This is a genomic window from Sphingomonas baiyangensis (assembly GCF_005144715.1).
GTDB lineage: Bacteria > Pseudomonadota > Alphaproteobacteria > Sphingomonadales > Sphingomonadaceae > Sphingomonas > Sphingomonas baiyangensis.
Window position 1 is genome coordinate 2,361,668 of the sequence record NZ_SWKR01000002.1, and the last position, 55,364, is coordinate 2,417,031.

The window sequence follows — 55,364 nt, forward strand, 5'->3', positions numbered from 1 at the left end:
GGCAGTAGAGCACGTCGCGCTCGGAGAACACGCCCACGACGCGCTCGCCGTCGAGCACCGGCAGCGCGCCGATGCGCTTTTCGGCAAGCAGCGCGATCGCCTCGGTCGCGCGCGCATCGCCCGCGATCGCGATCACGTCATGCGGACGGGCAGAAAGGATCGCAGCTACCGTCATCGGCCGTCTCCCGCGTCGCGCGTGCAGCAGCGCCGGCGCGGCCGCGCGATCCTGCCCGACGCCGGCGACGCGAAAGGCTCGCGCCGTGGCGGGGCGAAGTCAAGCGGAGCCGTAGCGGCCGATGCGCGTTCTGGAATCGTTATCAAGGAGAAGTATCATGCGTATCGCCATTCTCGGCGGCCTTGTCGCCGCGACTTTGCTCACCGCCGGCTGCGCCACGACGCGCCGCGACGTGTTCGAAGCGCGGCAGAATGTCCGCGAGGCGCAGTTCTACGGTGATCGCCGCGACGTGCGCCGCGCCCGGCAGGAACTGCGCGAGACGCGCCGCGACTATCGGCGCGACAACCGCCCCTGGTAAGCCCGCTTCCGCCGCGCAGTCGCGCCCGCTAGGATGCGGCGATGCGCGATCTGGACGATCCCGAATATGCCGCCTTCGCCTGGGCACGGTTTCGCCGCATCCTGTGGGGCATGGCCGCGCTGGCGTGCGTCAGCGCGGCAGTGGGGGTCGCGGTGCTGTGGTGGTGGCTCGGCCGCATGCCGCTGCACATGGGCATCGCCACCGCGCTCGGCATCGGCCTTACCGTGCTGATGGGCGGGCTGCTGATGGGGCTTGTGTTCCTGAGTTCGGGCAGCGGCCATGACGAAAGCGTCGACCGCTTCAACGCGGATCGCGATCCGGGGCGCGATTTCGAACGCGATAGCTGATCCGCGCGGTGCCGTTCGCCGGTACGCGCACGCGCCACACCCACGCGCCGTCCTCGCGCATCCATGCGCGGGCCGGGCGCCGCAACACCTCGCCGTCCGCCAGCGCGAGGCGAAGTTCGTGCTCGATCGCGTGCGGATTGGCGTTGCTGACCGTCGCCACGAACATGGCGTCGCCATCGCGCTGCCGCTCGCGCTCGACGCGTACCGTCACGTCGCTGCGCTCGCCGACCGACAGTTCGATGCGTTCGTCGACGGCGCGATCGGCGATCGACGTGCTCCCCACCAGCACCTGACGGAGCCCCGTGGGCTCGAACACCGCGAGCGTACCGGCGGGGATCGGCAGGCCCAGCCCGTCGGCGGCGCGGTTGCGCGTGCGCAGCAGCAGCTCGCTCGCACTGGCGGTGCCGTCGCTGAGGCGCGTGCGATATAGCGCGCGGAGCGTCACGCCGCGCCGGTCGAACAGCGCCACCTGCTTTTGCGCGCGCGCCGCGACGGTCACAGGCTGCGGCACGCGATAGAGCTTGAGATCGCCCAGCGCCTCGAGCCGGGCGACACGCGCGCCCGTCACCACGATCTCGGCATCGGCCATCCGCGCTGCCATCGCCATGGGAGCCGGCGGCGGCGGCGGGGGCGGCGGTGGTGGTGGGGGAGGCGGCGGTGGCGCACCGACCGGCCAGCAGCGCAGCGACAGCCATGAGGGCGGCACCAGCGCACGCGCGCTCTCGGCCGCCTCGCGATTGACGCGCCCGGCGATCAGCTGCGTGCCCGCGTCGGCGAAGCCCGTCGCATCGGCGCTCGCCAGCGTGCCCCACGCGAACCAGCGCGCCCGCCCATCGGCGCCGAGCGTGACGACGTGATCGGCCTGCCAGTCGAACCCGCCGGCCAGATAGGAAAGCGTGAGCGTGACCCGCGCGGGCGCCGGACTGTCGACCGCGAACGAGAGAGTCGGCCGCGCCGGCAGCCCTGACGGCACTTCGCCGTAGACGATCGCCTCGGCCAGCCCACTGCACCGCACTGCCTCGACGCCTTCGGCCGTCTCGATCACCGCGGCGCCATCGGCGCCCGAGCGGATCACCGCCTGCGCTTCGCGCACCGTGCCACTTGCGCGATCGGTACGGCGGATCGTCACGCGGCGCCCGAGCGAACGGTCGTAGAGCGATCGCGGCGAAAGGACGTCGGCATCGAGATTGCGCTCGCGCACGCCGCCGGGCAATCCGCGCAGGATCGCGCTCGCCGGCAGGATGCCGCTCGCCACGCCCTCGAAGCGCAGGACGGCCGGCCCGGCGGGCAGATCGACGGTGCGCGTCTCGGTGACGAGCGCGAAGCCCTGCGGAAAGCTTCGATTGATCGCCACATCGGCGCTGCGATCGGGGTCGCGATAGACCGAGATCGAGACCGCCTCGGGCGCCGGCGAATCGCGGCGCTCGGCCTGCTGCCCCAGCGCCGCCACGGGCAGGGTCGCGATCAGTGACGACCAGAGGAGCGTCAGCCGCATGCGCGGCGCTCAGTAGCGCGTGTCGAAACTGGCGGTGAGCGTCGCCGATCCGTTGGCCGGCACCTGCACGCGCCACATTCGCTCGTCGCGGCTGACCTGCGTGCCCGGCTGGCTCTCGGCCGGCACGCGCGTATCGGACCACCAGCCGTCGAGCCCCGCCTGCACTACCTCGACCGTCACCGGCTGCGGCGATGCGTTGGTGAGATCGTAGCGCATCCGCGTGCGCCAGAAGGTGACGGCATCCTCGCGCACCACTTCGCGCGTGCCCTCGGCCGTGGTGATGCGGAAGCGCGCGGTACGTTCCCATTCATCGGAAGCGATGCGCTCGCGCCCTTCGACCACGGGGCGCACCTTGATGTCGAACGCCTCGCCGGTGCGGATCGCCAGATCGCTGCCCATCGGCGTGTGCGCAATCGCGTTCTCGCCGATGAACTGCGGCTGCCCGCGCGTGTCGCGCATATAGACGCGCACCGTGCCTGCCGGCAGCGCATCGCCCAGCCCGCCCTCGCGCGATGACGAGAAGGACAGCACCGCATCGGCGCTCGCCGGCTCCTCGGTCGCGCCGAGCCATGCGTTGCGGAAGCGATAGCCGCGCGTCGCGGGCACGCCGCCGACGCTCAGGAAGCTCACCTGTTTCTGCTGGTTGGCGGCGATCGTCGTGCGGCGCTCGAGCGGATAGAGATAATAGTCGCCGATGCGCTCGCGATTCGCGGTCTCGGTGCCCGGACGCCCCGGCAGCGCCTGACCGGGCGGCATCGGGCGTAGGCGGCCCGGCGGCGCTGCCATCTGCGGCGCACCCGCGACGAGCACGGTGTCGGCGTTGACGAAGGGCGTGTCGCCACGATTGGTGAGCGTGATCCAGCCCTGCAGGTCGAGCGCGCCCGCCGCCTCGTCGAACAGCGCGACATAATCGGCGCTCCACGCCAAGCCATTGGTGAGATAGGCGAGCGTCACCGGCCGCGCGCCGGCGCGCGCGCTGTCGAGCGTGACCGACAATGTGGGACGCGCGCGCAGATTGGGCGGGATGCCGGGAAAGATCACGCGCGCCGGCAGCCCGTCGTCGCGCAGCACCTCGATCCGCCCGCCGATATCGAGCACCACGCCATTGTTCGCCGCCAGCACGCGCGCCTGCTCGCGCAGCTCGGCGCCGGTGCCGGGATTGGTGCGCACGATGGTGACGGTGCGCCCCACCGCCTTCTCCATCAGCGCATCGGGCGAAAGCAGATCATAGTCGAAATTCTGCTCGACGATCGTCACACCCTCGGCCGACAGCCGCACCGTTTCGGGCCGGATGTTCTGCGAGACGTCGGCGAATTCCTGGCGCGAGACGCCGGCGGGCAGCGTGAGGCGGCGCACGTCTTCGACCAGCGCCTGATCGTTGTTGTAGATCGTGACCGAAACATCGCCCTGCGCGCCGCCGGCACCGGCGACGGGGGTGGCATCCTGCGCGATCGCGGGGGGCGCCGCCAGCAGCGCGGCAAGCATGACGAGACGCATTCCTGTCCTCCCCGATCCGGTCGGCCAGTCGTAGAACAGCGGCGGGCAAAGCAAAAGGGCCGGCCACCCGACGGCGACCGACCCTTTTGAATGATCCTGCGATCCGGCGCGTCAGGCGGCGGGTGGCACTGCCTCGTCCTCGCTGCGCACGCGGCGGCGGCGGCGGGGCTTTTCCTCGCCGTCGTCGGCACTTGCCGCGACCGAGAGTGCGGGCGGCAGGCGATCGGCCTCGATCGCGGCGCTGCCCGCTTCGGCCTCGGGCTGCTTGCGCGGACGTCCACGCCGGCGCGGCGCTTCCTCGGCGGCGGCGGGCTCGGCCTCGCGCGGGGTTTCGGCGACATTGTGCTGCGCCTCGTCCTCGTCGCGGCGCGCATCGCCATTCTGGCCGTTCATCGCGCGCTGGCGGTCGCCACGCGGGCGATCCTCACGCGCTGCACGCTCGGCGCGCGGGCGATCGTCACGCTGACGATCATCGCGCTGGCGGTCGCCGCGATCGTTGCGCGACCGCTCCTGCCGCGGACGCTCATCGGGCGTGCCGGCTTCGCCTTCCATCTCGAAATCGTCGTCGTCGTCCTCGTCGTCGCGCTGCCGGCGCTGCTGGCCCTGCTCCTCGAAGCGGGCGCGGCTCTCGCTCAGCACGCGGAAATAATGGTCGGCGAACTGGAGATAATATTCGGTGTTGACGCGATCGCCCTGCATCTGCGCGTCGCGCGCCAGATTCTTGTATTTCTCGAGCAGCTGCGCGGCATTGCCGCGGGCGCGATTGTCGATGCGGTTGCCGTTGTCGATGCGATTGGGGCTACCACCCTGCGGGCGCTGCCCGCCACGACCGCGACGGCGGCCGGCCTGACGATTGTTCATCAAGATATGTGCGTCCTGTCCTTACCTGGCCACCGGCATCCCGGCGGCACGCATCCTGTTACCCGCACGAAGCCCGTCAGGACGAACGTGCCTGCCTACGGCCGCCGGACTACAGCGGCTCGCATGACGATGGATCGGGTCGGCACCCGGTTTCGAGCAAGGCCCGGTTGCTGGGAGCGCAGTCGGAAGACAACGCTCCTCGTTCAACGACTTGGTCGAAAATGCTTGCCCCGCGTGCCGGTCTTAGCCCGTGGCGCGGCGATCTCCAAGCGGAATATTGTGACGGTGCGGTTGCGCTTCAAGCCATCGCTATTGCGCGCGGCCGCCCCGCGAGATCGCGGTGCAGCGTGGTCGCGAACCCCGCCGCTCTGGCCAGGGCCGCTACGGAATCGGCCTGTGTCGCGCCGATCTCGACCATCGCGACGCCGCTCTGCGCGATCAGCGCGGGCAGTTGCGGCACCAGCTCGCGATAGGCGTCGAGCCCGTCGCTGCCCGCATACAGCGCCGACGCCGGCTCGAAGCGCGCGACCTCGGCCGGCAGCGGCTCGGCCGTGCCGATATAGGGCGGGTTGGCGAGCACGAGGTCGAAGCGTTCGTCGACACCGGCCGCCCAGTCGCCGCGCCGCCATTCGGCACGATCGGCGATACCCAGCCGCGCGCCATTGCCGCGCGCGAAAGCCAGTGCGGCGTCCGACAGGTCGATGCCCAGCCCGGTCGCACTCGGCCACTCGGCGAGGCAGGCCAGCAACAGCGTCCCCGGCCCCGTCCCCAGATCGAGGATGCGTGCGGGGCCGGCGCTGCCCGCGAAATGCGCCACCGCCGCCTCGACCAGCGTCTCGCTGTCGGCGCGCGGCACCAGCGCGCCCGGCCCCACTGCCAGCCGGATCGTCCAGAAGTCACGGCTGCCGGTGATATAGGCGATCGGCTCGTGCGCCAGCCGCCGCGCGAGCAGTGCCGCGAAGCCCGCCGGCGCGTGCTCGTCGAGCCGCCGCAGCAGCAGCGTCTCGCGCGTGTCGCCGAGCGCATGCGCCATCAGCAGTTCGGCATCGAGACGCGGCGTGTCCGAAACGCCCACCAAGTCGCGCGCCGCCGCCACCAGCGCGGCGCGCACGCGCTCAGCCATCGAGGCTCGCCAGCCGCTCGGCCTCGTCCTCGGCGATCAAGGCGCCGATCAGCTCGTCCATCTCGCCTTCGAGGATTTCGGGCAGGCGATGCAGCGTCAGGTTGATGCGGTGATCGGTCACGCGCCCCTGCGGAAAATTATACGTGCGAATCCGCTCCGAACGATCGCCCGAGCCGACCATGGATTTTCGCGCATCGGCGCGCTCGCTGGCGGCACGCTCGCGCTCGAGCTCGTACAGCCGCGTGCGCAGCACCTTGAGCGCCTTGGCCTTGTTCTTGTGCTGCGACTTCTCGTCCTGCTGACTGACAACGAGGCCGGTGGGGATATGCGTGATGCGCACTGCCGAATCGGTGGTGTTCACATGCTGGCCGCCGGCACCCGACGCGCGGAACACGTCGATCCGCAGATCCTGGTCGGCGATCGCGATATCGACATCCTCGGCCTCGGGCAGCACCGCCACGGTCGCCGCCGAGGTATGGATGCGCCCGCCGCTTTCGGTGACGGGCACGCGCTGCACGCGATGGACGCCGCTTTCGAACTTCAGCCGCGCGAACACGCCGGTGCCGTTGACGCTGGCGATCACTTCCTTGAACCCGCCCGCTTCCGACGTGCTGGCGGCGATCAGCTCGACGCGCCAGCCGCGATTGTCGGCGTAGCGCTGGTACATGCGCAGCAGGTCGCCGGCGAACAGCGCCGCCTCGTCGCCACCGGTACCCGCGCGGATCTCGAGCATCGCGGGGCGCTGGTCGGCGGCGTCGCGCGGCAGCAGCGCCAGCGCCAGGCCGCGTTCGGCAGCGTCGAGCGCGCTGCGATTGTCGTGCAGCTCCTCGGCGGCCATGCGCCGCAATTCCTCGTCGCCGTCGCGCGTCATCGCGTCGAGCGATGCGGCTTCGGCACGCAGCCGCCGCACTTCGCCCGCCGCCTGCGCCACGGGCTCGAGCTCGGCATATTCCTTCGAGACCTCGACGAAGCGGTCGCCGGGCAGGTCGCCCGTCGCCATCATCGCCTGCAGTTCGTCGCGCCGCGCCTCGATGGCGGCGATGCGCTCGGGCGAGATGCGCGTCATGCGGTGCGCAGCGCCTCGGCCAGCGCATCGAGCGCGACGGCGGTCTGCGTGCCTGCCGCCAGATGCTTCACCGCCGCCTCGCCGCGCGCGATCTCGTCGTCGCCCAGGATGACCGCGAAGCGCGCGCCCTGCGCGTCGGCACGCGCCAGCCGCTTCTTCATGTTGCCGCGAAACGCCATGTCGACGGCGATGCCGGCGCGCCGCAGATCGGCGACGACTGCCTGCGCGCGTACCGCCGCCGCATCGCCCAGCGGAATCACCACCGCCTCGATCGGCGGCGCCTGCGGATCATCCAGCAGCATCGCTAGCCGCTCGACGCCCGCCGCCCAGCCCACACCGGCAGTGGCCGGGCCGCCCAGGCTCTCGACCAGCCCGTCATAGCGGCCGCCCGCCAGCACCGTGCCCTGCGCGCCCAGCCGGTCGGTCACGAACTCGAAGGCGGTGTGGCGGTAATAGTCGAGGCCGCGCACCAGCCGGTCGTTGCGCGTCCACGCCACGCCGGCGGCATCGAGCCCGCGCGTCACGCTCTCGAAGAACGCGCCCGCCTCGCTGGTGAGATAGGCGTCGATGCCCGGCGCGGCGTCAGCCACGGGGCGGTCGCGCGGGTCCTTCGAATCGAGGATGCGCAGCGGATTGCGCTCGAGCCGCGCGACGCTATCGTCCGACAAGGCATCGCGATGCACCTCGAAATGCGCGACGAGCGCGGCACGCCACGCATCGCGCGTCTCGGCATCGCCCAGCGTGTTGAGTTGCAGCGTCACGCCATCGGCGATGTCCAGCTCGCGCAGCAGCTGGTCGGCCAGCGCCAGCAGCTCGACATCGGCGGCGGGCTCGGGCGCGCCGAGGATTTCGGCGTCGATCTGGTGGAACTGGCGATAGCGGCCCTTTTGCGGGCGCTCGTAGCGGAACACCGGGCCGCTGGTCGCCAGTTTCAGCGGCGCATGCTGCTGCCAGCCTTCGGTGATGTAGGCGCGCGCGATGCCGGCGGTGAATTCGGGCCGCAGCGTCAAGAGGTCGCCGCCGCGATCGGGGAAGGTGTACATCTCCTTCGAGACGACATCGGTGGTCTCGCCGATCGAGCGCGCGAACACCTGCGTATCCTCGAAGATCGGCACCTCGACGCGCTGGAAACAATAGAGCCTGCGCACGCGCTCGAACGTATCGACCACATGGGCGAAGCGCCGCAGCTCGTCGCCGAAGATGTCCTGCGTGCCGCGCACGCGGCGGGGGGTTTCGATCCGGGCCATTGGGGGCGCGTATCTAAGCGAGCGCGCGGGGACGCGCTAGGCCCCCGTCGTGTTTAGCCGTTGAGTGTCCCGATCCAGCTATCGATCGACGAGAGCGAGCTGGGCGGATAACCGAGAGCAAGCCAAAGCCAATCCATTTCACCCCCTCAGCGCCCAAAAGTTGCGCCTTCGATACGACATGTATAAGTAAATGGCTAAGCTGGGGGCGGCGAAATGTCTACAATTTTTCGGGCAGTGACAGTCGTTTGCGCGGGATTCGCTTCGATCGCAGCAGCCGACGCAGGTGCCGGAAAACCCGGCTATAATAGCGCGCAGACTGAACTCACAGGTCAACTTGTTGAAGCCAGGCGCTTTCAGCAAGAGGGGAAGCCGGAGAAGGCAATCGAACTCGCCACGCGCGTCGCCGCAACGGCGCCATCGCCAAGTGATCTGCGTGCCGAAGCGTTCAGCCTGCTCGGTGCGCTGGCACACAGCGCCAATGACTGGAAGAATGCGGCGGCCCATCATGACGAAGCGGCTCGCATTCGCCGCGCGTTGGCGGGGGGCGAGACCACCGAAAGTCGCGAAGCAGATGCCGCTGCGGGCCTGGCGCTCGCCAATCTTGGTGATGTCGCAGCAGGGCGCGCACGGCTTGATCCGGCGTGGCGCGGGCTCGACCGAACGCTCGACCGTGCCGATCCGCGCCGCCTTACCGCGGGACTGTACCTCGCGATGTTGCAGCTGGTCGCGCGCTCCGACGGTCTGGGCGAGCCGCTGTTGCGTCGGCTGAACGACGATATGGCCGCGCTCGAACCCACGCATCCGCTGCGGCTCGAGGTGAACGATCAACTCGCAACCGCATTGCAGGCGCAAGGCAGGCTTACGGATGCGCTGGAGATGCAGAAGCGCGGACTCGCACTGCGCGAACGTGCTGGCGCGAGCGCCGACTCGATCGGCAACAGCGAGATCATGATTTCGATCACCGCCCTGAGCCTCGACAAGCTCGAGGATGCCGAGCGCTTCGGGTTACGTGCCGCGGCAAGTTTCGAACGCGCGGGCGCATCCTTGTCGCAGGGTGCTGGCATGTCGCAGGCCGCGCAGGCTGCACGGCGCCTGGGCAAGCTCGACGAGGCCGTGGCGCACGCACGCGCGGCGGTCGCGCTGGCCGAGCGCGCGACGCCCGCTGTTCCACTGGCGACAGCGATCTTTCGCAACACGCTCGCCGACGCGCTGCTCGCTTCGGGCAATTATCAGGAGGGTCTTGCGATCATGCGCGCCGCGCATGACGGCATTGCCGCCGTTCGTGCCGAAGGCCATCCGCAGCGCACCTACCCGCAAATGGGGCTGGGCTATGCGACCGCAATCTCCGGCGACGCGGCAGGGGGCATGGCACTCTATCGGCCGGCGTTTGAGTCGGTTTTCCGGAGCGTCCGGCTACTCGAGGTCGCACAGTCGCGCGCCACTGGTGCGGCCGGCAATCTCGAAAGCTTCGGCCAGGGGCTCGACGTCGCGCGGCGGGCGGGCGATCGCGAATTCGGCTTCCGCATCGCGCAGGTGATGGTCGAATCGGACGCGGGCCGCGCCGCGCTTGCCACGCTGGCGCGGCTTTCGGCGAGCGATCCCGCCACTGCCGAGGCCATCGACAAGCGGCGCGAACTGCTGCGCCGGCGGCTCGAACTCGATGGCGAGCGCGTGACGAAGGCGCTTGCCGATCCCGCCGCCGCGCAGGCGCTCGATACGCAGATCGCTGCCGTCGATGCCGAGCTCGCCGCCGTCACCGCGACGCTCGACGCCGCGATGCCGGGTTTCGACAGCCTGTTGCGGCCGATGCCCGAAGCGCTCGCCGAAGTGCAGGCGCGGCTGGGCGAAGGCGAAGTGCTGCTGGTGCCGATGACGACGCATCAAGGGCTGTTCACCTTCGCCGTCACGCGCAGCCGGGCCGTGTTCGGGCACGACCCTGTCAGCCGCCACCGCGTCAAGGCGCTGGTGCGGCGGGTGCTCGACGGCGTGCTGCCCGAAGGACGCGTGCGCGCGGGCGAGGACGCGTCGCGCGACCTCGTCGATGCGCCGCTCGCCGCCAGCTTCGATCGCGCCGCCACGCGCGAACTCGCCCGCGCGATGCTGACGCCCGATATCGCCGCGCTTGTCGGAGAGGCGCGTCTCGTGTCGGTCGCGGCCGATCCGGTGCTGAGCGCGATCCCCTTCAGCCTGCTGCCGACCGGCGACGCCGCCGATGCGCCCTGGCTCATCGAGCAGGTGGCACTGCGCGCGGTGCCGAGCATCGCCGCGCTCGGCCGCTCGCCCGATGCCGCGAGCGGCGTCACGGGCTTCGCCGGCATTGGCGATCCGTCCCCGCGCGCGATCGCGGCCGATGCATCGAGCGTCGCCAAGGGGCTCGCCGCGTTGCCGCCGCTGCCCGGCGCACGCGCCGAACTCGCCGCGCTCGCCGCCGCGATCGGCCCCAGGCGCGCCATCGTGCTGACGGGCGACGACGCGACCGAGGCGCGCCTGCGTACGCCTGCCGTTGCGAAGGCCGGCGTCGTCGCGTTCGCCACGCACGGGCTGGTCGCGGGCGACTTCGATACGCTCGCCGAACCCGCGCTGCTGCTGGCGCCCGATGCGGCCGTTGCGGGCCAGGCCGGCGACGGGCTGCTCACCGCGTCCGAAGCCGCGACGCTCGACATCGCGGCCGAATGGGTGGTGCTCTCGGCGTGCAACAGCGCGGCGGGCGATTCGCTGTCGGCGGCAGGCTATGCCGGGCTGGCGCGCGGCTTCCTGCTCGCTGGCGCGCGCAACGTGCTGGCCGCGCACTGGCCGGTGCGCGACGACGTTTCGTCGCGCCTGACCGTCGCCACCATCGCCGCGAGCCGCAACGGCGCGGCGGCGCCCCAGGCGCTCGCGCAGGCCATTCGCGCGCTCATCGCCGAACAGCGGCGCGGCGGCGGCGGCGACGATCCCGCGCTCTGGGCGCCGTTCATGGTGGTGTCGCGCTGACGCGCCAGCGATAGGCGAGCATGCCCGCGTCGGCATCGAGCGCCGGCGGCGCCGATCGCCACGCCGCCCCCACCGCCCCGCGCAGATCGCGCGGCGCCGCGGTGCGGGCGGGCAGCGCGACCAGCATGAGCCGTTCGACCCCCGTCGCGAGACGGCGGCCGTCAACAGCCTCGTGCCGCGCGCGGATCGCCACGCGGCGCATGGCGCCCGGTGCCAGCCGCGTGGTGCCGCCGTCGAGGAAGCCGAGGCCCGTAAGCGTCCCGTCGGCATCGGCGTAGAGCGGCGACACGTCGATACTGTCGGCACCGCGATTGGCGATCTCGACGATCAGCACATCGCACTGCGCGAGTACCGGCAACGCCTCGATCGTAACGGGCTCCGCGTTTTCGGGATCGCCGCGCGCGGGCAATCGCGCACAGTCGCGCCGCGCGCCGGGACGCCAGAGCCGCGCTCGCACCTCGATCGCGTGGCTGGCCCCCCGCCCGGCAAGCGGCGCCAGCATCGCCAGCAGCCTGTCCTCGGCATCGGCGAGTGGCGAAAGCATTATCTCGGCCTCGATCGCGCCCATCGGCAGGCCATCGGGCAATGCCAGCCGGCTCGCGCCCAGCGCCGCCTCGATCACCGCGGCTTCGCCCAGCGTCGCAGCGCTGCCGGGCGCGACCAGCCGGACGCGATCCCCCGCCGCCAGACCTTCCTCGATCCCGGCGGGGATCGTTGCCCCCGCGCGCGTCAGCGGATAGCGGCGTGGCCGATCGGGCGCGAGGCGCAGCACGTCCATGTCGAGCGCGCCGTCGAACGACGGTTCGGGCGCCGCGCCGCCCAGCACCGCATCGGTCGCGGTGATCGCCGTCGCGAGGTCGCGCAGGCTGCGCAGCCGCCCTGCCCGTATCGCGCGCGTGAGTGCATGCGTGAATTGCGACAGCGGTCGCGCATCGGCACTACCCGGCGGCAGCAGCCGCTCGATCGCGAGCGCGCCGGCACGCGCCGCGGCGAAGGCCGCGAACCGGCCCGGCGGGGGTGACGCCGCGCCTGGCATTGCTGCGACGGGATCAGCATCGGCCAGCGCCACTCGGCCTTCTATCCCGAGCGCCGCCGTCGGCACCGCCTTGGTGCGTACCCCGCCCCCGTCAGCGCCGCGATAGACGCCGGCGGCGTGGCATGCATCGACGACCAGCCACACATCGGCGCCGCGCGCGCGGATGGCGTCGATCGCCGCCATCCATTCGCGATCGGTGATCGCGCCGGGCACGCGGCGCCGCCCACCATCCCAGCCGGCGGCGTCGTGCATAAGATAGAGCTCCTCGAGCCCGTCGGGCTCGCGTGCCGAAACCGCCACCGGCGCCTGCGCGCCATGCCCCGAGAAATAGACGAGCACACGCTCTCCCGCGGTCGCGCCGCGCGCCAGATCGGCAAGCGCAGCAAGCACCGCATCGCGCGTCGGCACGCGCGTGTCGGCGGTCATGCGCGTGATCGCCTCGGGCGCGAAGCCCGCCTCGGCAAGTGCCGCGGCGAGCATCGCCACGTCCTGCGCGGGGGCGGCCAGCCGATATTCGGCCGCGAGCGCCGGATAGTCGCCGACGCCGATAAGGAGCGCGCGATCGGCATGCGCCGGGGCAGCGACCAGCAGCATCGCCACTGCGGGCAGAAGCCAGCGGAACGAGCCTCGAATCAATTCATCCCCAGGATGACACGGTTGTCGACCCGCCCCAGATTGGCGATCTCGACAGTGACGCTCTCGGCCCGGCTCGGCGTCCACGAGCAAATCTTGATGTCGCCGGGATCGAGGTTACGGCACGCGGCGCCCACACGCAGCCCCAGATCGGTGTCGCCGTCGCCCTCGACATAGACGACGGCGGGGCGCCCGGCACGAAAACGCTCGGTGAAGCGGCGCCGCTCGCCCGCCGCCAGTCGCGCCTGCGACACGCGCGGCCCGTCGATGCGGCCCTTGCGTCCCTCGGCGCGGATGTCGGCGGCAAGCGTCGCGATGCGCGGATCGTCGCCCGCCATCGCCTCGGCGGCGGCGATCCAGCCGGCGCTGCGATCATCGGCATCGGCAGCGAACGTGATCGGCGCGCTCCGCCGCACCCGCGCCGCAGCCAGCAGCAGCAGCGGATCGCGCGCCGCGCTGCCCGCGCGCGCCATCTCGGCCGAAAGCCTGAGCGCCTCGAACGACCGCACCGCGCCGTCGTCGGCGAAGGACGCGCCACCTAACGCCGACGCCGCGATCAGCGCCCCTGCGATCCGCTTCGCGCACATGCGCCATATTCCTTCAGAAACCGCCCCGAATCGTAGCGCCGATCCTACCGCACGGCACATCGCGCGCAACTTACGGTCGCTGTAAGATGCAAATCGGCTTCCCTCCGCGCACAACAGCCGACAGGATGGTCGGTGGGGGATCGCCAGGATGCGCGTGCTGCTGCTCGAGGACGATAGCGATGCCGCCGATCGCGTGATCGGCGCGCTGGCGGGAGAGGCGGATGCCGATATCACGCACGTGATGCGCGGCGAGGATGCGCTGCGCGCCGCTGCCCAGCAGCCATTCGACTGCATCATCCTCGACCGGATGAACGACGGGATGGACGGTATCGAGGTGCTGGCACGACTGCGCGCGCTCGACGTGCGCACGCCAGTGCTCGCGCTCTCGAACCTCGGCAACACGCGCCACCGCATCGAGGGGCTCGACGCCGGCGCCGACGACTATCTCGCCAAGCCGTTCGATGCCGACGAGCTGGTCGCGCGCGTGCACGCGCTACTGCGCCGCGCACAGCGCGATCCGCACCCCGAGGTGATCGTGCTCGGCGCGCTCGAGGTGCGCGTCAAGGCACGCACGGTGCACTGGCAGGGCCGCTTCGTCGATCTCAGCCCCAAGGAGTTCGAAATCCTGCGCTACCTTGCCGACAATGCCGGCCACGTGGTGTCGCGCCAGATGATCTGGAACGCGTGCTGGCCCGAATATCGCATCCCGCCGCAGATCAACGTCATCGACGTCAACCTGTCGCGGCTGCGCGCCAAGCTCGATGCGGCGATCGGCCGGCCGATCGTGCAGACGGTGCGCAAACAGGGCTTCGTGATCGCGACCGATCCCGCCGGCGATGGCTGACCGCGCGGCGCAGGCGCGGTCGTCGATCACCCGGCTGCTCGTCGGCTATCTGGTGGTGGTCGGCCTGTTCGCCGGCGGATTCGCACTGGCCAGCGTCCTGCTGGTGCGCGCTGCCGATCGCGACCGCGCGATGGCGCTGATCGACGCCGATATCGCCGATACGATGGAGAAGGTGGGGCCGCCGGGCGCGGCGCAGGGTGCGCGCGCGCTCGCCATCGTGCTCGCGCGCAGTACCGCCCCGGGCGACCGGCTCTATCGCCTGTCGATCGGGGATCGCGTGATCGCCGGGCTCGACGCTTCGGTGCGCTTCGCGCGCGACGGCGCATGGTGGGCAAGCGGTGATCCGCCCGCGCTCGCGCGCGCGCTGCCACTGGCCGATGGCACCACGCTGCTCATCGGCCGCCGGCTCGTGCAGGGCGAACTCACGCGGCGGCTGCTGGTCGCGGGGACCGTGGCGCTGCTGCTCGCGCTCGCGATCGCGGCGATCGTCGGGGTAGCGGCGGGGCGACGGCTGCGGCGGCGTGTCGGTGCGATCAACGCCGCGTGCGACCGCGTGCGGATGGGCGACCTAGCCGCGCGCGCGCCGGGCAGCGCGGGCGGCGATGAGTTTGCGGCGCTCGCAGCGCATGTGAACGACATGCTCGAACGCATCGATACGCTGGTGGCGGGGCTGCGCGACGTCTCCAACCGTATCGCGCACGATCTGCGCACCCCCGTCGCACGCCTGCGCCACAATCTGACCATCGCCAGCGACGCCGCCTCGCTCGATGCGGCCCGGCACATGGCCGGCGAAGCGGTGGCCGAAACCGACGCGATTCTCCAGACCTTCGAGGCCTTGCTCGACATCGCCGAGGTCGAGGCGGGATCGACCAGCGGGCTCGCGCCGCTCGACCCGGGCGATGCGGTACGCGACGCGATCGACCTCTACGAAAGCGTCGCCGATGCGCGCGGCGTGACGATCCGCGCACGGCTTGCCCCGGCGCAGATCCTGGGCGAGCGGATGCTGCTCATCCGGCTCGTCGCCAACCTGATCGACAATGCGATCAAGTTCTCGCCGCAGGGCGGCGCGGTGGATGTCGATCTGCACGAGGATGGCGATCAGGTCATCCTCGCGGTTCGCGACCGGGGCCCGGGCATCGCCGTCGACGAGCGCGAGCGCGTGCTCGGCCGCTATGCTCGCGGCGAGGCGGCGCGCAACGTTCCGGGCCACGGGCTGGGCCTTGCGCTCGTCACCGCGGTCGCCAAGCGCCACGGCGCACGGATCGCGATCGACGATGCCGCGCCGGGGCTGCGCTTCACGGTCTGCTTCCCGCGTTTCGGCAGCTGAGCTTGCACGCCCGCGTCCGCCGCGCTACCGGGCGGCAGGCGCGCGGGTATAGCACAATGGTAGTGCAGCAGCCTTCCAAGCTGAATATGCGGGTTCGATTCCCGCTACCCGCTCCAGCCGCTACCCCGCACCCCGGTCCGACAGATAGTCGCGTGTCACGTCGCGCAAGCGGCCGTCGTCCAGCTGCATCACCCGCTCGATGCCCGCGGCTTCGGGCAGCCGATGTGTGACCAGAAGGATCGTGGCGCGACCGGCCAGGTTCGACGCGAGCCGCGCGAAAATCCGCGCCTCGAGCGCGCGGTCGAGCGCCGACATCGCCTCGTCGAGCACCAGCAGACGCGGCTGCCGCAGCAGCGCGCGTGCCAGTGCCAAACGCTGGCGTTCGCCGCCCGAGAAGCGCTGGCCGAGATCGCCGAGCCGCGCATCGAGCCCGTGCGCGGCGATGGCGGAAATCGTGTCGGCCTCGACGAGCCGCAACGCCGCGCCGATCGTCGCATCGTCGGCATCGGGTGCCAGCGCGCGCATGTTGCGGCGCACGTCGCCATCGAAGAAGATCGCTTCCTGCGGGACATAGGCGATCGCGTCGCGCAATCGCGGCGGAAGATCGCCGCCGATCATATGGCCGTCGATCGCCACCGTCCCGCGATCGGGAGCGAGCATCCCGATCGCGATATCGACGAGCGTCGTCTTGCCGCCGCCCGAGGGACCAACGAGCGCGACGACTTCGCCCGCCGCGAGATCGAGATCGATGCCGCGCAGGATCGGCGGTTGCCCCGGTCCGGCGGCATAGAAAATGCCTGCCAGCGACACGCGCATCGCCCCGACACCGCCACCCTCGCGCGGATCGCCTGATGTGGTAGTCAATGGCTGCGGCATGCCGGCCTTGAGCGCGCGCAGGCTCTCGAACGCCGGAAGCATGTGCGCATAGGCCTGCGCGCCGCGAATCAGCGCGAACGCCTGCTGCGCCAGCCGCGCGAAGATCACCACGAACAGCCCGATCAGCGCCACCGGCAGGCCGAGCCACAGCACGCCCGCGAGCGTCACCACCGCCAGCACCAGCCCCGCGCCCAACTGCGTGAGAAACGCTACATCGGCCTGCGCGGTGGCGAAAGCGAGGGCGCGGCCGCGCATAGTCGCCAGCCTGTCGTCATAATCGGCTACGAACGCCGCCTCGCGCCCATGCGCCTTGAACAGCTTGAGGCCCGTCAGCAACCTTGCGAGCACTTCGTGTGCCTCGCGCCCGTGCTGCGTCGCTTCCTGGCCTAGCCGGCGCGACGCGACGATGCGCGGCACCAGCGGCGCCGCAACGAGCACCAGCGCCCCCAGCGCGACGAGCGCCAGCTGCCACGACAGGACCAGCGCCGCGATCGCCTGGGCCAGCGCCAGCACCAGGCTGGCGCCGCCGCGAAGCGCCTGCAGCGAGCCGTTCTGCACGCGGCGGATATCGGCGTGCATCGCATGCTCGATATCGCTGCGCCGCGCCGCGGGCAGCCGCTGCCACGGCGCTCGCGCCAGCGCGCCGATCACCTGGATGCGCAGCTGATCGGCGAAGTCTAGATTATGCGCCGCCAGCCGCAGGTCGCGCCAGCGCAGCAACAGCCCGCGCGCGAGCAGCAGCAGCGCGAAGGCGACCACGATCACGACCAAACGGCCATCTGCGGTGTCGACGCCCATGCGCGCCAGCACAGCCTCAATCGTCCGCCACCAGCGATTCTCGCCCGCCCCCGTCGCCACCGCGAGCAGCGGAGCCAGCGCCACGAGGCCCACGCCTTCGGCGATCGCGGCGAGCAGCACGATGACGCTCGTCGTCCACAGCGCCCGCCCCAGATGCCGATGCAGCGCACGCACCAGCCCGGCATCGGCGGCGAGCACGCCGGCATCGCGGGGAAAGGGGGGACGCTGCGTCATCGGTGGCGGTGCTCGGTCGGGATCGTGGGTCACAGCGGCTGCACGATGCCGGCCGCATATGTCATGCCGGCAAACGCATCATGTGCCAACGGTCGCCGGCCCCGCACGGCGTCGTGACGGTAAGCGCGTCCGAAACGAATGTACTTGACCTCGGCGCAGCAGGCGCATGCCGACTATCGCGGCGCTGGCCGTGCACCGCCCGCGACCTGACGCGATCCATGTGCGATGGCGCAACGACGAGAGAGGATGGAGGATGGAACCGTTTATCGGGCAGTGGTTGATATTCGCCGGCTTCTACGCACCGCGCGGATGGGCGTTCTGCAACGGCCGGCTGATGCAGATACGTTAGTATACCGCGCTCTATTCGATCATCGGCGCGGCCTATGGCGGCGATGGCACCAACACCTTCGCGCTGCCCGATCTGCGCGGGCGCTTTCCGGTGCATCCGGGCACCAGCACGGGGCTGTCGCCGATCGCGCCGGCGAGCATCGGCGGCAACGAAACGCATACGCTGACGACGAATCAGATGCCGGCGCATTCGCACAGCATGCATGGCGAGCTCGCAGCGGCGGACAAGCAGACGCCGCAGGGCAACAAAATTACGCGGCTGCCGTTCCCGGCGAGAGTCGGACGATGGCAACTTCTTCGATCGGAGCGACCGGCGGCAGACAGACTTCAGACAAGCGCAATCCCTAACCGAAGATCGCATTCATCATCGCGCCAACAGACATCCAACCACGACTGTTCAAACTCGACGCCCTACCCAGCACGAGCCGAGACAACGTTCGAGATTTACAGCAGGCTCAAGGAGCCGCGCATAATTAGCTGGCGTAGGTTGAGTTCGAGCTTTCCGGGCCTGGTGCAACGCCCGACGCCGTTTCGTCGATATCGAGTGCGGTCAGCACGGGCGACTGATAGGCGGGCTTGGTCGCAAATTCGCTGCTTGCCGCGCCGGTGTCGTCGTTGTGCGTCACAAATCGATCCTTTTCCATTCGCGCGCGATCAATAGCAACGCGCGGCAAGCGTTTCCGTTCTCCCAATGCTGTATCCGAAACGATCGCCGGTATCAAACCGGAAGTGACAGCGCGCTAAAGAGCGTCGCGTTGTTACGAATCGTCGCCGGACAACCAGAGATCGAGCATATGGAGCCCGCGCAGGTTGTGACGTTCGGCAGCGCTTGCTTTCCACAGGGCGGCATCGACGATCGCACGCTGCAATTGCTGTTGCTGCCTCGCCAGCGTATCCTCGTCAATCAGTTCAAGCAGCGCGGGCGCAAGATGGCCTGGATCGACAGTTGTCTGGCGTCGGTCGCGACTCAGGTGAGGGAAGCCGCCCAGATTTTTGTCCGGCTTCCACAAGATCGCATCCGGAATTGTGCCTTCGCACGCACGGCGATGCAGAAAGCGGCCCCACTGGCGGTGCCGCTTGTCGATCGAGGGCGTCGCCAAGAAGCGTTCGATCAGCGCGCGATCAAGCATCGGCCAGCGATAGTCGACGCCATAGCTCGCCGCCATCAGCGTGCAGCCTTCGAGCCGCCCCGTCATCAGCGTTGCAAAGGCGGGTTTGGTGAGCAGATGCTCGCCAAGCGTGCGGGCGCCACGAAACGCATCGGCCTTGGCGGCGACAAACCCTCGCAGCCCGTATTCCTCGATCACCTCGCGCCGTAACAGGCTGTCGGCAAAACGCGCGGTGGCGCCTTGCAGCTTGCCGTCCACGCTGCCCCGTACACTTCCCACCACCTGATTCGCCGCACGCGCGATGCGCATGGGCAGATTGCCCGGCAACACATCGACCAGATTGCGCCATTGGCGCCTATACACAAGCTCGCGCGGCACGAACTCTGCCTGCGCCGTCACGATCTCATCGCCGCCGAACCCCGACAGCAGCGTGCGGATGCCGGCGCTGCGGCAGCGCTCGAAGAACGGCTGGTACAGGTTGACCAGGCTATGCTCGGGCGGATGGCCCAGGACGCGGATCGCGCGGGCATATTGCGCGTCGGAGGGTTGATAGTCGGGGCGCGTCAGCACGTAGTTGTCGCGCAGCCCGCAATGCATGGCGAGGTCGAGGATCGGGCTGGCCTCGCGCTCCATGTGGCACAGGCTGAAGCCGGCGAGATCGGCGCCGCCGCCCGGCAGCACGCGCGATGCGTGACCGATGATCGTCGCGCTGTCGAGCCCGCCCGAATTCTCGACGCCGATCGGATAGGCGCTGCGCAGTCGCGCCTCGACCGCGCGATGGAACGCGTCGCGATACGCATTGACATATGCGCGATCGCGTTTCGAGGCGGGCGGCGCGGTATCGGCGAAGGCGAAGAACCGGGTGGGTTCGGCCGCACCTTCGCGCCCGATCGTCAGGCGATGCGCGGGCGGCAGCTTGCGCACGTGGCGATAGGCCGACGTGGCCGGATCGGCCGATTCGCCGATCAGATAGCGCGCCAGCCACTCGCGGGACGGCGCAGTATCGAAGCCGCGAAGGGCAGGGAAAGTGGCCGCAGTACCTGCGACGACGAGCAAGTCGTCCGAGCAGTGGACGAAGCACGGCTTCACCCCCAGCGCATCGCGGGCGCAGAACAGCGTATGGCGCGCGGGATCGTAAATGGCGAAGGCGAAATCGCCCTCGATCCGCTCGGCACAGGCATCGCCCCAATGGCGATGCGCGGCGAGAATCAGCTGCGCGTCGTCGATCGGCTCGCGCGAAGCGCGCGGCAACGTCGCCAGCAGCGCATCGCGATTGTCGATGCGCCACGCGCCGATCAGCACGCGGCCGGTCGCGGCGCAGATCGCCGGCACGCCCTCGCGCTGCGATTCGATGGTGTTCCAGCGCTGCGTCTGGACCAGCAACGCGCCATCGCCATGCCATGCCGCTGCCCGATCGGCCACGCCATAGGGGTCGAGCGCGGCGATCAGCGTGTCGGCGTCGGCAAGACGCCGGGCATCGCCGCCGCGCCGCATTATCACGCAGGCAAAGGTCATCGCGTGCGCGGCGTATGCGTGAAGCGAGCGACCCTGGTATAGCGGTCGAGCGCGCCGGCGCCGGTGACGATCGTCGTGCCCGACACCACCCAGCAATGCGCCTCCATCGCGCCGCCACCGTCGCGTGCGACGCCGAGATAGGCAGTGAAGCCGATGCCGCGCGCGCGCAGCAGCGTGGCGGCGACGAGGCCCTGTGGCAGGCATACCGATTCCCAGGGGGTACTGCGCGCCGCGCGGCGGACCGCGTGTTTTACCGCAAGCATCCGCGCCTCATCGCCGGCCGAAACCGGCGGCCCAACGCGCGAATCATCGCCTTGCGACAGGTTCTCGTGGTGGCCGAGCAACGGCGCATAGATGCGAAACGGGAGGATCAGGATCGCCAGCCGCGTCAGCGCGAGCAGCACGAAGGCGAACGCGACGAGCAGCCTGAGTTCGGCCGGCGATGCGGCGAACGATCGCCATTTGCGCACCAGCAGCATCGCCCGGCGCATATCAGCCTACGACCTGCACCAGGCCCTTGTCGTGCAGCGCCTGGACGAACGCCAGCACGTCACGTTCGACATCGTCAGTCTCGGATACCGCGAACGCCGCATGCACGCCGTCGATCAACGCGCCGACGCGCTGGTCGTGTCCGAGCTGCGCCCACACATGCGGGCCGACGCCCGACAGGCCGAAATAATGGCCGCTCTCGATGTCGAGCATCACCGTTTCGCCATCCATGTCGGAAGCGACCAAATCGGCCTTGCGCCGTAATATCGTGTCGGCTCCAATCACAGCCCGATTTCCTTGCATTCGCGTCAAGCGATGGGCGTTCCCGCCGCGTCGCAATAGTTGAAGCGCTGCATCACTGTGCCATGCGCCTCGACGATGCGATCGATCTGTGCACCGCTCAACGTGGTTTGCCAATCGCCGATCTTGCCCTTGCGGAAGAAGCGCGCACTGCGCTGCGCACGCTCGCGAAAGGTTTCGCGGTCCTCCTGCGCCTTGAGCTTGTCGAACGACGAATGGGCCAGCGCGCGCGCGATCGCTGCCGGCGTGGCATCGCGGCGCAGAAAGGTCGCGGCGGCGGCGAAGGCCGGCGCGCCGACACGCTGCATGTCCTCGTAGCGCAGGACGTGCACCGCGATATCGGGATTGTCGACCCAGCTCGTCACATGGCCCGACCAGCTCAGCAGCCGTTGCTCGACCTGAGGTTTGAGCTGCCCGCCCTTGCCGGCCGCGATGCAGTAATCGGGATCGGCCAACGCTGCGATCGCCTCGTCGAGCGTGATGCTGGCATGATGCGCATAAGAAATCGCGACATCGAGCGGGTTGCGCACCAGATACAGCGCGCCCGCCGTCGCCGCCGCGCTGATGATCCACTCGCCGTTCGCCACGCGCGTGCACGCATCGTGGATCTTGCGGCAGACGAAGCCTCGCGCATGGTCCGACGCAAAACGGTAGACCGCGGGCCGCACGCTCGCGATTTCATGCGACGCGAGATCGGCGGTGTCGAAGCCGATCAGGTCGTCGATCCAGCTGCGCGCCGCGGCCAGCGAGGTCGAACCCAGATCGTTGATCGAGGCGGGGTCGGCGCCCTCGCCGTCAAGGTTGCGCAGGAACGCGCGAAACCAGGTGTTGCCCGACTTGGGATAGGATGCGAGCCAGAACAGCCGGCCGCTCATGCCGGCGCGGTCCGCCGGGCAAAATCCTCGCTCAGCGTATCGATCAGCTCATCGATCGCGAACCCGTCGCGCGGGCGGTGCAGTTCGATCATCGGCACATGCGCGGCGAGCGCAGTGCACTGGCGCATGTGATCGGCAGCACGCCCCATGCCCTTGATGAAGCGGAAGCGGTAGCTGTTGGCGCGCAGCGCCTGGAACTTGGCGGTGCCGGCAAGCGCGCGTACCTCGAACGCCTTGCGGTTCCACGGCGACAATAGATAGATCGCGCGGACAGGCAGCGGCTCGGCCTGGAACGCGCCGCCCATCGCCAGATCATATTTGTCGAGGTCGGGGCGGATGCGGCGCAGCGGCGCGGTATCGATCGCCAGACGATCGGCGCTATCCCGCCACAATTTCATTCGCGCCATACCCGGAACCGCACGCAGGCGGTCATCGATGGGGCACACGTCGTCGGCGATCACGCGATGCCCGCGCTGCATCATCCGCGCCGCTAGCGTCGATTTGCCCGCTCCCGACGGGCCGACGCACAGCGCACAGCCATCGCCCATCGCAAAGGCGTTGCCGTGCAGCACGAGCTGCCCGCGCTGCTGGAGCAGCGTGCCGATACAGGTGCCGAGCAGAAACACGCGGAGGCTGTCGTCATCGATACCCGGCTCGCGCGCGTAGGTGATGCGCCGGCCATCGCGCACCAGATAGCGCGCGACGCCGGGCACGTGCAGCCACAGCATATCGCGCGCCGCGTGGCTGAACGGGCCGATCTGCGGCCCGATCCCGGCGCCGTTGGCGGGAACCGCTCCCTGCTCCACCACGACGGTGGCGGCATCGTCGTCTACACCTTCCGTATCGAGCTCGGCGCCGAGTTCGGGAAGCGGAAGATCGCTGACGAACCGCAATCCGTAGAGCGAATAGATGTGTCGGGCAGCGCGCATCCGCCGGCTCTAGCTGCAATTCGCCGAGTGGCAAACGTACCGCGCACGCGGTGCCGCAGCCTATGGATCCGCCGACGACCATTGCGAGCGTCACCTTTGCACCCTAGTGATCCGGGCGCTGCCACGCCGCCTCGTGCGACCGCCGGCGCATGGCGGATCGGAGCGGCAATGCGATGACGGGCAAATCGGACCTGCCGCTCGTCTCGGTCATCGTCCCGTGCTTCAACCACGCCGCCAGCGTGCGCGGTGCGGTCGAATCGGCGCTGGCATCGACGCACGGCGCGATCGAAGTGATCGTGCTCGACGACGGATCCGACGATGATCCGCGCGAAGCGCTGGACGATCTGCTCACCGATGAGCGCGTGCGCCTGTTGCGGCGCCCGCACGCCGGTTCGAACATGGCGCGCCGCGAGGCGATCGCGCAATCGAGCGGTGCCTTTGTCGCCTTTCTCGATGCCGACGACCGGATGACGCCCGATCGCATCGCCGCGCAGCTCGCGCTCGCGCAGGCGCACGGGCCCCGTGTGCTGGTGTTCTGCGGATCGCGGCTGTTCCATCGTGGCCGGTCGCGCATGACGAAAGCCGTGCCGAGGGCAGCGAACGCACCCGACATGACCGATGCCTTCATACGCGGCATGTTTCGTCCCAATTCGGCGACGCTGCTCGTCGCGCGCGACCTGTACGACGAGCTCGGCGGCTTCGACCCCAGCTACCGACATCTCGAAACGCATCTCCAGCTTCGCGCGGTCGCCGCCGGCGCGCGCGTGTTCGCGCCGCCAAGCATCCAGTACGAGGTGCATCGCGACGGGCACAGCCTGTCGACGCAATCGCACGGCGAGGACATGGAGCGCTTCATCGCCGAGGTCGATCGGCTCCGCCGGTCGCCGGGCGCGTCGCCGCGCCTGCGGCGCTATTGCCGAACGCGCCAGCGGATCAACGCGCTCTACCTGCTGGGGTGCAGCCCGACCGATCGCCGCCGCGTGCTGGTCGCGCTGCGGGCGTCGGCGACAACGCCCCCGAGCCGCGCCGTGCTGGCGATACTGTCAGCGATCGAGCCGCTGCTCGGCACGCGGCGGCCGCTGGCGCTGATCGCGTGGCTGCGTCGCCTGGCGCGACTGCTGCCGCATTGACAGTGCCGCCGCACGCCGGCTGGCACTGCTCCACATGATCGCGTACCCAGCGTGCGCAATGACCGATGCCGCCGCGCCTATCGAGCAGTTGCTCATCGACCTCATGCGCGCGCCCGATTCGGTGGCGGGCGAGCGGCTGGCCGCGCTCGACGCCGCAAATCGCGACGCGCTGGTTGGGCTCGCCCGTCGCTCGCGATGCGCACCCTATCTGGCGCATGTGCTCGACACGCGCGGCGATTTCGCGCTGCCCGACGGCCTGCACGCGCTGCGCGAGCGCGGCATGTTCCGGGCGCTCGCGATCGGGCGCGAATGCGCGCACATCCATGCGATGCTCGCCGATGCAGGCATCGACCATGTGTTCCTGAAGGGCGTCGCGCTGGCATTTCGCGACTATGCGCAGCCGTGGATGCGCCCGATGCGCGACATCGACATCCTGATCGAGCCCGGTCGGCTCGACGATGCCTATTCGCTTTTGCACCGTGCGGGGGGCGGGATCGAGCGGTTCGCGCACGTACCGCCCGAGATGCAGCGCGACGGCAAGCATCTGCCCCCAGTCCACTCGCCCGGGCGCGTCGTGCCAGTCGAGTTGCATTACCGGATGCTGTCGCCCAAGCTGGCGTTGCCTGCCGCAGCGCTTGCGCACCTCGAGGCCGCCGTCTGGCAGGGGCGCGAGCGGGTGCGGATCGGCGAGGCCGACGTCCCGGTGCCGCGCGACGAGATCCTGCTCGCGCATCTGCTGATCCACGGAATGCTCGATCACGAGCTCAACAACGGTCCGTTGTTCCTCGCCGATCTCGTCGCGTTGCTTCGCGCGCGGCCTCCGCATCGCGAGCGATGGGTCGCGCTGGTCGAACGCACCGGGTTGCAGCATATGGTGGCGCTCGCCGCGTCGATGCTGCCCGGCGACGCTCGCGAGGCGCTGGCAGTCGACGCGGCGAGCGTCACCGTGGTCGACGACGCGACGGTGCGCGCACTGATGTTCCAGCCCGAGCGCTATCGCGCGCAGGTGAAGGTCATGGCGTCGCTGGCCGACGACCGGATCGGCAGTCGGGTCGCGCTCGCCGCACGCAAGCTGTTCGTCAGCCGCGCGGCGCTGACGGGCCAGTGGCGGTTCGAAGGGCACGCGCCGGGAACCGAGCCGCGGAGCATGATCGGCTTCCGGCTGTGGTACATGGCGACCAAGCTGCGACAGTTCTTCCGCCGCCGCAGCCGCAGCGAGGATGCGACATTGCAGAGCCTTCGCCGGTTTCGTGCGCAGCTATCGGCACCGCCGGGCGACGCGTGAGACAGGTGAAGCGATCGCGTCGACCGACGGCAGCGCGGATGGTTTCGCCCCGCGCGCCGATCGATTAACGCGGCGCGATGCAATCCTCCCGTTCCGTGCGCGCCGGTCGTCGGCCACTCGATATCCAGCTCATCCTCGTCGTGCTGCTGCTCGGGCTGCTCTGGGTGGCGGGCGGCGCATCGCGCGGCGACGTGATGGGGCAGCCGGTCGTGCGCGGCGGGTGCTGGGCGATCGTCGCGGCCGCGATCCTCGCCGGCCCGCGGCCCGCGCTCGACGGCGCGCGCTGGCTGCCCTGGCTCCTGGTCGCCACGATCGCGCTGCCGCTGCTCCAGCTCGTGCCGCTGCCGCCGGCATGGTGGCAGGCGCTGCCCGGGCGCGAGGTGCTGCTGGTGCCGGGCGACGCGCCGCCGTGGCGGCCGCTAACGATGACGCCGGGCGCCACGCGCAACGCGCTCGCCTCGCTCATTGTCCCCGCCACCATGCTGCTGCTGCTCGCGCAGGGCGGCGAGCGGCTGCGCGCGGCGATGCCCGGCCTGCTGCTCGCCTTCATCACGGCAGCGGTGCTGGTCGGGCTGGTGCAGTTCACCGGCGCGCGGTTCAACCACCCCTTCGTCAACGATACTGCGGGGCAGATCAGCGGCATCTTCGCCAACCGCAATCATTTCGCGCTGCTGATCGCGATGGGATGCGCGCTCGCGCCGCCATGGGCCTTCGCCGATCGCGAGGCGCTGCGCTGGCGCGGACCGCTGGCGGCGGGACTGATCGTGCTGTTCGTGCTCACTATCCTCGCCACCGGTTCGCGCGCGGGGATGCTGCTCGGCGTGGTGGGGCTTGGAGCCGGCGTCGCACTGGTCGCGCGCCGCTTGCGGCGCCGCCTGTCGCGCGCGCCGCGCTGGGTGCTTCCCGCGCTCGCGCTCGGTATCGTCGTGTTGATCGGCGGGGCGATCGCGGCGAGCGTGCTGGCCGATCGCGCCGATTCGGTGAACCGCCTGCTCACGCTCGACCGCGCCGAAGACGTGCGGACGCGCGCGCTGCCCACCGTGCTCGGCATGGTCGCGCACTATATGCCGTTCGGGTCGGGCTTTGGCGGGTTCGATCCCGTATTCCGCATCCACGAGCCGCTGGCGCTGCTCAAGCTCACCTATTTCAACCAGGCGCATAACGACTTCCTCGGCATCGCGCTCGACGGCGGGATCGCGGGCCTGATCGTGCTGGCGGCGGCGCTGGGGTGGTGGGCATCGGCGACGATCGCCGTCTGGCGCGCGCCAGCCGACGAGGCAGTGCTGCGCGCGCGGCTCGGCTCGGCGATGATCGCGCTGGTGCTGGCTGCGAGCGTTTTCGATTATCCCGCGCGCACGCCGATTGTGATGGCGCTGATCGTCGTGGCGGCATGGTGGCTGGCGCACGGCAGCGGCGGCAGACCGCGCGCTGCTTTACCCGAATGATGCTCGCACCTATAGAGCGCGCGATTGATCCCTTCATCGGCGGAATCTTCGCGTATATGCGTTTCTTCCTTCCAATACTGTGCCTTGCGGCCGCGACTGCCGGTTGCGGCTCGCCCGAGCCGATCCAGTCGAGCGGCAGTCTTACCGTCGTCGAGGGTAGCGGCGAATTGCCACCGCCCGACCGCAGCGATCTGACCGCCGCCGATCGCCCCGCGCTGATCGGGCCGCTCGACACGATCGAGGTCAGCGTGTTCGGCATTCCCGAGCTCGACCGCGAGATGCAGGTCGATGCCAGCGGTCGCATCGCCATGCCGCTTGCCGGCACCGTCGACGCGCGCGGCAAGAGCGCCGAGGAACTCGCCACCGCGATCGAGACGGCGCTCCGGGCCAATTACGTGCGCGAGCCGCAGGTCACGGTGAACATCAAGAGCTCGGTAAGCCAGGTAGTCACGATCGACGGCTCGGTGGTCGAGCCCGGCCTCTATCCCGTCACCAACCAGATGACGCTGATGCGCGTCGTCGCATCGGCCAAGGGGCTGACCGAATTCGCACGGCAGGAGCAAGTCGTGATCCTGCGCACCGTCGGCAACCAGCGTATGGCGGGGCTGTACGACATCGGCGCGATCCGGCGCGGCGCCTATGCCGATCCGCCGGTCTATGCCAACGACATGATCGTCGTCGGCGATTCGCCACAGCGCCGCCTGTTCCGCGACTTCGTGTCGCTGTCGCCGATCCTCGCGGCGCCGTTGATCGCCATCGTGCAGTAAGGCGCTCGCCCATGAACATCGCCACTTCCCCCCTCCGCCCCGGCACCGCGCCCGCGCTGCCGGCACCGCTCGCGCCCGGTGCGCCCGGCGCAACGGGCAACGAGACGCTGCCGATCCTGCGCCAGTATCTGCGCATCGCGATCCGCTGGCGCTACGTGATCCTCGGCGCTGCGGCCGCCTGCTTCCTGCTCGGCCTGATCGTCACGCTCTTGATGACGCCGCAATATACCGCGACCTCGACGATCGAGATTGCGCGCGAATCGAGCCAGGTTACCGATTTCCAGGGCGTCGAGCGCGAGACCAGCATCGCCGACCAGGAGTTCTATCAGACGCAATATGGCCTTCTGCAATCGCGCGTGCTCGCCGAGCGCGTGGCGACGCAGCTGCGGCTCATCGACGACCGGGCGTTTTTCGAACGATTCGGCGCCGATTTCGACGATCCCGCCTTCCGCGAGGCCAATGGCCGCTTCACGGCCGCCGGCCGCCCGGCGCGCCAGCGCATGGCGGGCGAGATCCTGCTCGACAATCTCGGCATCGCCCCGTCGCGCCTGTCGCGTCTGGTCGAGATCAATTTCACCAGCGCCGACGCGGCCTTTTCGGCGCGCGTCGCCAATGCCTGGGCCGAGAACTTCATCCAGACCAATCTGGAGCGCAAGGTTCAGGCGACGTCCTATGGCCGCGACCTGCTCCAGCGCGAGCTGGCACAGGCCAAGCAGCGTCTCGACGAATCGCAGCGCCAGCTCGTGAGCTATGCCGAGCAGCAGCGTATCATCAATCTGCCGAGCCAGGGCGCCGGCGAGAACGCGACCGGCGAACGCTCGATCGTCGCCGACGAGCTGGCATCGCTCAACGCCGCGCTTTCCGAAGCGACGGCCGAGCGCATCGCCGCCGAGGCGCGCTTCCGCGGCGCGGCACGCGGGGGCCGTTCGAGCGAGGCGCTGCGCAATCAGGCGATCAACTCGTTGCGCCAGCGCCGTGCCGAGCTCGCGGCCGAGTATCAGCGGCTAATGGTCCAGTTCGAGCCAAACTACCCGCCCGCGCGCGCGATCCAGTCGCAGATCGACCAGCTCGATCGTTCGATCGCGAGCGAGGAAGGCCGAGTCTCGGGGTCGGTCGAGGCCGAATACCGCCAGGCCGCCGAGCGCGAGAACGCGCTGCGCGCGCGTGTCGAGGGGCTGAAGTCGAACTATCTCGACCTGCGCCGCCGCAGCATCCAGTACAATATCTACCAGCAGGAAGTGGATACCAACCGCGCGCTGTACGACGGGCTGTTGCAGCGCTTCAAGGAGATCGGCGTCGCCGGTGGCGTCGGCGTGAACAACATCTCGGTCGTCGATCCCGCGAACGTGCCGCAGCGCCCCTCGAGCCCGCGCCTGCTCATCAATCTGGCGCTGGCGCTGCTCGTCGGCCTCGCGATCGGCGGCGGCCTCGCCTTCGCGCTCGAGCAGATGGACGAGGCGATCGCCGATCCCGCCGAGGTCGAGCGGCGGCTGGGACTGCCGCTGCTCGGCTCGGTGCCCAAGGTCGAGGGCATCGCACCGCGCGACGCGCTGCTCGATCGCAAGTCCGAACTGGTCGATGCCTATCTCGCCATCCAGACGAGCCTGGGCTTCACCACCGAGCACGGCGTGCCGCGCTCGCTTGCCGTCACCTCGACGCGACCCGCCGAGGGCAAGTCGACCACCGCGCTCTCGATCGCGACGATGCTGGCGCGCGCGCAGCGCAAGGTGATCCTCGTCGACGGCGACATGCGCTCGCCCTCGGTGCATCATCTGGGCGGCGTCGATCATGATCGCGGCCTCAGCAACTTCCTCGCCGGCCAGGACGATATCGCACCGCTGACGTTCTACATGGAAGATCTGGGCTTCACCGCAATGTCGGCCGGCCCCATCCCGCCCAACGCAGCCGAGCTGCTCACTGGGCACCGCCTTGCCCTGCTGATCGCGCGGCTGCTCGAGAGCTACGACCATGTCGTGATCGACAGCCCGCCAGTGATGGGGCTGGCCGACGCGCCGCTCATCGCCAGCCGCGTCGAAGGCGTCATCTACGCGGTCGAATCGCACGGCATCCGATCGAGCATGGTCAAGACGGCGTTGCAGCGACTTGCCGGTGCCAACGCGCACATCCTGGGCGGCGTGCTCACCAAGTTCGAGGCGCGGCGCGGCCATTCGGGCTATGGCTATGAATATGGCTATGACTATGGCCGCACGAAGGCCGACAAGGCGCGTTGATGCCGCGCCCCGCCGCTCGTAGCGTGCCGCAACGCTCGCCGCGCGCATGGGCGGGGCGCGGCGCGCTGGCGGCGCTGGCGCTCGTCTGCGGCTATGTATCGACGACGCAGAGCCTTGGCGCCGCGATCGGCAAGTCGGCGGCCGAACGCGCCCATGCGCTGGCGCCCGGCGATGGTCGCATCGCCGCCGAACTGGCCGAGCAGCTCGCCGCCGGCGATCCCGACCCGGCGAGCCGCGCGCGTGCCGATGCGCTCGCGCGATCGGCACTTGCGGCCGAGCCGCTGGCTGCCCCGGCGCTGACCGCACTGGCGCTCAATGCGCAGGTCCGCGGCGACACCGGCACGACGCGCCGGCTTTTCGCGCATTCGAACCGGCTTTCGCGGCGCGAGCTCGGCGCGCGGCTGTGGATGATCGAGGATGCCGTCGCGCGGAACGACATCCCCGGCGCGCTGCGCCACTACGACATCGCGCTGCGAACCTCGCGCGCGGCGCCCGACCTGCTGTTCCCCGTGCTGTCGGCCGCCATCGCCGATCCGACGGTCGCCGCGGCAGTGGCGGATACGCTGGCTGCCCGCCCGCCCTGGGGCGGCAACTTCATCGAATATGCCGCCGCCCTGGGAGCCGATCCTGTGGCGACCACGGCGTTTATCGACCGGCTGACGCGCCGCGATCTGCCCGTACCCGCGGCGGCGCGCGTGAGCGCGGTCAATGCGCTGGTCAACGCCGGGCGCAGCGATCTTGCATGGGCGAGCTATGCCAGGCTGCGCGGCGATGTCGCGCGCGACCGGTCGCGCGATCCGCAATTCGCCGCGCAACTCGCATCGCCGACGGTGTTCGACTGGGTCGCGATCAACAACGATGCGGGTGTCTATGCGGCGATCCAGCCGACCGAGGATGGCGGCATCGTCGATTTCGCCGTTCCGGCAACGGTGAGCGGCATCGTGCTGCAACAGGCGCAGTTGCTGCCGCCGGGCCGGTACGCGCTTGCCGGGGCGAGCGCGGGGATCGATCAGCTGTCGGATGCACGTCCCTATTGGCAGCTCGTCTGCACAGACGGGCGCGAGCTTGGCCGCGTTGAGCTACCCAATTCGAGCGCGAACGACGGGCGGTTCGCTGGCGGTTTTACCGTCGACGCCGCATGCCCGGCGCAGATGCTGCGGCTCGTCGCGCGTGCCTCCACCGCAGTGGGCGGCGTGACGGGGCAGATCACGCGCGCGGCACTGACGCCCGCCGGGCCCCGCGCCGAATGATGCCGCATCGCGCCGCCCTGGTTGCGCTGGCGCTGCTGCTCGCGCCCACCACGCTCGCCGCACAGACGCGTCCCGGCGCCGATCAGGACGCGCCTCCGCCGGTCATCGATCCGCGGCCCGTGCGCGCGCCCGAGGTAAGTGCCGGGCGCATCGGCGAACGCCAGACGCGCGCCGATGCCGCTGCCGAAAGCGGCATCCGGCCGCTCGAACGCCGCACAACGCGCATCGCCAACCGCGTCCAACTGCGGCTGCGCAACCGGATCGACCGCAACTACGATCCCACCGCCAACGCGACGTCGCCCTTCGCCATCGCCGAGGATCAGGCGCGCACCGTGCCGCGGTAAGCGCGACGATCAGGTAGCGGCGGCGTCCGACTCCAACCCGCGTACCGGCGTCGATCGATCGAGGAAGGACTGATAGGCGGCCGCGATGCCGTCGCGCAGGGCGATCCGGGGTCGCCAGCCCATTGCCGCGAGCTTTTCGCCCGACATCAGCTTGCGCGGTGTGCCGTCGGGCTTCGACAGGTCATGTTCGATCCTGCCCTCGAAGCCGACGACTTCGCATACCATCCGCGCCAGGTCGGCGATCGCTATGTCCTCGCCCGATCCCGCGTTGACGTGACCGTCTTCGGAATAGGATTGCATCAGGAACACGCATGCATCGGCCAAGTCGTCGACATGTAGGAACTCACGGCGCGGCGTGCCCGTCCCCCATATCTCGATACTGTCGGCGTTGGCGAGCTTCGCTTCGTGCGCCTTTCGGATCAGCGCGGGCAGCACATGACTTGCATTGAGGTCGTAATTGTCGCCGGGACCGTACAGGTTGGTCGGCATCACCGAAACGAAGTCGGCGCCGTGCTGCCGACGATAGGCCTGCGCCAGCTTGATGCCTGCGATCTTGGCGATCGCATACCATTCGTTGGTCGGTTCGAGCGGCCCGGTCAGCAAGGCATCCTCGACGATCGGCTGGGTAGCGAACTTCGGATAGATGCACGACGAACCCAGAAACATGAGCTTTTCGGCGCGCTGCGCGTGCGCCGCTTCGATGATGTTCGCCTCGATCATCAGATTGTCGTACAGAAAATCGGCCGGATAGCTGTCGTTGGCGAGAATGCCTCCCACCTTCGCGGCCGCCAGGAACACCGCGTCGGGGCGGTGCGCGGCAAACCACGCGCGCACCGCCGCCTGATCGGTAAGATCGAGCGTGTCGCGCGTAGCGGTCTGAATCTCGCAATCCTCCCGCGCAAGCCGCCGGACGATCGCCGATCCCACCATCCCGCGATGCCCGGCGACGTACACACGCTTGCCGGCAAGATCATAGGGCTGCCCGATCATGTTACGCGCCCTTGGCAATCGGGGCGGTACGCATCAGTTCCAGATCGGCCTCGACCATCTCGCGCGCCAGATCGCGAGGGCTTGTATCATGCGTCCAACCGAGCTTCTCGCGCGCCTTGGTCGGGTCGCCGATGAGCAGATCGACCTCGGTCGGGCGGAAATAGCGCGGATCGACCTCGACGAGGCAGCGGCCGGTGTCGCCGCAATAACCCTTCTCGCTCTCGCCTTCGCCCTCCCAGCGCAGCGTGATGCCGACATCGGCAAAGGCCCATTCGACAAAGGTGCGCACCGGTGTGGTCTCGCCCGTCGCCAGCACGTAATCGTCGGCCTGCTCCTGCTGCAGCATCAGCCACATGCCGCGCACATATTCGCGCGCATGGCCCCAGTCGCGCTTGGCATCGAGATTGCCCAGATACAACCGATCCTGCCGGCCAAGCTTGATCGCCGCCGCCGCGCGCGTGATCTTGCGCGTGACGAAGGTCTCGCCGCGCAGCGGGCTCTCGTGGTTGAACAGGATGCCATTCGAGGCGTGCATCCCATAGGCTTCGCGGTAATTTACCACGATCCAATAGGCATAGAGCTTGGCGGCGGCATAGGGGCTGCGCGGATAGAAGGGCGTAGTCTCGCGCTGCGGTACTTCCTGCACCAGCCCGTACAGCTCGGAGGTCGACGCCTGATAGAAGCGCGTGGTCTTCTCCATCCCGAGGATGCGGATCGCCTCGAGGAGGCGCAACGTGCCGATACCGTCGGCGTTGGCAGTATATTCGGGTGTCTCGAAACTCACCGCGACATGGCTCTGGGCCGCGAGATTGTAAATTTCGTCGGGCCGCGTCTGCTGGACGAGACGGATGAGGTTGGTGGAATCCGTCAGGTCGCCATAGTGAAGATGAAACCGCGCATCGGGCTCATGCGGGTCCTGATAGATGTTCTCGATCCGTCCGGTGTTGAACGACGACGACCGCCGCTTGACGCCGTGCACCGAGTATCCCTTGTCGAGCAGCAATTGCGCCAGATACGCGCCGTCCTGCCCGGTCACGCCCGTAATCAACGCCGTCTTGCCCATTGCCAACCACTCGCTTTCGTACGAAATCAACATCTTCGCGCACCCGTTGGGCGCCGGGCCGCTGCCTACCGTCTAGCGCGATCGACAACAAGCGCGCGCCGCGCAGTTCACCTGCCGAACGGCTCGAACCGCGGCGTCGAAAACGCGGCGGCCTTCTCGCGCGGTGCTGCCCGGTCGAGGATCAGGCCGCCCTGTGCGGCGCTGCGCCACACCACACGGCGTTCGCCATCGACATCGAGGATTTCGCCGGGACGCGGCGCACCTTCATCCTCACCCGCGGCGCGAAGCGTGCCTGCGGCGCCGGGCGGCACGACCCACTGGCCGCTCGCGCCATTGGCCGGATCGCTGTTCTCGACGATCATCCCGCTGCCGAACGTCTGCCGCCGCGCGGAATCGCGCGCAACGCGCACCGGCCGCCCCGCTACTTGCGGCGTTCGAAGGTCGGCCGCGTCGATGCGACTGTTGCGAACGAAGCCGAGGGCGACGATCGCCGCCTCGGGACCGAGCAGCGACAGGTCGCAGTCGAGCAGTGCAAAGGCGTACAGGTCGGCGCCGCGCACGCCCGGTGGAAAGGCGAGGCCACGCAGTGTCATCGCCTGCACGATGGGCCGGTGCGCATCGTCGCTGCGATCGAAGTCGAGAAGCGGCGTATCAGGCAGCACCACTGCATAGCCGCCAAGGATCGAAAGGTTGCGCCAGTAGCTGTCGCCGCGCGGCGCCTCGAGCCAGTGGATGCAGCTGCGCCCGGCGGTAACCTCGAAATGGCAGCCATGCCATGCGACCGGGCCGTTGAACACGTTGCCGTCGGGATCGCCGTAGACCGCGAGTTTCGCCCCGGTCGCATCGCCTGCCAGCAACGAGCAGCCGACAAAGGCCCATCCACCGCCGCCCGAAAAGCGCAGCATCCGCACCTCGTCGTAAGGCGCGTAGAAGATGCAGCCGTGCATCAGATTGTCGGTATTGGGTCCGCGCACCAGTCGCGCGTCGCGCAGTCCGGCGATGGGCGCGGGATCGATGCCGGTGATGAAACAGCAATGCCGCGCCTCGCGATGCCCGTTGCTGATGCGGCAATTGGTCCAGCGCGTCGTCTCGGCCGCGATCGATACGACGGCGGCGATGCTGTAGCTCCCCTCGATCGAGAGGTCGCTGAACATGCCGCCATTGCAATTGGGGCTCGCCGCCGTGCGGCCGAGCAGTATCGCGATCGCCGAATAGACGCGTCCGCTGTCGATCGTCAGCGCTTCGATGCGCAGGTTGTTGCAGCCTGCCGCGTCGATGAGCACCGCGCCGATCCTGGCGGGCAGCAGCACCGTGCGTCCCGCGCCCTCGCCCTTCAACACGATGCGCCGATCGAAATCGTCGCGTCCCGGCGGCCTGAGGCTGATACCGTCGATCGCGTAGCGTCCGGCGGCCAGCATGATGGTGGCGCCGCCGGGTGTTGCGCGCGCAAGGTCGATCGCGCGTTGCAGCGCCACGGTATCATTTGCGACGCCGTCGCCGACGGCACCCAGCGTTCGCACATCGATGACGGCAGCGGGAAGCGGTGCACGCGTGGCGGGCGCGGGCATCGTCGCTCCGCCCACGGTGGCCGCAGCGCCAAGCGCAGTTACGCCGCGCGCCAGTGCTGCCCGGCGCGCCGGGTCCGCCAATTGCGATGGCTCGTCCATCGCGCAGGCCATAGCGCCGGGCGGCGGACAAACCAAATCGCTCGCAACTGGCGCAGCGTCGCGCACGCGCCTAGACGGCGACCCCTGCAGGGAACACCGTCATGAAGATCAGCATCGTCACCGTCGCCTATAATGCCGCCGCCACCATCGCCGACACGCTCGCGTCGGTCGCAGCGCAGCGCGACGCCGATATCGAACATATCGTCGTCGACGGCGCATCGCGCGACGCGACGATGGCGATCGTCGAGGCGCACGCCCATCCCCGCCTGCGCGCGATCAGCGAGCCCGACCGCGGCCTGTACGAGGCGATGAACAAGGGCGCCGCGATGGCGACCGGCGATTATGTCGGCTTCCTCAATTCGGATGATTTCTTCTGCCGTACCGACGCCGCCAGCCGCATCGCCGCGCGCGCCGCGGGCGGCGCCGATGCCGTCTCGTTCGGGATAGCGATGGTCGACCAGCATGATACGCGGCGGGTGACGCGCAGCTATCGCGCGGCCGGTTTCGCACCGTGGATGCTGGCGTTCGGGCACATGCCGCCACATCCGGGCTTCTACGCCTCGCGTGCCGCCCTAGACATCGTCGGGCGGTTCGATCCCAGTCTGCGGATCGGGGCCGATTTCGACTGGATGACGCGCTTCTATCGATGCCACGGACTCATCGCGGAGCGCGACCCCGCGACGCTGGTGACGATGCGCGAGGGGGGCATCAGTACGGGCGGGTTGAAGAGCATGCGGATCATCAACCGCGAAGCCGCGACGACCGCCGCGCGACACGGCGTGCGCACGCACCCCGCGCTCATCTGGGCGAAATATCCGGCCAAGGCGCTCCAGCTCGTGCGCCGTCCGCCCGATTTTCCGCTGCCCCCCGATGTTGCGTGGCAACCCGCGCCACCGACGCTAGGCGAGGGTCGCGATCAGCTGCGCCGAAGCCGGCCCTAGGCCTGATCGTCGGTAGCGATTCGCACCAGCGCCCGCGCCACTTCGTCCCAATCGCGCGGCATCGCGGCACGCGCACGCGCCCAGTCTGGCGTCCAGCCGGCGTCGAGCCGGTCGGCCAGTGCCGTGACCGCGGCTTCCGCGCTCGCCGGATCGTGCGGGTCGAAATATAGCGCCTGGTCACCGCACAGCTCGTGCGCATAGGGCAGATCGGCGCAGACGACGGGCATTCCGAGCCAGATCGCCTCGATCAGCGGCAGCCCGTAGCTTTCGGCAAGCGAGGGGAAGAACAGCGCGTCGGCGCGCGCATAATGATCGCGCATTCCCGCCGGGCCGAGCCGGCCGACATGGCGGATCGCGCCACCGGCAGCGCCACCGCCCGGCGGATCGAGCGTCACTACGATCTCCTCGAGCGATGGCGAGCCGTGCAGCCGCGTGGCCAGCGCCTCCACCAGCGCGTGGTTTTTGTGCGGATAGGCCGCAGCCGGATAAAAAACGCGCAAGCCGCGCGTTCCCCTGGAGTGCCGCGCGGGCGGGGCATGTCGGAGCAGCCATTGCGGCGGCGGCTGGCGAACGACGCGGACGCGTCCTTCGAGCGACGGATAGGCAGCAGTCAATGCGCGGCGCATCAGGTCGGTCTGCACCACGATCCGCGCGGCATGCGACAGGTTGCGCCGGAACACCGCGCGCATCGCCAGAAACTTCAGCGCCTGCGCGGCAGGCACGCCGGGCTGGTGCGCCAGAAGATGCGTATTGTGCACGAACACCGTCTGGCGTCCGCGCGCGCGCAGCGGCACGTCTCCCAGCACCAGCAGCGCACCGCCGTCATCCTGCGCGAGCGGCCGGATGCATTCGATCAACCGCGACAGCGCGTTGGGCAGTCGCCGTCGATGGCGCTTCGCCAGCGTCGATCCGGACAGTGCGCAATATCCGGCCAGATCGCCGCGATCAGGCAGGTCGATCCGCCGGATCGCAGCATCTTGCTGGCGCTCGATCGCCGGCAGCAGCGATCCCATGAGCTGCACCGCACCTTCCCCCTGCACGTTGGTCAGGTGGACGCGGAGCGATGCGTCACGCGGTCGGCTGGCGGGCACGCGCGGTTCAGCCATGATACCAGGGCGATGCGGGCAGCGGTGCTCCCGCATCACGTGCACGAAGGCAGCGTACCGCGAAATCGGCAGCCACCACAGGCTCGACAAGGCCCGCCGCCTCGCGCGCGGCGGCGGCGGCGGCGGCAAGCGCAAGCGGGTCGTCGACCCATCGTTGCAGACAGCGCGCAAGATCGGCGGCGTCGCCGGTTTCGAAGCGCTGGCCGCATCGCTGCGCCTCGACCAGGTCGCCCACGCCGGCGGCATCGCTCGCGATCACCGGCACGCCGGCCTGGATCGCCTCATTGCCGATCACGCCCCAGCCGTCGAACCGGCTCGGCAGGATCAGCGCGTCATAGCCGCCGATCGTGGCGGCGACATCGCCGAACGGTATCGTGCCGCGATATGTAACGCCAGCGTCGCCCAGCCACGGCGCGGCATCGCCCGGGCCGTAGAGATCGAGCGTGACGTCGCTGCCCTGCGCGCGAAGGCGTCGGACCGCCGCTACCGCCGTGTCGATGCCCTTGCGCGCTATCAGGCTGCCGACGAATATCGCGCGCAGTCCGGCTTGCGGCTGGCGCAGACCGTCGGGTCGGCTTGCCCCCTGCCCCGGCCCGGGCACGAAATACCCGAACGGCGCGATGCGCCCGGCCGGAACGCCAAGCGCAGCATATTGCCGGCAGGCCAGCCGCGAGATCGCGAAGACGATGCCCAGCCGCTGCGCGATCAGCGCGCCATAGCCGCGATAGACGAGCGGACGCAGCCGCTGCCGCACCGTGTCTGCAATCGTCGCGCGCTCGGAGAAGTATCCGGCGCTGCTGGTCGAATAGGGTTCCGAGACGATCCCCACCTTGCATCCCATCGCCACTGCCAGCAGCATCACGGCCAGCTGCCGGCGGTCCTCGAACGGGCTACCGAAGAGATGCCACGCCTTTCGCTCGCGCCGCAGCAGCGCGCGCGACCAGCGCCACCAGTCCGCCCGCGGCACGGCGTGTTCCTCGCCGGCTTGCGGACTGCGCCGTTGCCACCCCTGCGCATCGCGAACCGCGTCGCTTCGGCGCCAGACATTGACGCGCAGATGATCGACCAGCGGCACTGCCGCGCCCCAGGTGTACGCCTGATGATCGGTAAGCAGCGGATGCCAGGCGACGATCCTCATGCCGCCTGGCCCCGCGTCAGGAACCGCGCGAGGAACGCCGCAGCCTCGTCCGCGCCACAACGCAGCGCGGCATTGCGCTGGCCAAGCGCTGCACGGCGCGCTGCCTCGGCGCGATCGCGCAGCGCGGTGGCGATCAGCGATGCCAGCACCGCCGGATCATTGCGGGTAAGATACAGCGCGCCATCGCCCAGCACGGCACGCACGTCGGAAATGTCGGTGGTGACGGCAAGCATTCCCTGCCCTGCGAACTCGGTGACCTTCGATGGAAAGGTCGTGTCGGCGAGGCCGCCGCCATTGGGCTTCAGCGCGAAGCCGATGCCGCAGCGTGCCAGCAGCGCCTGATACTCGCGGGCGGTCAGCCGGCCATGAACGGTCACCTGTGGGGTAGCAGGCGCCTCGCGAAACGCGTCGATCATCGCCCCCGCGCCCGTTACGTGCACATGCAGCTGCGCCGCGAGTGCGGGCTGCTCGCGGGAGAGAAGGCGCAGCGCTTCGAGCAGCAGGTCGGCGCCGGTGCTCGTGTCGACGGTGCCTCCGAGCAGCGCGTGCAATACCGGCGCGGAAAAGTCGCGTGGCTGCTCGCTGATCGCGACCACGCCATAATAGGGTGCCGCCGGGCGCAGGCGCGTAGCCGCTTCGAGCGCCGTGCAGGCGAGCAACGCACCTTCGCGGCAGAAACGATCGGTCGCCGCAACGAGAATGCGCGAACGCAGCGACAGGCGGCCGCCTTTCGGCACTTCGCCATCCTCGAGATCGAGCATGACGCGATAGCCCAGCGCCCATGCCAGCCACAATGCCGGCAGGTGGCTGAACATGCGGTTGTAGAGCAGCAGCGTCGTTGCCCGCGCCCGCCGGCGGCGCGACCAGAGAATGGGAAGCGGCGCTACCAGCGACGCGAGCTGCGAGAGCAGAGGCCGGTTCACGAAACGGCCATAGGCGACAGGGATGCCGCCGATCCTGCCGGCAAAAGCCGGGTGATCGCGGCCCGATCCATCCTGTCGCCCGCGTCCAAGGCTTAGAATGGCCGGACGCACACCGGCGCTTCGCAGCGCCTGCATCATCATCACGATCTTGCGCGTGGCAGCCGGACTGTCGGTACTGATGCCGCGGGCGATCCGCACCGTGTCGTCCAGCGCGTTGCACAGCATGTAGACACGCCCTGCCGTCACGATAGAGCCCTGATCGGGCGCGCCGGAACGCCGCCCACCATCGTGTCGGGCGGCACGTCGCGCGTTACTACCGCACCGGCGGCGACGATCGCGCCCGCTCCGACCGTCACCCCGCCCAGAATCGTCGTCGCGGCGCCGATCCAGCAGCCATCGCCGATCGATACCGCGCGCGCGGTACCGGGGCCGGCACGCCGGGCATGGTCGCCCGGCGCATGGCTGCCCGTCAGCACGCGCACGAAGGGACCGATGTCGCACCGCGCGCCGACCGTGATCGGCGCATCGCGGTGCGTATAGAAAATCGTCCCTGGGCTGACCCATGTGTCGATCCCGATCGCCAGCCTGCCAGGGCCATAGATCCAGCCGCCGCCGCACACGCAGACGCGAGCCCGTGCGTCGACGCGCATCAGCCGCAGGCAGAACCGACGCAGCGCGAACAGTCGCGTGGGCGGCAGGGCCCATAGCAGGAAGTTCAACAGATGGCGGATCATATGCGAACGGCCTCGCCGGCATCGCGCAGCGTCTTCGGCCCGAATAACCGCCACGCGATACAGGCCAATGTCGTCAGGAACAGGTTGGTGTCGGCGAACGCAGGCAACAATGGCAGATACACGGCAGCCGTCGTGAAGAGCGCGGCCAGCATGCAATCGACCAGATCGCCGCCCGTCAGCGCACGGCGCCACGCCCATGCCCCGAGATAACCCTGCACTACCAGCGCGATACCGGCCTCTGCAAAGCCGAAATCCATGATGATATGCGAAATGGCAGTGGTCCAGCCGACACCGATCACGCCCTGCGCATCGAGCGCCGCGACCTTCCACTGATACATCTGCGCGACGTCGATGCCGGTCAGCGGCTCGAGCTGGCGAAAGACGAACGGAAAGTTCATCGCGCCCGACGATATGCCCTCGAGCCCGATGTCGAGAAACCGGTCGAACAACGCGATCGGGCTGGTGAAATATACGATCGCCTCGACCATCACGTTGCGGATACCGCCCCCGAACAGCCCCAGCAAAGCCTCGAACCAGTTAGCCGTGTCGAACAGGAACAGCCGCTCGAGCACTTCGGCCTTGATGTCGGAAATCTGGTTGTCGTTCCGCGCTACCGCGATGAAGCCCATGTAAGCGATCATCAGTCCCGCGACGACGGGCAGGAGCGCACGCCCCGATCGCGCACCGGGGTTGCGAAGGCGATAGATTACCTGGCCCAATATCGTGAAGATCAGCACCTGGAACGCTGCCTGCCGCCCCGCCGACAACAGCGCGCCGAGAAGATAGGCGGCGATCGGCGCCATGAAGAAAAGCAGCGCCAGCGGACGAAGCCGGTCGCGAAAGACCAGCGCGAAGAAATAGCAGAACAGGCACGCCCAGGTCAGTACCGATCCGAGCCGCGCAAATACCGAGGCGGTTTCCCGCGTCACGAAGCTATCGCGCAATTCGGTCAGGTTGAGCAGACTGCCGCCCGAAACGACGAAATCGAGGATCACGCAAGCCCCGCCCGTCATGCCTATCAGCCACAGTCCGCGCGCCAGCGAGCGCATCGCCACGAAGTCGGCGTCGGCGCGCACGCTATCGGGCGGCGCACTACGATATCGTCCGCGAAACAGATGCTCGACGAGCGCACCGAATGCCACGCACAGGATCGACCCCGCGATCAGCGCATCGGGCAGGAGGTTCGAAGGGCTGACGAATCGATAGGATATCATGCCCACGGCCAGCGGCAGCAGGCACAGCAGCCACATCGCCGCCATCGCCCAGGTCGGCCCCTTGTTGCGGCGCGTGGCGACCAGCACGGCGGCCGCGCTCGCGGTACTCAGCATCAGCATCGGATCGAACTTCCCGGCAACGGCCGCCTTCCTATACGCGCAAGCCGAAGGTGCGTAGCTGCCCGCGGAAGATCGGTCGAGTAGCCGGCATCAGCGCGTTGAGCCCCACGTTGGAGATCGCCTGCGCCGCCAGATAGCTCCAGGCCGCGCCGACCACACCCATGCGCGGTACCAGCAGCAGGTTGAGGGCTATGCTGACCACAAGACCTGCCAGTGCCTGATACAGCCCATGGCGCATCAGCCCGGCATTGATGAGCCATGCGTTGGTCGTCTGCCCCAGCGTGCCGAACACGCCGGCCCAGGCATAGACCGCCAGCACCGCCGCGGCACCGGCATAACGCTCGCCGTAGAGCAGCGTGACGATCGGCGATGCAAACAACGACAGCGCCAGCGCCACGACGATCGACAACCACACCAGCGGACGCATCACCCGCAGGATCGCGCGCTCGTACACGGCAGCCGACTGCGCATAGCTGCGCGTGAAGAACGGCACGGCTGCGGTCATCACCGCGGTCGGCAGGAAATACCATAATTCGGGCAAACGGATCGCCGCGGCATAGATGCCGACTGCGGCGTCGTCGCGATAGGCCGCGATGACGAGCTGGTCGACCCGCATGTACGCCGCAATGGCCAGCGTGCGCAGCAGCAGCGGCCAGCTCTCGTGCCACAAGCGTCGGGCCTCGGCCAGGCTGGCGCAGCGCGGATGCACGCTCAGACCGCGGCGCCGCGCATAGAGCAACAGACCCGATGCCACCGCCGCAAACTCGAGGACGATCAGCGCGGCGAAGGCCTCGATCGGCGCGCCGAGCAGGATCGCAGCGCATTTCGCCGCGGAAAAGAGAAGAAACACGCCATTGCGCAACAAGACGACCGGGCGGACGACGAAATGTGCCTGAAAGCGATAGTCGATGACGTCGAACGCTTGCGGCAGCAGCCCTGCCGCCAGAATGGCGACCACGATCAGCGCGCGCGTGTCGCCGGGGCGCGCAACGCCGACGAGCGCGAGCGCAAGCATTATCGCGATCAGGCCGCCACCCAGCCGCATCAGCAGTGCGGTAGCGACGATCTCCTGCTCGCGCTTGGGCTGCCGCACGATGTCGCGCACGGCGATATCGGCGAGTCCCATCACCGCGAAGGCGGTGAAGATAATCACCAGCGCCTGCCCGTAATTGAGCAGCCCGAAATCGGCTGGGCCGAGATACCGCGCGATCCAGACGAGCACGAACATGCCGACGCCGAGCCGCATCAGCTTGTCGCCTACCAGCCATCCGGCGTTGGCGATCAGCCGGCGTGCGTCGCCCTGTGCCATTCGCCCGACAATGGCTCGCAACGGGCGCGGCACAGCAAACAGACGGACGCTCCTTGGTTGATCGGCAGCCGCGTCCGCGGCGCGGACGGGCTCAGCGCGCCTGTATCGCAACGGCGCACGTTTTGGCAGACCCCGCGTCATGCGCCGATGCTGCCCGCACAAGGTCGCGACCTGAACGAACCGCAGGTGCTGCTGGAAAAATGGTGCTGCCGGTGAGGATTGAACTCACGACCTCAGCCTTACCAAGGATGCGCTCTACCACTGAGCTACGGCAGCACCGGGTCGCCTGCGGCGGGCGCAAGCGAGGGGGCGCCTATGATCGGGGCACCCGTGATTGTCAAGCGAGGGCGCGGCAGGCTATCGCCATCGCGATGGAAACGCCCGACCAACGCCAGGCAAGGCTCGCGCAGGCGCTGCGCGACAATCTGCGGCGCCGCAAGGCGCAGGCGCGAGAGCAGGTCGCGCCCGATCGGCCGCCAGCCGACAAACCCGACTGAGCAGGCAGAGTCTGTTTCAGCAAAGCTGAGGCAACGCAGCACCAGCGAAGCTGAAAACGACTCCAGATCAGCGTGCGCGGTGCTCGGTGCCCGCGCCTGCCGTCACGAACAGCGCGGTCGCTTCCTCCTCGACATCGGCGGTATGCCACACGCCGCGCGGGTTGATTGCATAATCGCCCATGCCGAGGCGAAGCGTCGCGACCGTGCCGTCGGCATGCTCTTGGTGCAGCGTCATCGCGCCGCCCACGCACACCACCAGCTCCTCGCCCGCGGGATGCATTTCCCACATCGTCCAGTTGGCATCGAAGCGATAGAGGCTGACCAGCCGCCCCTCGGCGCCGTCATTCGCGGTACGCGCGGCATAGCCCTCGTACCATGCCATGCCGTCGAATGCCGGCTGCGCCTCGGCCGTGGCGCCTAGCCCCAGATGGACGAACTGCGCGAATAGCGAGGGCACCTCGGTCATGCCAGCGGCGCGCATTTGGCGGCGAGCCAGGCCCGGTGCTCAACGTCGAGCGTCGGCCCGACGCGGTCGAGCACCTCGGCGTGATATGCATCCACCCAGGCGCGCTCAGCTTCGGTCAGCAGGTCGGCCGCGATCAGGTCGCGCTCGATCGGCACGAAGGTGAGCGTGCGAAAGCCGAGCATCGCACGGTCGGCGCCGGCGATCTCGCGCGGCTCGACGAGGATCAGGTTCTCGATGCGGATGCCGTATTCGCCCGCCTTGTAATAGCCCGGCTCGTTCGACAGCATCATGCCCGCGCGCAGCGGCTCGGCCGGACCGCCGCCGGGATAGTTGGGCGCGGCGATGCGCTGCGGTCCTTCGTGTACCGCCAGATAGGCGCCGATGCCGTGGCCGGTGCCGTGCGGAAAGTCGAGACCGGCTTCCCACAGCGGCCGCCGCGCGAAGCCGTCGATCTGGCCGCCCGTCGTGCCCTCGGGGAACATCGCGGTCGCAATGGCGATATGGCCCTTCAATACGCGCGTGAACCGATCGCGCATCTCGGCGGTGGGTTCGCCGATCGGCACCACGCGCGTGATGTCGGTGGTGCCGTCGAGATACTGGCCGCCCGAATCGATCAGGAAAAGCTGGCCGCGCTCGATCGGCAGGCTCGACTCCTCGGTCACGCGGTAATGCGGGATCGCGCCGTGCGGTCCGGTGGCCGAGATGGTCGAGAAGGAAAGGTCGCGCAGTTCGCCCGTTTCTTCGCGGAAGGCGCGCAGCTTCGCCGCCGCCGTAAGCTCGGTTTCGGTGCCCGCCGAGCCCGCCGCCTCGATCCATTTGAGGAAGCGGATCATCGCGCCGGCGTCGCGTAGCTGTGCGGCTTCGTGACCGGCCACTTCGGCGACGTTCTTGATGGCCTTGGCGAGCACCACGGGCTCGCGCTGCGCGACAATGGTGGCGCCGCCGGCATCGAGCGCATCGAAGATCGCCGCCACCGCGCGCTCGGGATCGGCGACCACTCGCTTGCCCGCAAGCCCGGCGAGCGCCGGCGCGAAGGCAAGCCGATCGTGAACGCGCACGGCATTGCCCAGATGGCGGCGCACCTCGTCGCCGAGCTTGGCGGCATCGACGTAGAAGTCGGCGGTCGCGTCGGCGTGGACGATGGCGTAGCTGAGCGCCACCGGCGTGCTCTCGACATCGAGGCCGCGGATGTTGAGCGCCCATGCGATCGAATCGAGCGCCGAGAGCACCACGGCATCGGCGCGACGCTCGGCAAGCCAGCCGGCGATCTCGTGGCGCTTGTCCGCCGACGAGCGCCCCGCCAGCGCATCGGGATAGGCGGTAAGCGGCGCGGTCGACGGTGCGGGACGATCGTTCCACACGGCGTCGACGGGGTTGGTGGAAACCGCCACCAGCGTGGCGCCGCGATCGGCGAGCGCGCGCGCGGCCTCCTCGACCCAGGCGCGGGTGTGCAGCCACGGATCATAGCCGATGCGTGCGCCGTCGGGTGCATGTTCGGCCAGCCACTCGGCCACGCTCGTCTGCGGCACGGGCACATAGGCCCAGTGATCGGGCGAAACCTGCTCGCGCACCTGCAACGTATAGCGCCCGTCGGTGAAGATCGCCGCCTCGGCCGAGAGCACCACGGCGGTGCCCGCCGATCCCTCGAAGCCCGTCAGCCAGCCCAGCCGCTGCGCATAGGCGCCGACATATTCGGACATGTGTTCGTCGGTCAGCGGCACGACAAAGCCGTCGAGCGACTGGCGTGCAAGCTGTTCGCGAAGCGCGGCGAGGCGCGCGGCATGTGTCGACATCGGAACTCCTGATCCCCGCTACCGCCTGCGGGCATGGGTTGGGTGAGGGCCTTTCTTCTTCGTTGCCCCGCGCTATGTGCAAGCCATGTCCCTACCCCAGCCCCCCATCGCCCCGCAACGCCCGCACAGCTTCACCGCGCATGGCCACACGATCGACGATCCCTGGGCGTGGCTGCGTGATCCGGGCTACCCGACCGTCACCGACAAGGACGTGCTGGCCTATCTCGAGGCCGAGAACGCCTATCACGATGCAGTGATGGCGCCCTTGAAGCCGCTGGCCGACACGCTGTTCAAGGAGATGCGCGGGCGCATCAAGGAGGACGAGGCGACGGTGCCGCAGAAGGACGGCGACTGGCTCTACTGGTCCGATTTTGAAGAGGGCGGCGAATATCGCCGCTGGTGGCGCCGGCCCGTGGCGGGCGGCGAGGACCAGTTGTTCCTCGACGAGCCGGCGCTGGCTGAAGGCAATGAGTATTTCCGCTTGGGCGCATTGTCGGTCAGCCCCGACGGGCGGCTGCTCGCCTATGCGATCGACGTCGATGGATCGGAGCGGTTTGAGGCGCGCGTCAAGGATCTGGAGACGGGCGAGCATCTGTCCGACACCATCCCCGGCACGCTCGGCGAACTGGTGTGGACCGCCGATTCGGCCGCGTTTCTCTACACGCCGGCGAACGAGCAGTGGCGCACCGACCGCGTGATGCTGCACCGGCTGGGCGAAACCGAGGACCGGCAGCTCTATTTCGAGGCCGATGAGGGCTTTCGCGTCGGCGTGAGCGAAACGCAGTCGCGACGCTTCATCGTCATCGCCACCGGCGATCATGTCACCAGCGAGGTGTATCTGCTGCCCGCCGACGATCCTTCGGCACCGCTGCTCTGCGTCAGTCCGCGCAAACCGGGCCGCGAATATGATGTCGACGAGCATGACGGCACGCTGTTCATCCACACCAACGATACCGACCCCAATTTCCGGCTGGTGACGGCGAGCATCGCAGCGCCCGGCGAATGGCACAAGCGCATCGCGCCCAGCCGTGATTTCTACATGACGGGCGTGACCTGCTTCGCCGATTTCTTCGTGGTCGAGGGGCGCGAGAACGGCCTCGATCAGATCGAGCTGCACCGCTACGAAGGCGGCGCGCCGACGCGCATCGCGTTCCCCGAGGCGAGCTATGTCGCCGGCGTTGGCGACAATCCCGAATATGCAATCGAGACGCTGCGGCTCGGCTATGAGTCGATGGTGACGCCCGGCACCGTCTATGACTATCATCTCGCCGACGGGCGGCTCGAAACGCTGAAGGTTCAGGAAATCCCTTCGGGCTATGATCCTGCGCGCTATGCAACCGAGCGGCTGAGCATCACTGCGCGCGACGGTACGCAGGTACCCTGTTCGATCGTCTACCCCGCCGGCTTCCCGCGCGACGGCTCAGGCAAGCTTTATCTCTATGCCTATGGCGCCTATGGTTATGCGGTACCGCCGGGTTTCTCGACCAGCCGCATGAGCTTTCTCGATCGCGGCGTCGCCTTCGCCATCGCGCATATCCGCGGCGGCGACGATCTGGGCCAGCAATGGTATCTCGACGGCAAGCTCGACAAGCGCACCAACAGCTTCACCGATTTCGTCGACGTGGCGAAGGGGCTGATCGAGCGCGGCTTCACCCGCGCCGGCAACATCGCCATCGCCGGGCGATCGGCAGGCGGCGAGCTGATGGGCGCGGTCGTCAATTCGGACCCCGAATTGTGGGGCGTGGCGGTGATCGACGTGCCCTTCGTCGACGTGCTCAACACGATGATGGACGCCAGCCTGCCGCTGACGCCGGGCGAATGGCCCGAATGGGGCAACCCGATCGAGGACAAGACGGCGTTCGAGCTGATCCGCAGCTACAGCCCCTATGACAATATCAGGCCGCAGGCCTATCCGCCGATGTGGATCGGCGGCGGACTGAACGATCCGCGCGTCACCTATTGGGAGCCGGCCAAGTTCGTCGCCAGGCTGCGCGCGACGCGCACCGACGACCATGTGATGGTGCTCAAGACCAACATGGGCGCGGGACATGGCGGCAAGTCGGGCCGGTGGGAGAGCCTCAAGGAAGCCGCCGAGGAAAACGCCTTCGTGCTGTGGCAACTGGGTGTCGAGGCGCCCTGATCGCGTCTTCACCGTTCACCCCGGGCCATCCTGCAAACGACCAAGGAACGACAGTGCTTCGACAGGCTCAGCACGAACCGATCGCGGCGACCTGGACCGATCGCGCGCACCACCCCATCGCGCTGATCCTCATCGGCGCGGCGGCGGCGTGCGGGTTCGCGCCGCTCGAGCTGTGGCTGCTCACCGTGCTCGGTCTCGCCTGGCTGGCATGGAGCGCGCATCAGGCGGCCAGCCTGCGCGGCGCGCTGCTGCGCGGCTGGTGGTGGGGCCTTGGCCATTTCACCATCAACAACAACTGGATCCAGCACGCCTTCGATTTCCAGGACAAGATGCCGCCGGTGCTCGGCTATTTCGCCGTGGTGCTGCTGGCGGTGTATCTCGCGGTGTATCCTGCGATCGCCGCGGGGCTGGCGTGGCGGCTGGCATCGCCTCGCGCGGCAGGCGATGCGTCGACGCCGCCGGGCGGCGCCTTTGCGCTGGTGTTCGGCGCCGCGTGGATCGCCAGCGAATGGCTGCGCGCGACGATGTTCACCGGCTATGCCTGGAATCCGGTGGGCGTGGTGTGGCTGCCGGTGCCGGGCGTCTCGTGGCTCGCGGCATGGATCGGCACCTATGCGCTTTCGGGCCTCACCGCGCTGGCCGGCGCGGCGCTGATCGTCGCGCGCTTCGGCGGGCGGCGGCTGGCGCTGGGGGTATGGGCCGTGCTGTCGCTGGCGGCGGTGGCGGGGCTGTTCGTGCGCGACGCCACGATCACCGCTACCAACGACACGCCGCGCGTGCGCGTCGTCCAGCCCAATATCGGCCAGGAAGCGGTGCGCAGCGAGGACTATGACGCGCGCGTGCTCGGCACGCTGGCGATGCTCTCGGGCACGCCGCAGCCCTTCCCGCGCCTCGTGGTATGGCCCGAGGGTGCCGTGAACTACTTCATCGAGCCCGGCTATCCCGAGCGTTTCTACTGGAAGGGCGATCCGCAGCTGATCCGCCAGCGGATCGCCGCCGCGCTCGGCCCGCGCGACCAAGCGCTCGTCGGCGGCAACGCGCTCGCCTTCGATGCCGCGGGCGAGGTTTCGGGCATCGGCAACAGCATCTTCCGCGTCGGCCCCGATGCCACGCTCGGCGCGCGCCGCTACGACAAGGCGCATCTGGTGCCCTATGGCGAATATCTGCCGATGGCATGGATTCTCGAGCCCTTGGGCTTGCGGCGGCTGGTGCAGGGCGAGGTCGATTTCGTCCCCGGGCCCGGCCCCCAATCGCTTGGCGTACCGGGCTTCGGGCGAATCGGCATGCAGGTGTGCTACGAGATCATCTTCTCGGGCGAGACCGTGGACCGCGCCGACCGGCCCGACATGCTGTTCAACCCCTCGAACGATGCATGGTTCGGCACTTGGGGGCCCCCGCAGCATCTGGCACAGGCGCGGATGCGCGCGATCGAGGAGGGTCTGCCCATCTTGCGATCGACGCCGACGGGCATCTCGGCGGTGATCGATGCGCGCGGCCGCCTCCTTGCGAGCGTACCGCACGAGACGGCGGGCGCCGCCGAGACGGTGATGCCGCCGCCGCTGCCGCCAACGCCCTTCTCGCGGATCGGCAATCTCGCCGCGCTGCTGGTGGCGCTGGTGATGCTGGCGGGCGCCGTTGCCATCAGGCGACGCGCACGCTAGGGGCGGATATAAGGATAGCTTTATATCTTGAAGTCCCGCGCTGCGGGCTCGAACAGACGAGGAATAGCATGCGCTCCGACTATCTCTTCACTTCCGAATCGGTTTCCGAAGGCCATCCCGACAAGGTAGCCGACCAGATCTCGGACGCGGTGGTCGACCTCTTCCTGTCGCGCGATCCCGTCGCGCGCGTCGCCTGCGAGACGATGGTGACGACGCAGCGCATCGTGCTGGCCGGCGAAGTGCGCTGCGACCAGGACAGCTTCCCGACGCTCGACGAGATCGAGAAGGCGGCGCGCGATACGGTCAAGCGCATCGGCTACGAGCAGCACGGCTTCCACTGGCAGACCGCCGATTTCGCCTGCCACCTGCATGGCCAGTCGGCCGAGATCGCGATGGGCGTCGACGAGAGCGGCAACAAGGACGAAGGCGCCGGCGACCAGGGCATCATGTTCGGCTTCGCCTGCGACGAGACGCCCGACCTGATGCCCGCGACGCTCTATTACTCGCACCGCATCCTCGAAAAGCTCGCCGAGGATCGTCACGCCCGCGTCGTCGATTTCCTCGAGCCCGACGCCAAGAGCCAGGTGACGCTCAAGTTCGAGAACGGGGTGCCCACCGGCGCCACCGCGCTCGTCGTCTCCACGCAGCATACCAAGGCGCTGTCGAACGACGCCGGCCAGAAGCGCCTGCGCGACTATGTGATGACGGTGTTCGAGGAAGTGCTGCCGCAGGGCTGGATGCCCGCCGACCAGAACCACATCTACGTCAATCCCACCGGCCTGTTCGAGATCGGCGGGCCCGATGGCGATGCCGGCCTTACCGGCCGCAAGATCATCGTCGATACCTATGGCGGTGCCGCCCCGCATGGCGGCGGTGCATTTAGCGGCAAGGACCCCACCAAGGTCGATCGCTCGGCCGCTTACATCAGCCGCTATCTGGCCAAGAACGTGGTGGCCGCAGGGCTGGCCAAGCGCTGCACGATCCAGCTTTCCTACGCCATCGGCATCGCCGAGCCGCTTTCGCTTTATGTCGACACCCACGGCACCGGCAGCGTCGACGAGGCGCGCATCGAGGCCGTGCTGCCCAAGCTGGTCCGCCTCACCCCCAAGGGCATCCGCACGCATCTGGGCATGAACAAGCCGATCTATCAGCCCACTGCCGCCTATGGCCATTTCGGCCGCAAGGCCGAGGGCGACCGGTTCACGTGGGAGCGCACCGACCTCGCCGAGGCGCTGAAGGCCGAGCTAGGCTGATCTTCGGGCAGAATGTTCGCGAAAAGGGGCGGTCGGCATCATGCCGGTCGCCCTTTTTGCTGGGCACGTTCTCGTATCGGGAACGATACGATCGGGCTGGGCGTTTGCCATCGGTTCGGACGCGTTCTCTGCGCCGGTTATTCTGGATCAACTCGGGTTTCGGCGATAACATAGCTTCATGGCGACGAGTGCACCGCAGCTCAGCATGATCGAGCCCGAGGTCGAGGCGATGATCGCGCACAGCCCGATCGCCTCGGTCATCAGCAATCCGCGGATCGACGACAATCCGATCGTCGCCTGCAACGAAGCATTCTGCGAACTCACCGGCTATCCCGTCGATGAGGTCGTCGGGCGCAACTGCCGTTTCCTTGCCGGCGAAGGTACCGAACCGTGGCTGACCGAGGAAATCCGCACCGGCGTGCGCGAGCGCCGCTCGGTGCTGGTCGAAATCCTCAACTACAAGCGTGACGGCACGCCGTTCCGCAACGCGGTGGTCGTCGCGCCGATGTTCGGCGAGGATGGCGAGCTGCAATATTTCCTGGGGTCGCAGCTCGAACTGCCCGATGGCGTGCCCGGTCCCTCGACCACGCGCCGCATCCGCGCCGCTGAAACGGTGAAGGCGCTTTCGGAACGCCAGCGCCAGGTGCTCGAGCTCGTTGCCAAGGGCCTGCTCAACAAGCAGATCGCCGGCGTGCTCGGCCTGTCGGAAAAGACGGTGAAGATGCACCGCGCGATCGTGATGGAGCGGCTCGGCATCAGCCGCTCGGCCGAAATGGTGCGCGTCGCGGTCGAAGCCGGGCTCTAGCCCGCGGACTTTGCATCCTGCGCGAGCGCGGCCGAGAGCATCGCACGCAATGCCTTCAGCTCTTGCGTCGGCGCTGCCACCGGCGGCTCGGCTTCGACATGGTTCGTCGCGATGGCGTGCCCGCCCTTCTCGCTCGACAGCAGCTTCTGCACGCCGCCGATGGTATAGCCCTGGCGATCGAGCAGATCATGGATGCGGCGGACCAGCGCCACGTCCTCGGGGCGATAATAGCGCCGCAGCCCCGCGCGTTGCAGCGGGCGCAATTGCGGGAAGCGCTGTTCCCAATACCGCAGCTTGTGCTGCGGCAGACCCGTTTCGGCCGCAAGTTCGCCGATCGTGCGATATGCTCCTGCCGCCTTTTCAGGTCCGGCCATGCCGCGCCCGCTCAGGTGCCCGCGACGATGCGCTCGCGCATCATCTGGCTGGCCCGGAAAGTGAGCACGCGGCGCGGCGCGATCGGCACTTCGACGCCCGTCTTGGGGTTGCGGCCGATCCGCTCGCCCTTGTCGCGCAGGATGAAGCTGCCGAACCCCGAAATCTTGACGTTCTCGCCCTCGGACAGCGCTTCGCACATATGCCGCAGGATCTGCTCGACCAGCGAGGAGGAATCGGCACGCGACAGGCCGACCTCGCGATGCAGCGCATCGGCAAGATCCGCGCGCGTCAACGTCCCACCAGCCTCCATTGCAAGCCTCCCGTTTGCGATCTGTCTTCGAAAGGCTGCGTAACACATTGCGCGGGGTGCGCAAACAGGCGGGCGCCGCCCGATCGCCTCAATATCGGACGACCGCAGCCCCCCAGGTGAAGCCGCCGCCCATCGCCTCGAGCACGAGCAGGTCGCCACGCTTGATCCGCCCGTCGCGCACCGCCGCGTCGAGCGCGAGTGGCACCGAAGCGGCCGAGGTATTGGCATGCTCGTCAACCGTGACGACGACGCGCGCGGGATCGAGCCCGAGCTTCTTTGCCGTCGCCGAGAGGATGCGCGCATTGGCCTGGTGCGGCACCAACCAGTCGACCTCGTGCGAGGCGTGGCCTGCGACCGCCAGCACTTCCTCCATCACCGCCGCCAGATTGACCACGGCGTGGCGGAATACCTCGCGGCCCTTCATGCGCAGCTTGCCGACGGTCCCCGTCGTCGAGGGACCGCCATCGACATAGAGCAGCTCGTTGTGCCGCCCGTCGGCATGCAGCCGGGTCGCGAGGATGCCGCGATCATCGCTTTGCTGCGCCTCGAGCACGATCGCGCCGGCGCCGTCGCCGAACAGCACGCAGGTGGTGCGGTCCTCCCAGTCGAGGATGCGGCTGAAAGTCTCGGCGCCGATTACCAGCGCGCGGTTGTGCGCGCCGGCGCGGATCATGCTGTCGGCGACCTGCAGCGCGTATAGGAAGCCCGAGCAAACCGCCGCGACATCGAACGCCACGCAATCGTCGATGCCGAGCGCGGCCTGCACGCGCGTTGCCGAGGCGGGAAAGGTCTGGTCGGGCGTCGCCGTGGCGAGCACGATGAGATCGATGTCGCGCGCTTCGATGCCTGCCGCCGCGAGCGCCGCGCGCGCCGCATCGGTAGCGAGCGTCGCCGTCGTCTCACCCTCGCCGGCGATGTGGCGGAAGCGGATGCCGGTACGCTCGACGATCCACTCGTCGGAGGTCTCGACGCGCTCGGCGAGGTCGGCATTGGAGACGCGCCGGGCGGGAAGCGCCGAGCCGGTGCCCATGATGACCGCGCGCCGCGTCATCGCCCCGGTCACGCCGCGCGCGCTTCGAAATTGCCGAGGTCCTGTGCGATGCGCCGGCCCAGATCGTCGCGCACCATCTTGGCGGCGAGCTGGATGGCATTCTCGAACCCGATCTCGTTGGCGCCGCCGTGACTCTTCACCACCAGCCCGTTGAGGCCGAGGAAGACGGCGCCGTTATGATTGTTGGGGTCGAGATGGTCGCGCAGCAGTTCGGTCGCGGGCCGCGAGATCAGGAAGCCGATCTTCGAGCGGATCGAGCTACGGAATGCGCGCTTGAGCAGATCGGCGACGAAGCGCGCGGTGCCCTCGGCGGTCTTGAGCGCGATGTTGCCCGTGAAACCGTCGCACACCACCACATCGACCTCGCCGCGCGAGATGCGGTCGCCCTCGATGAACCCGGCGAACTCGAGCGGCAGATGCGCGCCCGAGCGGAGCTGGTTTGCGGCATCGCGGATGATGTCGGTGCCCTTCTGGTCCTCGGTGCCGATATTGAGCAGCGCCACCCGCGGCCGCTCGAGATCGAGCGCGGTGCGTGCATAGGCAGCACCCATCACCGCGAACTGCATAAGGTTGCGCGCGTCGCACTCGGTATTGGCGCCGAGATCGAGCATGACGGTATCGGTTTCGCCGAGCGAGGGCATCAATGCGGCGAGCGCCGGCCGGTCGATGCCGGGCATCGTGCGCAGCGCGACCTTGGCCATCGCCATCAGCGCGCCGGTGTTGCCCGCCGATACCGCGGCGGCGGCATGGCCCTGCTTCACCTGGTCGATGGCGATTCCCATCGACGTGGTGCGCGCACGGCGGATCGCCTGGCTGGGCTTCTCGTCCGAGGCGACGACTTCGGGCGCGTGCACCACCTGCGACGCCGCGGTGAGGTTGGGGTGGTTCTCCAGCCCCGCGCGAATCGCCGCTTCGTCGCCGACGAGCACGAACTCAAGGCCCGGCGCGCGCCGCCTTGCATGCGCAACGCCCGCCAGCATGACCGCCAGCCCGCCATCGCCGCCCATCGCATCGACGGCGATCCGTGCTTTCGACGTCATGAAAAGCGGCCCTTCGGACTTGGGAAGTGGTGTCAGCCCTCGACGCTGACGATCTCGCGGCCGTTATAATGGCCGCAGGCGCCGCACAGGATGTGCGGGCGCTTGAGCTCGCCGCAATTGGGGCATTCCTGGAACGATTCGACCTTCAGCGAATCGTGCGAACGCCGCATGCCGCGCCGCGACGGCGAAGTCTTTCTCTTGGGAACGGCCATCTCGGCACACCTTCTTCGTACGATATTGAGCGATTCTGGTCGCGAACCCCGCACCGATGCCGAATGGAGGGCAGCCACGACAAGCGGCCGCTCACCGGACCGGCGGCCGGACTGATCGCGAAGCGAGCGAGCGCCTATACCGATTTCCCCGCAGCTTGCAAGCACCGCGGCACGGGCTACACCCGCTGGCACCATCGGGCGGGGAGGAATGCCATGCTTTCGATCACGCTGGCGACGGCGGGCGCCGCGGCGCTAATCAATCTCTGGCTCGGCTATCGCATCATCCGCATCCGCCTGGCCAACAAGGTGCTGTATGGCGATGGCGGCAATGCGCTGCTCGGCCAGCGGATGCGCGCGCAGCTCAACTTTGCCGAATATACGCCGATCGTGCTTGTCCTGATCGCCGCGATCGAGCTGAGCGAGGGCAGCTCGACGCTGCTGGCGGTGGCCGGCGGCGTATACATCGCCGGGCGGATCGCTCATGCCATCGGCATGGACGGCGTATTGCCCGCGCGCCAGATCGGTACCGTAATCACGCTGACGCTGACGGGTTTACTCGGCCTCTACGCCCTGTCGATCGCGCTGCTCGACCGGCCGGCGACCGAACTGGCGCCACCGACGCCGGCGATACGCCAGGGTTAGGCGCGCGCCAGCACGCGATCGGCGACGAAGGGGTTGGTCTGCCGCTCGATCCCCAACTGGCCGGGCTCGCCGTGCCCGGGCAGGAACACCGTGTCGTCGCCCATCGGCCAAAGCTTGGCCACCACCGAATCGATCAGCGCCTGCGGATCGCTCAGGGGAAAGTCGGTGCGCCCTACCGATCCGCGGAACAGCACGTCGCCCACCACCGCCAGCTTCGAAGGCGGATGGTGGAACACCACATGCCCCGGTGTGTGGCCGGGCGTCTCGTAGACGTCGAGCACCAGGTCGCCCACGCTGACCTGCTCGCCTTCGGTCAGCCAGCGGTCGGGTTCGAACGGCGTGCCCTCGACACCCCAGCGCCGCCCGTCCTCGTCGAGCCGCGCGATCCAGAAGCGGTCGGCCTCGTGCGGCCCCTCGATC

General features: G+C 68.8%; 53 protein-coding genes, 2 tRNA genes and 2 pseudogenes (2 of these 57 running past the window's edge). 22 read left to right on the forward strand and 35 right to left on the reverse strand.

All coding sequences use genetic code 11. The annotated features are described in order from the left end of the window. Positions 1–175: the start of a CBS domain-containing protein gene (locus FBR43_RS14695; protein WP_136943787.1), read on the reverse strand. 254 nt of this gene lie to the left of the window's left edge; the window shows 175 of its 429 coding nt (coding positions 1–175); its start codon is at positions 173–175; its stop codon lies off the left edge, out of view. Positions 176–332: 157 nt separating this feature from the next. On the opposite strand from FBR43_RS14695, the gene FBR43_RS14700 reads away from it, so the two are divergent. Both FBR43_RS14700 and FBR43_RS14705 read left to right on the forward strand, forming a co-directional pair. Next, positions 333–533, forward strand: coding sequence for a hypothetical protein (locus FBR43_RS14700; RefSeq protein ID WP_136943788.1), 201 nt, complete (start codon positions 333–335; stop codon positions 531–533). 41 nt (positions 534–574) lie between these two features. Then, entirely contained in the window at positions 575–880 is a 306-nt protein-coding gene (locus tag FBR43_RS14705) for a hypothetical protein (protein WP_136943789.1), read from the forward strand. Here the strand turns inward: FBR43_RS14705 and FBR43_RS16355 are convergent. The 7 genes from FBR43_RS16355 to FBR43_RS16245 form a co-directional block, all read right to left on the reverse strand. Beyond that, positions 834–2,375 (reverse strand): DUF4139 domain-containing protein, encoded by a 1,542-nt coding sequence (locus FBR43_RS16355; protein ID WP_212611934.1) that lies wholly within the window; start codon positions 2,373–2,375, stop codon positions 834–836. The genes FBR43_RS14705 and FBR43_RS16355 overlap by 47 nt on opposite strands. 9 nt (positions 2,376–2,384) lie before the next feature. Beyond that, a complete protein-coding gene (locus FBR43_RS14715; RefSeq protein WP_136943790.1) occupies positions 2,385–3,872 on the reverse strand; it encodes a DUF4139 domain-containing protein in 1,488 nt (495 codons plus the stop codon). Positions 3,873–3,983: 111 nt separating this feature from the next. Next, a complete protein-coding gene (locus FBR43_RS14720) occupies positions 3,984–4,736 on the reverse strand; it encodes a DUF4167 domain-containing protein (RefSeq protein WP_136943791.1) in 753 nt (250 codons plus the stop codon). Between the two features lie 295 nt (positions 4,737–5,031). Beyond that, positions 5,032–5,856: a peptide chain release factor N(5)-glutamine methyltransferase gene (gene prmC / locus FBR43_RS14725; protein WP_136943792.1), complete on the reverse strand. Its 825-nt coding sequence runs from the start codon at positions 5,854–5,856 to the stop codon at positions 5,032–5,034. Further along, positions 5,849–6,922: a peptide chain release factor 1 gene (gene prfA, locus FBR43_RS14730; protein WP_136943793.1), complete on the reverse strand. Its 1,074-nt coding sequence runs from the start codon at positions 6,920–6,922 to the stop codon at positions 5,849–5,851. Before prfA ends, prmC begins: the two co-directional genes overlap by 8 nt. Further along, positions 6,919–8,169, reverse strand: a complete 1,251-nt coding sequence (hisS, locus tag FBR43_RS14735; RefSeq protein WP_136943794.1) for a histidine--tRNA ligase — start codon at positions 8,167–8,169, stop codon at positions 6,919–6,921. Before hisS ends, prfA begins: the two co-directional genes overlap by 4 nt. 138 nt (positions 8,170–8,307) lie before the next feature. After that, positions 8,308–8,997: a hypothetical protein gene (locus FBR43_RS16245; protein WP_212611935.1), complete on the reverse strand. Its 690-nt coding sequence runs from the start codon at positions 8,995–8,997 to the stop codon at positions 8,308–8,310. Here FBR43_RS16245 and FBR43_RS16640 point away from each other — a divergent pair. Both FBR43_RS16640 and FBR43_RS14740 read left to right on the forward strand, forming a co-directional pair. Continuing rightward, positions 8,986–9,042 (forward strand): annotated as a pseudogene (locus FBR43_RS16640) (hypothetical protein); the annotation flags it as partial. The gene FBR43_RS16245 and the pseudogene FBR43_RS16640 overlap by 12 nt on opposite strands. A gap of 3 nt (positions 9,043–9,045) precedes the next feature. Continuing rightward, positions 9,046–11,142, forward strand: a complete 2,097-nt coding sequence (locus FBR43_RS14740) for a CHAT domain-containing protein (protein ID WP_212611936.1) — start codon at positions 9,046–9,048, stop codon at positions 11,140–11,142. Here FBR43_RS14740 and FBR43_RS14745 read toward each other — a convergent pair. Next, a complete protein-coding gene (locus FBR43_RS14745; protein WP_249276678.1) occupies positions 11,123–12,772 on the reverse strand; it encodes a caspase family protein in 1,650 nt (549 codons plus the stop codon). The genes FBR43_RS14740 and FBR43_RS14745 overlap by 20 nt on opposite strands. Before the next feature lie 38 nt (positions 12,773–12,810). Then, positions 12,811–13,398 (reverse strand): hypothetical protein, encoded by a 588-nt coding sequence (locus FBR43_RS14750; protein WP_136943797.1) that lies wholly within the window; start codon positions 13,396–13,398, stop codon positions 12,811–12,813. Between the two features lie 148 nt (positions 13,399–13,546). Between FBR43_RS14750 and FBR43_RS14755 the strand changes: the two genes are divergently transcribed. The 3 genes from FBR43_RS14755 (at position 13,547) to FBR43_RS14765 (ending at position 15,685) form a co-directional block, all read left to right on the forward strand. Next, positions 13,547–14,242 carry a response regulator transcription factor gene (locus FBR43_RS14755; RefSeq protein ID WP_136943798.1) on the forward strand — a complete coding sequence of 232 codons (696 nt, stop codon included), beginning with the start codon at positions 13,547–13,549 and terminating at the stop codon, positions 14,240–14,242. Further along, positions 14,235–15,569, forward strand: a complete 1,335-nt coding sequence (locus FBR43_RS14760; protein WP_136943799.1) for a HAMP domain-containing sensor histidine kinase — start codon at positions 14,235–14,237, stop codon at positions 15,567–15,569. Before FBR43_RS14755 ends, FBR43_RS14760 begins: the two co-directional genes overlap by 8 nt. A gap of 42 nt (positions 15,570–15,611) precedes the next feature. Next, a tRNA-Gly gene (locus FBR43_RS14765) sits at positions 15,612–15,685 on the forward strand. A 4-nt stretch (positions 15,686–15,689) separates the two neighbouring features. On the opposite strand, the gene FBR43_RS14770 is transcribed toward FBR43_RS14765, so the two are convergent. Continuing rightward, entirely contained in the window at positions 15,690–17,477 is a 1,788-nt protein-coding gene (locus tag FBR43_RS14770; RefSeq protein ID WP_136943800.1) for an ATP-binding cassette domain-containing protein, read from the reverse strand. 253 nt (positions 17,478–17,730) lie between these two features. Here FBR43_RS14770 and FBR43_RS16645 point away from each other — a divergent pair. Next, a pseudogene (locus FBR43_RS16645) lies at positions 17,731–17,904 on the forward strand (phage tail protein); the annotation flags it as partial. 394 nt (positions 17,905–18,298) lie between these two features. Here FBR43_RS16645 and FBR43_RS16520 read toward each other — a convergent pair. The 6 genes from FBR43_RS16520 to FBR43_RS14805 all read right to left on the reverse strand — a co-directional run bounded on the left by FBR43_RS16520 (position 18,299) and on the right by FBR43_RS14805 (position 23,042). Further along, entirely contained in the window at positions 18,299–18,469 is a 171-nt protein-coding gene (locus FBR43_RS16520; RefSeq protein WP_249276620.1) for a hypothetical protein, read from the reverse strand. 114 nt (positions 18,470–18,583) lie between these two features. Then, positions 18,584–20,428 (reverse strand): asparagine synthase-related protein, encoded by a 1,845-nt coding sequence (locus tag FBR43_RS14785; RefSeq protein ID WP_249276679.1) that lies wholly within the window; start codon positions 20,426–20,428, stop codon positions 18,584–18,586. A 17-nt stretch (positions 20,429–20,445) separates the two neighbouring features. Further along, positions 20,446–20,940, reverse strand: coding sequence for a lasso peptide biosynthesis B2 protein (locus FBR43_RS14790; RefSeq protein WP_212611938.1), 495 nt, complete (start codon positions 20,938–20,940; stop codon positions 20,446–20,448). 1 nt (position 20,941) lies between these two features. After that, on the reverse strand, positions 20,942–21,223 hold the full coding sequence (locus FBR43_RS14795; RefSeq protein ID WP_169542631.1) for a PqqD family peptide modification chaperone: 282 nt from the start codon (positions 21,221–21,223) through the stop codon (positions 20,942–20,944). Positions 21,224–21,246: 23 nt separating this feature from the next. Then, positions 21,247–22,113, reverse strand: coding sequence for a sulfotransferase domain-containing protein (locus FBR43_RS14800; protein WP_136943804.1), 867 nt, complete (start codon positions 22,111–22,113; stop codon positions 21,247–21,249). Next, on the reverse strand, positions 22,110–23,042 hold the full coding sequence (locus tag FBR43_RS14805) for a phosphoenolpyruvate carboxykinase (ATP) (protein ID WP_136943805.1): 933 nt from the start codon (positions 23,040–23,042) through the stop codon (positions 22,110–22,112). Before FBR43_RS14805 ends, FBR43_RS14800 begins: the two co-directional genes overlap by 4 nt. Before the next feature lie 149 nt (positions 23,043–23,191). Between FBR43_RS14805 and FBR43_RS14810 the strand changes: the two genes are divergently transcribed. From FBR43_RS14810 to FBR43_RS14840, 7 genes are all read left to right on the forward strand, one after another. Next, positions 23,192–24,172, forward strand: coding sequence for a glycosyltransferase family 2 protein (locus FBR43_RS14810; RefSeq protein ID WP_136943806.1), 981 nt, complete (start codon positions 23,192–23,194; stop codon positions 24,170–24,172). A 58-nt stretch (positions 24,173–24,230) separates the two neighbouring features. Further along, a complete protein-coding gene (locus tag FBR43_RS14815; RefSeq protein ID WP_169542632.1) occupies positions 24,231–25,457 on the forward strand; it encodes a nucleotidyltransferase family protein in 1,227 nt (408 codons plus the stop codon). Between the two features lie 95 nt (positions 25,458–25,552). After that, positions 25,553–26,902 (forward strand): O-antigen ligase family protein, encoded by a 1,350-nt coding sequence (locus FBR43_RS14820; RefSeq protein WP_212611939.1) that lies wholly within the window; start codon positions 25,553–25,555, stop codon positions 26,900–26,902. Positions 26,903–26,958: 56 nt separating this feature from the next. Then, entirely contained in the window at positions 26,959–27,669 is a 711-nt protein-coding gene (locus FBR43_RS14825; protein ID WP_136943809.1) for a polysaccharide biosynthesis/export family protein, read from the forward strand. A gap of 11 nt (positions 27,670–27,680) precedes the next feature. Then, entirely contained in the window at positions 27,681–29,900 is a 2,220-nt protein-coding gene (locus FBR43_RS14830) for a GumC family protein (protein WP_136943810.1), read from the forward strand. Next, positions 29,900–31,150 (forward strand): hypothetical protein, encoded by a 1,251-nt coding sequence (locus tag FBR43_RS14835; protein ID WP_136943811.1) that lies wholly within the window; start codon positions 29,900–29,902, stop codon positions 31,148–31,150. The genes FBR43_RS14830 and FBR43_RS14835 overlap by 1 nt, the downstream gene beginning before the upstream one ends. Continuing rightward, positions 31,147–31,494 carry a hypothetical protein gene (locus FBR43_RS14840; RefSeq protein ID WP_136943812.1) on the forward strand — a complete coding sequence of 116 codons (348 nt, stop codon included), beginning with the start codon at positions 31,147–31,149 and terminating at the stop codon, positions 31,492–31,494. Before FBR43_RS14835 ends, FBR43_RS14840 begins: the two co-directional genes overlap by 4 nt. Before the next feature lie 9 nt (positions 31,495–31,503). On the opposite strand, the gene fcl is transcribed toward FBR43_RS14840, so the two are convergent. The 3 genes from fcl to FBR43_RS14855 all read right to left on the reverse strand — a co-directional run bounded on the left by fcl (position 31,504) and on the right by FBR43_RS14855 (position 35,214). Then, a complete protein-coding gene (gene fcl / locus FBR43_RS14845) occupies positions 31,504–32,484 on the reverse strand; it encodes a GDP-L-fucose synthase (RefSeq protein ID WP_136943813.1) in 981 nt (326 codons plus the stop codon). 1 nt (position 32,485) lies between these two features. After that, complete coding sequence (gene gmd / locus FBR43_RS14850) at positions 32,486–33,580, reverse strand: GDP-mannose 4,6-dehydratase (protein ID WP_394344038.1); 1,095 nt, start codon at positions 33,578–33,580, stop codon at positions 32,486–32,488. 74 nt (positions 33,581–33,654) lie between these two features. Next, complete coding sequence (locus tag FBR43_RS14855) at positions 33,655–35,214, reverse strand: glycosyl hydrolase family 28-related protein (RefSeq protein ID WP_169542633.1); 1,560 nt, start codon at positions 35,212–35,214, stop codon at positions 33,655–33,657. Positions 35,215–35,315: 101 nt separating this feature from the next. Between FBR43_RS14855 and FBR43_RS14860 the strand changes: the two genes are divergently transcribed. Continuing rightward, positions 35,316–36,155 (forward strand): glycosyltransferase family 2 protein, encoded by an 840-nt coding sequence (locus tag FBR43_RS14860; RefSeq protein WP_136943816.1) that lies wholly within the window; start codon positions 35,316–35,318, stop codon positions 36,153–36,155. Here FBR43_RS14860 and FBR43_RS14865 read toward each other — a convergent pair. The 7 genes from FBR43_RS14865 to FBR43_RS14895 all read right to left on the reverse strand — a co-directional run bounded on the left by FBR43_RS14865 (position 36,152) and on the right by FBR43_RS14895 (position 42,975). Continuing rightward, positions 36,152–37,261, reverse strand: a complete 1,110-nt coding sequence (locus FBR43_RS14865) for a glycosyltransferase (protein WP_169542634.1) — start codon at positions 37,259–37,261, stop codon at positions 36,152–36,154. The genes FBR43_RS14860 and FBR43_RS14865 overlap by 4 nt on opposite strands. Beyond that, the gene (locus FBR43_RS14870) at positions 37,254–38,399 is read right to left on the reverse strand and encodes a glycosyltransferase family 4 protein (protein ID WP_136943818.1); all 1,146 of its coding nucleotides are present in this window, start codon (positions 38,397–38,399) and stop codon (positions 37,254–37,256) included. The genes FBR43_RS14865 and FBR43_RS14870 overlap by 8 nt, the downstream gene beginning before the upstream one ends. Further along, positions 38,396–39,568: a glycosyltransferase gene (locus tag FBR43_RS14875; RefSeq protein WP_136943819.1), complete on the reverse strand. Its 1,173-nt coding sequence runs from the start codon at positions 39,566–39,568 to the stop codon at positions 38,396–38,398. Before FBR43_RS14875 ends, FBR43_RS14870 begins: the two co-directional genes overlap by 4 nt. Continuing rightward, on the reverse strand, positions 39,565–40,056 hold the full coding sequence (locus FBR43_RS16595) for an acyltransferase (protein WP_136943820.1): 492 nt from the start codon (positions 40,054–40,056) through the stop codon (positions 39,565–39,567). Before FBR43_RS16595 ends, FBR43_RS14875 begins: the two co-directional genes overlap by 4 nt. Then, positions 40,053–41,390, reverse strand: coding sequence for a hypothetical protein (locus FBR43_RS14885; RefSeq protein WP_136943821.1), 1,338 nt, complete (start codon positions 41,388–41,390; stop codon positions 40,053–40,055). The genes FBR43_RS16595 and FBR43_RS14885 overlap by 4 nt, the downstream gene beginning before the upstream one ends. Positions 41,391–41,421: 31 nt before the next feature. After that, entirely contained in the window at positions 41,422–42,699 is a 1,278-nt protein-coding gene (locus FBR43_RS14890) for a flippase (RefSeq protein WP_169542635.1), read from the reverse strand. A 201-nt stretch (positions 42,700–42,900) separates the two neighbouring features. Further along, a tRNA-Thr gene (locus FBR43_RS14895) sits at positions 42,901–42,975 on the reverse strand. 95 nt (positions 42,976–43,070) lie between these two features. Here FBR43_RS14895 and FBR43_RS16570 point away from each other — a divergent pair. Continuing rightward, positions 43,071–43,196 (forward strand): hypothetical protein, encoded by a 126-nt coding sequence (locus FBR43_RS16570; protein WP_262708698.1) that lies wholly within the window; start codon positions 43,071–43,073, stop codon positions 43,194–43,196. Positions 43,197–43,263: 67 nt separating this feature from the next. Here the strand turns inward: FBR43_RS16570 and FBR43_RS14900 are convergent, their stop codons facing one another. Next, positions 43,264–43,662, reverse strand: a complete 399-nt coding sequence (locus tag FBR43_RS14900; protein WP_136943823.1) for a cupin — start codon at positions 43,660–43,662, stop codon at positions 43,264–43,266. After that, positions 43,659–45,455 carry an aminopeptidase P family protein gene (locus FBR43_RS14905; RefSeq protein ID WP_136943824.1) on the reverse strand — a complete coding sequence of 599 codons (1,797 nt, stop codon included), beginning with the start codon at positions 45,453–45,455 and terminating at the stop codon, positions 43,659–43,661. Before FBR43_RS14905 ends, FBR43_RS14900 begins: the two co-directional genes overlap by 4 nt. A gap of 85 nt (positions 45,456–45,540) precedes the next feature. Between FBR43_RS14905 and FBR43_RS14910 the strand changes: the two genes are divergently transcribed. The 4 genes from FBR43_RS14910 to FBR43_RS14925 all read left to right on the forward strand — a co-directional run bounded on the left by FBR43_RS14910 (position 45,541) and on the right by FBR43_RS14925 (position 51,314). Beyond that, entirely contained in the window at positions 45,541–47,595 is a 2,055-nt protein-coding gene (locus FBR43_RS14910; RefSeq protein WP_136943825.1) for a S9 family peptidase, read from the forward strand. A gap of 116 nt (positions 47,596–47,711) precedes the next feature. Next, positions 47,712–49,256 (forward strand): apolipoprotein N-acyltransferase, encoded by a 1,545-nt coding sequence (gene lnt, locus FBR43_RS14915; RefSeq protein ID WP_136944263.1) that lies wholly within the window; start codon positions 47,712–47,714, stop codon positions 49,254–49,256. Positions 49,257–49,324: 68 nt separating this feature from the next. Further along, positions 49,325–50,509 carry a methionine adenosyltransferase gene (metK, locus tag FBR43_RS14920; RefSeq protein ID WP_136943826.1) on the forward strand — a complete coding sequence of 395 codons (1,185 nt, stop codon included), beginning with the start codon at positions 49,325–49,327 and terminating at the stop codon, positions 50,507–50,509. Positions 50,510–50,687: 178 nt separating this feature from the next. Next, complete coding sequence (locus FBR43_RS14925; RefSeq protein WP_249276622.1) at positions 50,688–51,314, forward strand: LuxR C-terminal-related transcriptional regulator; 627 nt, start codon at positions 50,688–50,690, stop codon at positions 51,312–51,314. Here the strand turns inward: FBR43_RS14925 and FBR43_RS14930 are convergent. From FBR43_RS14930 to rpmF, 5 genes are all read right to left on the reverse strand, one after another. Beyond that, a complete protein-coding gene (locus tag FBR43_RS14930) occupies positions 51,311–51,688 on the reverse strand; it encodes a MerR family transcriptional regulator (RefSeq protein WP_136943827.1) in 378 nt (125 codons plus the stop codon). The two genes, FBR43_RS14925 and FBR43_RS14930, sit on opposite strands and share 4 nt — an antisense overlap. A gap of 11 nt (positions 51,689–51,699) precedes the next feature. Beyond that, entirely contained in the window at positions 51,700–51,999 is a 300-nt protein-coding gene (locus FBR43_RS14935) for an integration host factor subunit alpha (RefSeq protein ID WP_136943828.1), read from the reverse strand. An 88-nt stretch (positions 52,000–52,087) separates the two neighbouring features. Next, positions 52,088–53,050, reverse strand: a complete 963-nt coding sequence (locus FBR43_RS14940) for a beta-ketoacyl-ACP synthase III (protein ID WP_136944265.1) — start codon at positions 53,048–53,050, stop codon at positions 52,088–52,090. An 8-nt stretch (positions 53,051–53,058) separates the two neighbouring features. Further along, positions 53,059–54,090, reverse strand: coding sequence for a phosphate acyltransferase PlsX (plsX, locus tag FBR43_RS14945; protein WP_136943829.1), 1,032 nt, complete (start codon positions 54,088–54,090; stop codon positions 53,059–53,061). 32 nt (positions 54,091–54,122) lie between these two features. Beyond that, positions 54,123–54,302, reverse strand: a complete 180-nt coding sequence (gene rpmF, locus FBR43_RS14950; protein ID WP_136943830.1) for a 50S ribosomal protein L32 — start codon at positions 54,300–54,302, stop codon at positions 54,123–54,125. Positions 54,303–54,515: 213 nt separating this feature from the next. Here rpmF and FBR43_RS14955 point away from each other — a divergent pair, with 213 nt between their 5' ends. Then, positions 54,516–54,944, forward strand: coding sequence for an MAPEG family protein (locus FBR43_RS14955; protein ID WP_136943831.1), 429 nt, complete (start codon positions 54,516–54,518; stop codon positions 54,942–54,944). On the opposite strand, the gene FBR43_RS14960 is transcribed toward FBR43_RS14955, so the two are convergent. Next, positions 54,941–55,364, reverse strand: partial view of an MBL fold metallo-hydrolase gene (locus tag FBR43_RS14960; protein ID WP_136943832.1) — the 3' portion only. It continues 239 nt past the right edge of the window; 424 of the gene's 663 nt are visible here — the last part of the coding sequence; the start codon falls outside the window, past its right edge — the gene reads right to left on this strand; its stop codon occupies positions 54,941–54,943. The two genes, FBR43_RS14955 and FBR43_RS14960, sit on opposite strands and share 4 nt — an antisense overlap.

Excerpts from the sequence above, each read along its gene's own strand:
- FBR43_RS14700 (WP_136943788.1), top strand. The coding sequence starts at position 333 with ATGCGTATCGCCATTCTCGGCGGCCTTGTCGCCGCGACTTTGCTCACC.
- FBR43_RS14705 (WP_136943789.1), top strand. The coding sequence starts at position 575 with ATGCGCGATCTGGACGATCCCGAATATGCCGCCTTCGCCTGGGCACGG.
- FBR43_RS16355 (WP_212611934.1), bottom strand. The coding sequence starts at position 2,375 with ATGCGGCTGACGCTCCTCTGGTCGTCACTGATCGCGACCCTGCCCGTG.
- FBR43_RS14715 (WP_136943790.1), bottom strand. The coding sequence starts at position 3,872 with ATGCGTCTCGTCATGCTTGCCGCGCTGCTGGCGGCGCCCCCCGCGATC.
- prmC (WP_136943792.1), bottom strand. The coding sequence starts at position 5,856 with ATGGCTGAGCGCGTGCGCGCCGCGCTGGTGGCGGCGGCGCGCGACTTG.
- prfA (WP_136943793.1), bottom strand. The coding sequence starts at position 6,922 with ATGACGCGCATCTCGCCCGAGCGCATCGCCGCCATCGAGGCGCGGCGC.
- hisS (WP_136943794.1), bottom strand. The coding sequence starts at position 8,169 with ATGGCCCGGATCGAAACCCCCCGCCGCGTGCGCGGCACGCAGGACATC.
- FBR43_RS14740 (WP_212611936.1), top strand. The coding sequence starts at position 9,046 with ATGCAGAAGCGCGGACTCGCACTGCGCGAACGTGCTGGCGCGAGCGCC.
- FBR43_RS14745 (WP_249276678.1), bottom strand. The coding sequence starts at position 12,772 with ATGCTGCTGGTCGCTGCCCCGGCGCATGCCGATCGCGCGCTCCTTATC.
- FBR43_RS14750 (WP_136943797.1), bottom strand. The coding sequence starts at position 13,398 with ATGTGCGCGAAGCGGATCGCAGGGGCGCTGATCGCGGCGTCGGCGTTA.
- FBR43_RS14755 (WP_136943798.1), top strand. The coding sequence starts at position 13,547 with ATGCGCGTGCTGCTGCTCGAGGACGATAGCGATGCCGCCGATCGCGTG.
- FBR43_RS14760 (WP_136943799.1), top strand. The coding sequence starts at position 14,235 with ATGGCTGACCGCGCGGCGCAGGCGCGGTCGTCGATCACCCGGCTGCTC.
- FBR43_RS14770 (WP_136943800.1), bottom strand. The coding sequence starts at position 17,477 with ATGACGCAGCGTCCCCCCTTTCCCCGCGATGCCGGCGTGCTCGCCGCC.
- FBR43_RS16520 (WP_249276620.1), bottom strand. The coding sequence starts at position 18,469 with ATGGAAAAGGATCGATTTGTGACGCACAACGACGACACCGGCGCGGCA.
- FBR43_RS14785 (WP_249276679.1), bottom strand. The coding sequence starts at position 20,428 with ATGCGGCGCGGCGGCGATGCCCGGCGTCTTGCCGACGCCGACACGCTG.
- FBR43_RS14790 (WP_212611938.1), bottom strand. The coding sequence starts at position 20,940 with ATGCGCCGGGCGATGCTGCTGGTGCGCAAATGGCGATCGTTCGCCGCA.
- FBR43_RS14800 (WP_136943804.1), bottom strand. The coding sequence starts at position 22,113 with ATGAGCGGCCGGCTGTTCTGGCTCGCATCCTATCCCAAGTCGGGCAAC.
- FBR43_RS14805 (WP_136943805.1), bottom strand. The coding sequence starts at position 23,042 with ATGCGCGCTGCCCGACACATCTATTCGCTCTACGGATTGCGGTTCGTC.
- FBR43_RS14810 (WP_136943806.1), top strand. The coding sequence starts at position 23,192 with ATGGCGGATCGGAGCGGCAATGCGATGACGGGCAAATCGGACCTGCCG.
- FBR43_RS14815 (WP_169542632.1), top strand. The coding sequence starts at position 24,231 with ATGACCGATGCCGCCGCGCCTATCGAGCAGTTGCTCATCGACCTCATG.
- FBR43_RS14825 (WP_136943809.1), top strand. The coding sequence starts at position 26,959 with ATGCGTTTCTTCCTTCCAATACTGTGCCTTGCGGCCGCGACTGCCGGT.
- FBR43_RS14830 (WP_136943810.1), top strand. The coding sequence starts at position 27,681 with ATGAACATCGCCACTTCCCCCCTCCGCCCCGGCACCGCGCCCGCGCTG.
- FBR43_RS14835 (WP_136943811.1), top strand. The coding sequence starts at position 29,900 with ATGCCGCGCCCCGCCGCTCGTAGCGTGCCGCAACGCTCGCCGCGCGCA.
- FBR43_RS14840 (WP_136943812.1), top strand. The coding sequence starts at position 31,147 with ATGATGCCGCATCGCGCCGCCCTGGTTGCGCTGGCGCTGCTGCTCGCG.
- fcl (WP_136943813.1), bottom strand. The coding sequence starts at position 32,484 with ATGATCGGGCAGCCCTATGATCTTGCCGGCAAGCGTGTGTACGTCGCC.
- gmd (WP_394344038.1), bottom strand. The coding sequence starts at position 33,580 with ATGTTGATTTCGTACGAAAGCGAGTGGTTGGCAATGGGCAAGACGGCG.
- FBR43_RS14855 (WP_169542633.1), bottom strand. The coding sequence starts at position 35,214 with ATGGACGAGCCATCGCAATTGGCGGACCCGGCGCGCCGGGCAGCACTG.
- FBR43_RS14860 (WP_136943816.1), top strand. The coding sequence starts at position 35,316 with ATGAAGATCAGCATCGTCACCGTCGCCTATAATGCCGCCGCCACCATC.
- FBR43_RS14865 (WP_169542634.1), bottom strand. The coding sequence starts at position 37,261 with ATGGCTGAACCGCGCGTGCCCGCCAGCCGACCGCGTGACGCATCGCTC.
- FBR43_RS14870 (WP_136943818.1), bottom strand. The coding sequence starts at position 38,399 with ATGAGGATCGTCGCCTGGCATCCGCTGCTTACCGATCATCAGGCGTAC.
- FBR43_RS16595 (WP_136943820.1), bottom strand. The coding sequence starts at position 40,056 with ATGATCCGCCATCTGTTGAACTTCCTGCTATGGGCCCTGCCGCCCACG.
- FBR43_RS14885 (WP_136943821.1), bottom strand. The coding sequence starts at position 41,390 with ATGCTGATGCTGAGTACCGCGAGCGCGGCCGCCGTGCTGGTCGCCACG.
- FBR43_RS14890 (WP_169542635.1), bottom strand. The coding sequence starts at position 42,699 with ATGGCACAGGGCGACGCACGCCGGCTGATCGCCAACGCCGGATGGCTG.
- FBR43_RS16570 (WP_262708698.1), top strand. The coding sequence starts at position 43,071 with ATGGAAACGCCCGACCAACGCCAGGCAAGGCTCGCGCAGGCGCTGCGC.
- FBR43_RS14900 (WP_136943823.1), bottom strand. The coding sequence starts at position 43,662 with ATGACCGAGGTGCCCTCGCTATTCGCGCAGTTCGTCCATCTGGGGCTA.
- FBR43_RS14905 (WP_136943824.1), bottom strand. The coding sequence starts at position 45,455 with ATGTCGACACATGCCGCGCGCCTCGCCGCGCTTCGCGAACAGCTTGCA.
- FBR43_RS14910 (WP_136943825.1), top strand. The coding sequence starts at position 45,541 with ATGTCCCTACCCCAGCCCCCCATCGCCCCGCAACGCCCGCACAGCTTC.
- metK (WP_136943826.1), top strand. The coding sequence starts at position 49,325 with ATGCGCTCCGACTATCTCTTCACTTCCGAATCGGTTTCCGAAGGCCAT.
- FBR43_RS14925 (WP_249276622.1), top strand. The coding sequence starts at position 50,688 with ATGGCGACGAGTGCACCGCAGCTCAGCATGATCGAGCCCGAGGTCGAG.
- FBR43_RS14930 (WP_136943827.1), bottom strand. The coding sequence starts at position 51,688 with ATGGCCGGACCTGAAAAGGCGGCAGGAGCATATCGCACGATCGGCGAA.
- FBR43_RS14935 (WP_136943828.1), bottom strand. The coding sequence starts at position 51,999 with ATGGAGGCTGGTGGGACGTTGACGCGCGCGGATCTTGCCGATGCGCTG.
- FBR43_RS14940 (WP_136944265.1), bottom strand. The coding sequence starts at position 53,050 with ATGACGCGGCGCGCGGTCATCATGGGCACCGGCTCGGCGCTTCCCGCC.
- plsX (WP_136943829.1), bottom strand. The coding sequence starts at position 54,090 with ATGACGTCGAAAGCACGGATCGCCGTCGATGCGATGGGCGGCGATGGC.
- rpmF (WP_136943830.1), bottom strand. The coding sequence starts at position 54,302 with ATGGCCGTTCCCAAGAGAAAGACTTCGCCGTCGCGGCGCGGCATGCGG.
- FBR43_RS14955 (WP_136943831.1), top strand. The coding sequence starts at position 54,516 with ATGCTTTCGATCACGCTGGCGACGGCGGGCGCCGCGGCGCTAATCAAT.